The organism is Wolbachia endosymbiont (group B) of Limnophora tigrina (assembly GCF_964263235.1).
Lineage (GTDB): Bacteria > Pseudomonadota > Alphaproteobacteria > Rickettsiales > Anaplasmataceae > Wolbachia.
Window position 1 is genome coordinate 461,372 of sequence record NZ_OZ181655.1, and the last position, 56,637, is coordinate 518,008.

At 34.6% G+C, this 56,637-nt stretch carries 62 protein-coding genes, 2 tRNA genes and 6 pseudogenes (2 of these 70 only partly in view); 59 read left to right on the forward strand and 11 right to left on the reverse strand.

The window, feature by feature from the left end:
• A protein-coding gene (gene glmS / locus ACE38O_RS02255; RefSeq protein WP_374698948.1) for a glutamine--fructose-6-phosphate transaminase (isomerizing) crosses the window boundary here: on the forward strand, window positions 1–1,432 show its 3' portion. It extends 380 nt beyond the left edge of the window; 1,432 of the gene's 1,812 nt are visible here — the last part of the coding sequence; its start codon lies off the left edge, out of view; its stop codon occupies window positions 1,430–1,432.
• A 192-nt stretch (window positions 1,433–1,624) separates the two neighbouring features.
• A pseudogene (locus tag ACE38O_RS02260) lies at window positions 1,625–1,761 on the forward strand (IS4 family transposase); the annotation flags it as partial.
• A gap of 688 nt (window positions 1,762–2,449) precedes the next feature.
• On the opposite strand, the gene ACE38O_RS02265 reads toward ACE38O_RS02260, so the two are convergent.
• Complete coding sequence (locus tag ACE38O_RS02265; RefSeq protein ID WP_374698949.1) at window positions 2,450–3,688, reverse strand: ankyrin repeat domain-containing protein; 1,239 nt, start codon at window positions 3,686–3,688, stop codon at window positions 2,450–2,452.
• 145 nt (window positions 3,689–3,833) lie between these two features.
• Between ACE38O_RS02265 and glpX the strand changes: the two genes are divergently transcribed.
• Window positions 3,834–4,751 (forward strand): class II fructose-bisphosphatase, encoded by a 918-nt coding sequence (glpX, locus tag ACE38O_RS02270; RefSeq protein WP_374699065.1) that lies wholly within the window; start codon window positions 3,834–3,836, stop codon window positions 4,749–4,751.
• 181 nt (window positions 4,752–4,932) lie between these two features.
• On the opposite strand, the gene ACE38O_RS02275 is transcribed toward glpX, so the two are convergent.
• Entirely contained in the window at window positions 4,933–5,415 is a 483-nt protein-coding gene (locus tag ACE38O_RS02275; RefSeq protein WP_374698950.1) for a hypothetical protein, read from the reverse strand.
• A gap of 201 nt (window positions 5,416–5,616) precedes the next feature.
• On the opposite strand from ACE38O_RS02275, the gene carA reads away from it, so the two are divergent.
• The 36 genes from carA (at window position 5,617) to ACE38O_RS02455 (ending at window position 26,453) form a co-directional block, all read left to right on the forward strand.
• The gene (gene carA / locus ACE38O_RS02280) at window positions 5,617–6,708 is read left to right on the forward strand and encodes a glutamine-hydrolyzing carbamoyl-phosphate synthase small subunit (protein ID WP_374698951.1); all 1,092 of its coding nucleotides are present in this window, start codon (window positions 5,617–5,619) and stop codon (window positions 6,706–6,708) included.
• 114 nt (window positions 6,709–6,822) lie between these two features.
• Window positions 6,823–6,904 (forward strand) — tRNA-Tyr (locus tag ACE38O_RS02285).
• A gap of 4 nt (window positions 6,905–6,908) precedes the next feature.
• Window positions 6,909–6,979: transfer RNA gene (locus tag ACE38O_RS02290), tRNA-Gly, on the forward strand.
• A 78-nt stretch (window positions 6,980–7,057) separates the two neighbouring features.
• A complete protein-coding gene (gene tuf / locus ACE38O_RS02295; RefSeq protein ID WP_374698952.1) occupies window positions 7,058–8,230 on the forward strand; it encodes an elongation factor Tu in 1,173 nt (390 codons plus the stop codon).
• Between the two features lie 14 nt (window positions 8,231–8,244).
• Window positions 8,245–8,565 carry a 30S ribosomal protein S10 gene (rpsJ, locus tag ACE38O_RS02300; RefSeq protein ID WP_012673184.1) on the forward strand — a complete coding sequence of 107 codons (321 nt, stop codon included), beginning with the start codon at window positions 8,245–8,247 and terminating at the stop codon, window positions 8,563–8,565.
• Between the two features lie 9 nt (window positions 8,566–8,574).
• The gene (gene rplC, locus ACE38O_RS02305; RefSeq protein WP_341812499.1) at window positions 8,575–9,297 is read left to right on the forward strand and encodes a 50S ribosomal protein L3; all 723 of its coding nucleotides are present in this window, start codon (window positions 8,575–8,577) and stop codon (window positions 9,295–9,297) included.
• A 2-nt stretch (window positions 9,298–9,299) separates the two neighbouring features.
• Complete coding sequence (gene rplD, locus ACE38O_RS02310; RefSeq protein WP_374698953.1) at window positions 9,300–9,914, forward strand: 50S ribosomal protein L4; 615 nt, start codon at window positions 9,300–9,302, stop codon at window positions 9,912–9,914.
• Window positions 9,911–10,198 (forward strand): 50S ribosomal protein L23, encoded by a 288-nt coding sequence (locus tag ACE38O_RS02315; protein WP_064124642.1) that lies wholly within the window; start codon window positions 9,911–9,913, stop codon window positions 10,196–10,198. Before rplD ends, ACE38O_RS02315 begins: the two co-directional genes overlap by 4 nt.
• 1 nt (window position 10,199) lies before the next feature.
• Entirely contained in the window at window positions 10,200–11,024 is an 825-nt protein-coding gene (gene rplB, locus ACE38O_RS02320) for a 50S ribosomal protein L2 (protein WP_253309089.1), read from the forward strand.
• A 3-nt stretch (window positions 11,025–11,027) separates the two neighbouring features.
• Entirely contained in the window at window positions 11,028–11,312 is a 285-nt protein-coding gene (gene rpsS / locus ACE38O_RS02325) for a 30S ribosomal protein S19 (RefSeq protein WP_006279181.1), read from the forward strand.
• 5 nt (window positions 11,313–11,317) lie between these two features.
• On the forward strand, window positions 11,318–11,668 hold the full coding sequence (gene rplV / locus ACE38O_RS02330; protein WP_096616838.1) for a 50S ribosomal protein L22: 351 nt from the start codon (window positions 11,318–11,320) through the stop codon (window positions 11,666–11,668).
• Between the two features lie 39 nt (window positions 11,669–11,707).
• Complete coding sequence (gene rpsC, locus ACE38O_RS02335; RefSeq protein ID WP_264329100.1) at window positions 11,708–12,322, forward strand: 30S ribosomal protein S3; 615 nt, start codon at window positions 11,708–11,710, stop codon at window positions 12,320–12,322.
• Window positions 12,323–12,333: 11 nt separating this feature from the next.
• Window positions 12,334–12,747, forward strand: coding sequence for a 50S ribosomal protein L16 (gene rplP, locus ACE38O_RS02340; RefSeq protein ID WP_250294844.1), 414 nt, complete (start codon window positions 12,334–12,336; stop codon window positions 12,745–12,747).
• Window positions 12,748–12,758: 11 nt separating this feature from the next.
• Window positions 12,759–12,962, forward strand: a complete 204-nt coding sequence (gene rpmC / locus ACE38O_RS02345) for a 50S ribosomal protein L29 (RefSeq protein WP_374698954.1) — start codon at window positions 12,759–12,761, stop codon at window positions 12,960–12,962.
• On the forward strand, window positions 12,955–13,191 hold the full coding sequence (gene rpsQ / locus ACE38O_RS02350) for a 30S ribosomal protein S17 (protein ID WP_374698955.1): 237 nt from the start codon (window positions 12,955–12,957) through the stop codon (window positions 13,189–13,191). Before rpmC ends, rpsQ begins: the two co-directional genes overlap by 8 nt.
• A gap of 13 nt (window positions 13,192–13,204) precedes the next feature.
• Window positions 13,205–13,564: a 50S ribosomal protein L14 gene (rplN, locus tag ACE38O_RS02355; RefSeq protein ID WP_006279348.1), complete on the forward strand. Its 360-nt coding sequence runs from the start codon at window positions 13,205–13,207 to the stop codon at window positions 13,562–13,564.
• The gene (gene rplX / locus ACE38O_RS02360; protein WP_374698956.1) at window positions 13,564–13,881 is read left to right on the forward strand and encodes a 50S ribosomal protein L24; all 318 of its coding nucleotides are present in this window, start codon (window positions 13,564–13,566) and stop codon (window positions 13,879–13,881) included. Before rplN ends, rplX begins: the two co-directional genes overlap by 1 nt.
• Window positions 13,882–13,887: 6 nt before the next feature.
• A complete protein-coding gene (gene rplE / locus ACE38O_RS02365; protein ID WP_374698957.1) occupies window positions 13,888–14,421 on the forward strand; it encodes a 50S ribosomal protein L5 in 534 nt (177 codons plus the stop codon).
• A 16-nt stretch (window positions 14,422–14,437) separates the two neighbouring features.
• Complete coding sequence (gene rpsN, locus ACE38O_RS02370) at window positions 14,438–14,746, forward strand: 30S ribosomal protein S14 (RefSeq protein WP_064124653.1); 309 nt, start codon at window positions 14,438–14,440, stop codon at window positions 14,744–14,746.
• Window positions 14,747–14,767: 21 nt separating this feature from the next.
• Window positions 14,768–15,163: a 30S ribosomal protein S8 gene (rpsH, locus tag ACE38O_RS02375; protein WP_374698958.1), complete on the forward strand. Its 396-nt coding sequence runs from the start codon at window positions 14,768–14,770 to the stop codon at window positions 15,161–15,163.
• Between the two features lie 16 nt (window positions 15,164–15,179).
• Entirely contained in the window at window positions 15,180–15,725 is a 546-nt protein-coding gene (gene rplF, locus ACE38O_RS02380; protein ID WP_374698959.1) for a 50S ribosomal protein L6, read from the forward strand.
• A gap of 5 nt (window positions 15,726–15,730) precedes the next feature.
• Window positions 15,731–16,102, forward strand: a complete 372-nt coding sequence (gene rplR, locus ACE38O_RS02385) for a 50S ribosomal protein L18 (protein ID WP_374698960.1) — start codon at window positions 15,731–15,733, stop codon at window positions 16,100–16,102.
• Between the two features lie 12 nt (window positions 16,103–16,114).
• The gene (rpsE, locus tag ACE38O_RS02390; RefSeq protein WP_374698961.1) at window positions 16,115–16,627 is read left to right on the forward strand and encodes a 30S ribosomal protein S5; all 513 of its coding nucleotides are present in this window, start codon (window positions 16,115–16,117) and stop codon (window positions 16,625–16,627) included.
• Window positions 16,628–16,630: 3 nt separating this feature from the next.
• On the forward strand, window positions 16,631–17,101 hold the full coding sequence (gene rplO, locus ACE38O_RS02395; protein ID WP_374698962.1) for a 50S ribosomal protein L15: 471 nt from the start codon (window positions 16,631–16,633) through the stop codon (window positions 17,099–17,101).
• A gap of 3 nt (window positions 17,102–17,104) precedes the next feature.
• Window positions 17,105–18,433, forward strand: coding sequence for a preprotein translocase subunit SecY (gene secY, locus ACE38O_RS02400; protein ID WP_374698963.1), 1,329 nt, complete (start codon window positions 17,105–17,107; stop codon window positions 18,431–18,433).
• Window positions 18,430–19,071: an adenylate kinase family protein gene (locus ACE38O_RS02405; protein ID WP_374698964.1), complete on the forward strand. Its 642-nt coding sequence runs from the start codon at window positions 18,430–18,432 to the stop codon at window positions 19,069–19,071. The genes secY and ACE38O_RS02405 overlap by 4 nt, the downstream gene beginning before the upstream one ends.
• Window positions 19,072–19,130: 59 nt before the next feature.
• The gene (gene rpsM / locus ACE38O_RS02410; RefSeq protein WP_007550179.1) at window positions 19,131–19,499 is read left to right on the forward strand and encodes a 30S ribosomal protein S13; all 369 of its coding nucleotides are present in this window, start codon (window positions 19,131–19,133) and stop codon (window positions 19,497–19,499) included.
• Window positions 19,500–19,523: 24 nt separating this feature from the next.
• Complete coding sequence (gene rpsK, locus ACE38O_RS02415) at window positions 19,524–19,910, forward strand: 30S ribosomal protein S11 (protein WP_374698965.1); 387 nt, start codon at window positions 19,524–19,526, stop codon at window positions 19,908–19,910.
• A gap of 21 nt (window positions 19,911–19,931) precedes the next feature.
• Window positions 19,932–20,999 (forward strand): DNA-directed RNA polymerase subunit alpha, encoded by a 1,068-nt coding sequence (locus ACE38O_RS02420; RefSeq protein WP_374698966.1) that lies wholly within the window; start codon window positions 19,932–19,934, stop codon window positions 20,997–20,999.
• A 7-nt stretch (window positions 21,000–21,006) separates the two neighbouring features.
• Complete coding sequence (gene rplQ, locus ACE38O_RS02425; protein ID WP_253309077.1) at window positions 21,007–21,435, forward strand: 50S ribosomal protein L17; 429 nt, start codon at window positions 21,007–21,009, stop codon at window positions 21,433–21,435.
• 11 nt (window positions 21,436–21,446) lie between these two features.
• Window positions 21,447–21,812: a YraN family protein gene (locus tag ACE38O_RS02430; RefSeq protein WP_374698967.1), complete on the forward strand. Its 366-nt coding sequence runs from the start codon at window positions 21,447–21,449 to the stop codon at window positions 21,810–21,812.
• Between the two features lie 26 nt (window positions 21,813–21,838).
• Window positions 21,839–22,399 carry an ATP synthase F1 subunit delta gene (gene atpH / locus ACE38O_RS02435; RefSeq protein ID WP_374698968.1) on the forward strand — a complete coding sequence of 187 codons (561 nt, stop codon included), beginning with the start codon at window positions 21,839–21,841 and terminating at the stop codon, window positions 22,397–22,399.
• Window positions 22,396–23,937 (forward strand): F0F1 ATP synthase subunit alpha, encoded by a 1,542-nt coding sequence (gene atpA / locus ACE38O_RS02440; RefSeq protein WP_374698969.1) that lies wholly within the window; start codon window positions 22,396–22,398, stop codon window positions 23,935–23,937. Before atpH ends, atpA begins: the two co-directional genes overlap by 4 nt.
• Window positions 23,938–23,946: 9 nt before the next feature.
• Window positions 23,947–24,441, forward strand: a complete 495-nt coding sequence (gene greA, locus ACE38O_RS02445) for a transcription elongation factor GreA (RefSeq protein WP_374698970.1) — start codon at window positions 23,947–23,949, stop codon at window positions 24,439–24,441.
• A gap of 6 nt (window positions 24,442–24,447) precedes the next feature.
• Window positions 24,448–25,101, forward strand: a complete 654-nt coding sequence (gene ribB / locus ACE38O_RS02450) for a 3,4-dihydroxy-2-butanone-4-phosphate synthase (RefSeq protein ID WP_374698971.1) — start codon at window positions 24,448–24,450, stop codon at window positions 25,099–25,101.
• Window positions 25,102–25,172: 71 nt separating this feature from the next.
• Window positions 25,173–26,453, forward strand: coding sequence for a M48 family metalloprotease (locus ACE38O_RS02455; protein ID WP_374698972.1), 1,281 nt, complete (start codon window positions 25,173–25,175; stop codon window positions 26,451–26,453).
• A 28-nt stretch (window positions 26,454–26,481) separates the two neighbouring features.
• On the opposite strand, the gene ACE38O_RS02460 is transcribed toward ACE38O_RS02455, so the two are convergent.
• Window positions 26,482–26,826: a TrbC/VirB2 family protein gene (locus tag ACE38O_RS02460; RefSeq protein WP_374698973.1), complete on the reverse strand. Its 345-nt coding sequence runs from the start codon at window positions 26,824–26,826 to the stop codon at window positions 26,482–26,484.
• Between the two features lie 99 nt (window positions 26,827–26,925).
• Complete coding sequence (fabG, locus tag ACE38O_RS02465) at window positions 26,926–27,660, reverse strand: 3-oxoacyl-[acyl-carrier-protein] reductase (protein WP_374698974.1); 735 nt, start codon at window positions 27,658–27,660, stop codon at window positions 26,926–26,928.
• Between the two features lie 266 nt (window positions 27,661–27,926).
• Here fabG and ACE38O_RS02470 point away from each other — a divergent pair, with 266 nt between their 5' ends.
• From ACE38O_RS02470 to ACE38O_RS02495, 6 genes are all read left to right on the forward strand, one after another.
• On the forward strand, window positions 27,927–29,447 hold the full coding sequence (locus ACE38O_RS02470) for an HlyD family type I secretion periplasmic adaptor subunit (RefSeq protein ID WP_374698975.1): 1,521 nt from the start codon (window positions 27,927–27,929) through the stop codon (window positions 29,445–29,447).
• A gap of 543 nt (window positions 29,448–29,990) precedes the next feature.
• On the forward strand, window positions 29,991–30,755 hold the full coding sequence (gene coxB / locus ACE38O_RS02475) for a cytochrome c oxidase subunit II (RefSeq protein ID WP_374698976.1): 765 nt from the start codon (window positions 29,991–29,993) through the stop codon (window positions 30,753–30,755).
• Window positions 30,756–30,770: 15 nt separating this feature from the next.
• Entirely contained in the window at window positions 30,771–32,321 is a 1,551-nt protein-coding gene (gene ctaD, locus ACE38O_RS02480; RefSeq protein WP_374698977.1) for a cytochrome c oxidase subunit I, read from the forward strand.
• Window position 32,322: 1 nt separating this feature from the next.
• Complete coding sequence (locus tag ACE38O_RS02485) at window positions 32,323–33,210, forward strand: heme o synthase (RefSeq protein ID WP_374698978.1); 888 nt, start codon at window positions 32,323–32,325, stop codon at window positions 33,208–33,210.
• A 166-nt stretch (window positions 33,211–33,376) separates the two neighbouring features.
• A complete protein-coding gene (gene rnhA / locus ACE38O_RS02490; RefSeq protein ID WP_374698979.1) occupies window positions 33,377–33,814 on the forward strand; it encodes a ribonuclease HI in 438 nt (145 codons plus the stop codon).
• Entirely contained in the window at window positions 33,807–36,749 is a 2,943-nt protein-coding gene (locus tag ACE38O_RS02495; RefSeq protein WP_374698980.1) for an AsmA-like C-terminal domain-containing protein, read from the forward strand. The genes rnhA and ACE38O_RS02495 overlap by 8 nt, the downstream gene beginning before the upstream one ends.
• A gap of 287 nt (window positions 36,750–37,036) precedes the next feature.
• Here ACE38O_RS02495 and ACE38O_RS02500 read toward each other — a convergent pair whose 3' ends face one another.
• Complete coding sequence (locus ACE38O_RS02500) at window positions 37,037–38,395, reverse strand: hypothetical protein (RefSeq protein ID WP_374698981.1); 1,359 nt, start codon at window positions 38,393–38,395, stop codon at window positions 37,037–37,039.
• A 46-nt stretch (window positions 38,396–38,441) separates the two neighbouring features.
• Here ACE38O_RS02500 and ACE38O_RS02505 point away from each other — a divergent pair.
• The 3 genes and pseudogenes from ACE38O_RS02505 to ACE38O_RS02515 form a co-directional block, all read left to right on the forward strand.
• Window positions 38,442–39,407: pseudogene (locus ACE38O_RS02505) on the forward strand (IS481 family transposase); the annotation flags it as partial.
• Between the two features lie 64 nt (window positions 39,408–39,471).
• Window positions 39,472–40,710: an IS256-like element ISWpi15 family transposase gene (locus ACE38O_RS02510; RefSeq protein ID WP_374698228.1), complete on the forward strand. Its 1,239-nt coding sequence runs from the start codon at window positions 39,472–39,474 to the stop codon at window positions 40,708–40,710.
• A gap of 35 nt (window positions 40,711–40,745) precedes the next feature.
• Window positions 40,746–40,883, forward strand: a pseudogene (locus tag ACE38O_RS02515) (IS481 family transposase); the annotation flags it as partial.
• 18 nt (window positions 40,884–40,901) lie between these two features.
• Here ACE38O_RS02515 and ACE38O_RS02520 read toward each other — a convergent pair.
• Window positions 40,902–41,117 (reverse strand): annotated as a pseudogene (locus ACE38O_RS02520) (helix-turn-helix domain-containing protein); the annotation flags it as partial.
• A 128-nt stretch (window positions 41,118–41,245) separates the two neighbouring features.
• Window positions 41,246–42,541, reverse strand: coding sequence for a hypothetical protein (locus tag ACE38O_RS02525; RefSeq protein WP_374698982.1), 1,296 nt, complete (start codon window positions 42,539–42,541; stop codon window positions 41,246–41,248).
• An 803-nt stretch (window positions 42,542–43,344) separates the two neighbouring features.
• Here ACE38O_RS02525 and ACE38O_RS02530 point away from each other — a divergent pair.
• The 3 genes and pseudogenes from ACE38O_RS02530 to ACE38O_RS02540 form a co-directional block, all read left to right on the forward strand.
• Entirely contained in the window at window positions 43,345–44,376 is a 1,032-nt protein-coding gene (locus ACE38O_RS02530; protein ID WP_374698983.1) for an extracellular solute-binding protein, read from the forward strand.
• 203 nt (window positions 44,377–44,579) lie between these two features.
• Window positions 44,580–45,476 (forward strand): aspartate carbamoyltransferase catalytic subunit, encoded by an 897-nt coding sequence (locus ACE38O_RS02535; protein WP_374698984.1) that lies wholly within the window; start codon window positions 44,580–44,582, stop codon window positions 45,474–45,476.
• Window positions 45,477–45,808: 332 nt separating this feature from the next.
• Window positions 45,809–45,961: pseudogene (locus ACE38O_RS02540) on the forward strand (IS4 family transposase); the annotation flags it as partial.
• Between the two features lie 129 nt (window positions 45,962–46,090).
• Here the strand turns inward: ACE38O_RS02540 and rho are convergent.
• Together rho and ACE38O_RS02550 are read right to left on the reverse strand one after the other, a co-directional pair.
• A complete protein-coding gene (gene rho, locus ACE38O_RS02545; RefSeq protein ID WP_374698985.1) occupies window positions 46,091–47,494 on the reverse strand; it encodes a transcription termination factor Rho in 1,404 nt (467 codons plus the stop codon).
• 193 nt (window positions 47,495–47,687) lie between these two features.
• Entirely contained in the window at window positions 47,688–48,296 is a 609-nt protein-coding gene (locus ACE38O_RS02550; RefSeq protein WP_374698986.1) for a cell cycle transcriptional regulator TrcR, read from the reverse strand.
• A 337-nt stretch (window positions 48,297–48,633) separates the two neighbouring features.
• Between ACE38O_RS02550 and ACE38O_RS02555 the strand changes: the two genes are divergently transcribed.
• The 5 genes from ACE38O_RS02555 (at window position 48,634) to trpS (ending at window position 53,631) form a co-directional block, all read left to right on the forward strand.
• On the forward strand, window positions 48,634–50,433 hold the full coding sequence (locus ACE38O_RS02555; protein WP_374698987.1) for a peptidylprolyl isomerase: 1,800 nt from the start codon (window positions 48,634–48,636) through the stop codon (window positions 50,431–50,433).
• Between the two features lie 232 nt (window positions 50,434–50,665).
• Complete coding sequence (rpsP, locus tag ACE38O_RS02560; RefSeq protein WP_006279266.1) at window positions 50,666–50,986, forward strand: 30S ribosomal protein S16; 321 nt, start codon at window positions 50,666–50,668, stop codon at window positions 50,984–50,986.
• Between the two features lie 11 nt (window positions 50,987–50,997).
• On the forward strand, window positions 50,998–51,984 hold the full coding sequence (locus ACE38O_RS02565; protein ID WP_064124721.1) for a polyprenyl synthetase family protein: 987 nt from the start codon (window positions 50,998–51,000) through the stop codon (window positions 51,982–51,984).
• A 61-nt stretch (window positions 51,985–52,045) separates the two neighbouring features.
• Window positions 52,046–52,615, forward strand: a complete 570-nt coding sequence (locus ACE38O_RS02570; RefSeq protein ID WP_374698988.1) for a nucleotide exchange factor GrpE — start codon at window positions 52,046–52,048, stop codon at window positions 52,613–52,615.
• A gap of 17 nt (window positions 52,616–52,632) precedes the next feature.
• Window positions 52,633–53,631, forward strand: a complete 999-nt coding sequence (trpS, locus tag ACE38O_RS02575; RefSeq protein ID WP_374698989.1) for a tryptophan--tRNA ligase — start codon at window positions 52,633–52,635, stop codon at window positions 53,629–53,631.
• Window positions 53,632–53,717: 86 nt separating this feature from the next.
• Here the strand turns inward: trpS and ACE38O_RS02580 are convergent.
• Together ACE38O_RS02580 and ACE38O_RS02585 are read right to left on the reverse strand one after the other, a co-directional pair.
• Window positions 53,718–53,926, reverse strand: a pseudogene (locus tag ACE38O_RS02580) (IS256 family transposase); the annotation flags it as partial.
• 10 nt (window positions 53,927–53,936) lie between these two features.
• Window positions 53,937–54,452 carry a gamma carbonic anhydrase family protein gene (locus ACE38O_RS02585; protein ID WP_353270303.1) on the reverse strand — a complete coding sequence of 172 codons (516 nt, stop codon included), beginning with the start codon at window positions 54,450–54,452 and terminating at the stop codon, window positions 53,937–53,939.
• A gap of 144 nt (window positions 54,453–54,596) precedes the next feature.
• Between ACE38O_RS02585 and secG the strand changes: the two genes are divergently transcribed.
• The 3 genes in view from secG to ACE38O_RS02600 are tightly spaced (at most 25 nt apart) and all read left to right on the forward strand, a layout consistent with a single transcriptional unit that may run on beyond the window.
• Entirely contained in the window at window positions 54,597–54,917 is a 321-nt protein-coding gene (secG, locus tag ACE38O_RS02590) for a preprotein translocase subunit SecG (protein ID WP_096616055.1), read from the forward strand.
• Window positions 54,917–56,521 carry a CTP synthase gene (locus ACE38O_RS02595; protein ID WP_374698990.1) on the forward strand — a complete coding sequence of 535 codons (1,605 nt, stop codon included), beginning with the start codon at window positions 54,917–54,919 and terminating at the stop codon, window positions 56,519–56,521. The genes secG and ACE38O_RS02595 overlap by 1 nt, the downstream gene beginning before the upstream one ends.
• A 25-nt stretch (window positions 56,522–56,546) precedes the next feature.
• A protein-coding gene (locus ACE38O_RS02600; RefSeq protein WP_374698991.1) for a nucleoside deaminase crosses the window boundary here: on the forward strand, window positions 56,547–56,637 show its beginning. It continues 320 nt past the right edge of the window; 91 of the gene's 411 nt are visible here — the first part of the coding sequence; it begins with the start codon at window positions 56,547–56,549; its stop codon lies off the right edge, out of view.

The window sequence follows — 56,637 nt, forward strand, 5'->3', positions numbered from 1 at the left end:
AGAGGTCATACCAAATATGCTAACCTTATATCTTGATGAAGGATTGTCGCCAGTTGATTCTCTATTTAAGTGTTTAAACAACTTACATGGCTCATTTGCCTTGGTCTTATTATTTGCAGAATATCCAGATGCCTTATTTGTTGCGAAGAGAAATTTGCCTTTAGCAATAGGCTATAACTGTAACACAGTGTTTGCTGCATCTGACTCTAATGCTTTAAGTGCATTTGTGGAAAGAATATCGTATTTGGAAGATGGTGACATTGCAGTGATAAAATCTAGTGGAGTTAGTATATACAACAATGGTACACAAGTTAAACGTAGTATAGAAAATAGTAGTCCAAGTGATTTTCTAATTAGCAAAAATGGGTATCCTAGCTTCATGTTAAAAGAGATTTTTGAGCAACCGCGTGCATTAAACAAAACAATAAATCAATTTTACAAGCAATATAAAGAGGTCAACAAAAAATTGTTTTCTGAGCGGAGTTACATTACTATAGTTGGATGCGGGTCATCTTATTTTGCCGGGCTAATAGCAAAATATTGGCTGGAAAGTGTCGCTCAAGTTCGAGTATATCTAGAAATCTCATCAGAATTTAGGTATAGCAACGTCAAGCTAGAAGAAGGCAGCATTGGGTTATTCATCTCTCAATCTGGCGAAACTGCAGATACCGTAGAAGCGCTGCGTTATGCGAAATCACAGAAGCAAACAATCATTAGTATAACTAACACATTTAACAGCAGCATTGAAAAGATCTCAGATATTGTGTTACATACTCTTGCTGGGCCAGAAATTGGTGTTGCTTCAACAAAAACCTTTTCTGCGCAACTTGCAACTTTAGCATGCTTTGCCGTGGAGCTTGGAAAAATAAAAGGTATACTGGGTGGAGAGAGAATAAAACAGCTAAGCAGTGCTATCAATTCTATTCCCGAGTATGTTGAGCACGTTTTGAATGTGATGAAAATACAACATATATCAGGCAGTATATTAGAACACAATAACGTTATTTTAATCGGCAGAGGAAGTTCATACGGAGTTGCAATGGAAGGCGCATTGAAGATAAAAGAGCTTTCATACATTAATACCATTGGCATTGCAGCAGGGGAAATGAAGCATGGTTCTATTGCTTTAATAGACTCTGCTGTGCTTGTTATAGCAATTATCCCTTATGATGATTTATTCTTTAAAACGCTATCTAATATACAAGAGATTATTGCAAGAAAAGGCAAAGTAATTGCCTTCAGTGATAAGCAAGGAGCGCCGTTCCTCAGGGGAGTTTGCGCAGATGTGGTGCAACTTCCAGACACTGATAATTTTATCTCTCCAATCATCTACAGTGTTGCTATGCAATTCCTTGCTTACTTTACTGCAGCAAAAAAAGGGTTAGATGCCGATTGTCCAAGAAATTTAGCTAAGTCTGTCACGGTTGAGTAGTCCATTTAAAGTTAAAGCTAGACTTCTAATTAAGGTAACCGTTCACTCAATGGCGTCAACTTAAGGAAAAATGTCTGCGATTGTGTGTAAAATTTCTCTCTAAATTTTTTCGCATTAAATTATCTAAAGAGTGAAGAAAAAACGCTGTTGTTTCTGTAAAAAAGTTTAAAATGTGTCCTTTTTAGGTGAAACATGCAAAAAGGGAAAAATCTTATTTTACAAATTAAAAATACAATATACTCGAAAACTTTTCAGAAGATCCATTGTGTTGGAAAAAAAGTTTCACACGCACAAGAAAACTTCCTTTTACGACAGTATTAGACTTCCTGCATAACCAATAACGAACTTTTATTGGGAATAGAGACGAAAAAACCTACTTGACAAACTCCGCCAGCCCCCTTATCATAAAACTGAAGGTATTCAGTTATCTTCATCTGTGCAGATTAAACAGCAAGAAAACAACGTAGTTGGCGTCTTATTTTTAATTTTTTGCACTATGTGCACCTTATGTCTTCACAACATTTCTGGGTTTTTACCTATATAAGCTGAAACGCGCTTATAAGTCGTTTAAGACAGTATAGTACGCCAATTTGCAGGATTAGAGAGTGACAACTAGCTAACACGGGATTTCTTTTGCCTTTTTTTCTGCTTAGTAAATTTCTTAAACATTTGAACTAAGGTGAGTTGCATTAAAAAGCAGCTAAATTGCAGTGTTTAAGACTTAAAAAACGCCAATACTGAAAATAGACAATGACTAGGGCTTCTTTTGCCTTTTTTTTCGTTTGCTTAATATTTATAGCTACCGTCATCCCGCTACGTGTTAGCGGGATCTAGAGATACCGCGGCGGTATGACGGTTCGCGGCAGCATGACGATAAGCCTCGTCATCCCGCTACGTGTTAGCGGGATCTATGCAAGATACCGTGAATGAATCGCGGTATGACGTAGGGCTGTGCTAGTATAGATCCCAGTTTTAGCTACTCGGATGACACCCTTCCTAGTGGAGATTTTTCTCAAATCACAATGTTTGTGCAGTTTTTGAACTTACGTGTTCAACTTTATTTTTTTCCATTTCTCTATAGCTTGGTAATGTAGAATTTTTTATATGCAATCCGGTACATACTGCAACCAAAGCAGCTACAATACTGCAAATTGCTGCACCAGCCACAAATGGAACCATTACAGCAGCAGCAATGAATAATCCTGTAATAACAACTCCAACAGCATCTTTCGTTAATGAGGTGTAAAAATTTTCCTTGCTTTCTTTATATTTAGTTTCTTTTTCATTTGGCATAGAAATTTGAGCATCTACAAAGCCGTTAGCTTTATTATCATTATTTGGTGTGGCAGTTTGGTCAGTCCTTGTTGATACAGGTGTTTTATTTTCGTTATTATGATTTAGCTGGCCATTTGGTGTATTTACAGGTCTACTACCAATGTTCCCATTACTGCTGCAAGGTTTTGCTCTGTTTTTTTCTACATTAGGTGTTTCTGGTACAATAAAGTTTAAAAGCACCTGAGTAATTTCTTCTTGTGTATTATTCATAGCCAACTCTAAAGCTGCTTGTCTGCTTTCATCATTTACATAACCTAAAAATGCTCCAACTTCTTGGACATTACCTTGAACAATAGCAGAACGCAAAGCGTTAAATTTTTCCGTTTCATCAAACTTATCACTACCCAAAAGTACCTTAACAACGTCAGCTTGTTTTGTTATTGCAGCTATGCCCAATATAGTTCTGGAAGCAGTATCTGTAAGATGGATTACAGCATCTAAATCTGTAAACAATTTTACAACATCTAGAAATATGCCACGATCGCCGGTAATATTGGACTCTCTTACAGCATTTACAAACGAGTCAAAAATTGCCAGATTTGTTTCTTTCCCTTGTATTAGTTGCTCATAAAGTACTTCAGCAGTCATATCAGGGTTTATGAAGTTACTAGAATCTACTTCATTGCTGTCTGCTTTATTTTCTCCTATATCAGGTGTGTTTTGCCCCTCTTCTTCCTTGTTTATTGCTGCGGTTATTTGCTCTTGTTGAAGGGGTTTACACCCATTTTGGAGGAGAAAATCCTTAACGCGTGGGTTGTTATTTTCGGTTGCATGTTTTAGAAGTAAGTCTCCTAATGAATTGTCTCCTTCACATTTATCTTGGAAATCAACTTCTTTCCACTGTGGTTCCTTTTGCAAATCTTTAGGACTAGCAATTCCCTTATCATCATATTTTACAATTGTAGCTATCTTTCGATACAACTCTCTAATATCATCATTACTATATACGATAACTAAACCTACTACTATATGTTAGTTTGTTATAGCAACTTTCCCACAACCAGTCAAGACATATTGCAGTTTCAAGCAGCATGATATATATTGAATATAGTTCTTAAAGCAAATGATGGAAGATTTAGCCTATAAATTAGTTAAAGTGACCGAAGCTGCAGCACTTGCTGCGTATAAATTGGCAGGCTTTGGTGATGAAAAAAGGGCTGATCAAGTTGCAGTTGATGCAATGCGAACAGTGTTAAATTCAATGGAAATAAATGGTACTATCGTAATTGGTGAAGGTGAGAGAGATGAAGCGCCGATGCTATATATTGGCGAGAAGGTTGGCACTGGAAATGGTCCTGAAATCGACATTGCTGTTGACCCACTTGAAGGCACTACAATCTGCGCTCACCATAAACAAGGGGCAATGTCCGTTCTTGCTGCAACGAAAAAAGGTGATTTTTTACACGCACCTGATGTTTATATGGAAAAGATAGCAGTAGGAAAAAATCTTCCAGAGGGTGTAGTCTCACTAAAAAATAGCATTGAAAAGAATCTAGACAATTTAGCCAAGGCAAAAGGATGTAAAGTAAATGATCTTACAGTAACTATACTTAATCGTGAAAGGCATGATGAATTAATAGTGAAAATCAGGGAGTTAGGAGTAAAAGTTAAACTAATAGATGATGGTGATGTTGCGGCCGTAGTTTCACTAGTAAATGGCAATCACGATATGTATATCGGAATAGGAGGGGCACCAGAAGGGGTGCTTGCGGCTGCAGCGCTGAGTTCAATCGGTGGACAGATGGAGGGAAGATTAATATTTGACACAGATCAGTTAAGAGAAAGAGTAAAAAATTTAAATATTGATGACCCAGAAAAAATCTACACCATAAAAGATATGGCAAGAGGTGAATCAGTGTTTATTGCAACTGGAGTAACAAGCGGAGAACTTGTGGATGGAGTTGAGTTTAGTCATAACGTCTGTTCAACTAGTTCTTTAATAATTCTACCTAACAAGCTGATAAAAGTGCAAGTTATAAGTTAGGTTAATTATTTTTCAATATATTATGTAAGAGTTAAAGGGAGTGTTAAAATGTTAGATTCATTTTCTCAAGAGAAACTAATTGTACAAGAAGTTCCTCAAGACGGACATAAAAAGAAGGCTGAACCCTTTTCAAAACCTTCTATCTATTGTTTCTTAAACCACTCTGCTGAACGGAGACAGTTTAGGCTGGTATGCCTGGCGGCTTTGTTGGAATAAGTTTTTCAACACTGCTAACAATAAAATTGATTGTATCGTCAGCTACCTTATCGAATTTATCATTTATCTCTTCTCCTATTTCTTCATTTTTAACATATTCGTGTAGAGCTAAAGCAGTTATAGCTGCACATGCTGCAATTAAGCCAGTTTTTGCTATAATGAGCATTGATAATCCTCCTGCAAATATAAATGTTAATCCAATAGCTAGGTTTATAATTTTACTTTGTGTTGTTTGTTGTGCTGCCTGATTCTGATCTACTTTTTCTTTTTCAAGAGCGTTTGATATTGTTTTTGAGAAAATTTTTACCGCGATTGTTGCAATTGCGATCATAGCTAATCCTATGGCTATTTTTGCTAAGAGAAAAAATGATGGGAACACCATCGCAAAGAATAGTAAGCCAGCTCCTACAATTAGTAACTTATTTTTAGGTTGGATTTCATTTGACATAATAAACCTCCATTTCATAACTGCCGGGGTATACCTAATATAAAATACGGAGATAGTCAACATATTTTATGAAAGGGCACGTTAAAAGTTTTTTTCATGTTGTTCTTCGCCGCCTCGTGGTTAAATTTGGAATTTTAGAAAGAATTACGTATTATTTGAAATTCTTGTATACTGTTTTGAATCAGTTGAATAGATAATGAAGTGCAGGACGCAGTTTTAATTTTACAAGATGGTAAATGCTTTTGGGGAAAATCAGTAGGTAAAAAAGGCAAGTGCATAGGTGAGGTCTGTTTTACCACTGGTATGACCGGTTATCAGCATACTATAACTGATCCTTCTTTTGCTGATCAAATTATAACGTTCACTTTTCCTCATATTGGTAACATTGGAATAAACCATAAAGATAATGAAGGAGAGAAAATTTTTGCAAGTGGTGTGGTTATGCGTGAACTTTCTTCTATGTCCCACCCTTCTTCATATATCAGTTTAAATGATTGGTTAGAGAAAAATAACGTGATTGGGATATCAGGAGTTGATACTAGAGCTTTAACGAGACATTTGAGAGAACATGGATCTCAAAATGGAATGATATGCTCATCGAGTAAGGCGCATGCGTTGGACAAATTGAAGGAATACAAATCTGTAAATGGGATAGAAATAACCAATAAAGTCAGCTTGCATAGTAATTTTAAAAGTGACCTTAATGCAAAATATAGGGTTGTAATCGTTGATTTTGGCGTAAAAATCAGTATAGTTTCACGCTTAATAGAACTTGGTTGTACAGTTGAATTAATCAGACCAAGCACAGGTTTTGCTCAAAAAGTGTTGAGTATGAATCCAGATGGTATAGTGTTTTCAAATGGTCCTGGTGATCCGCAAGAAATAGGAGAAAGTGTAGTTTCAGAGATAGACATTATTATAAAATCTAAAATACCAATTTTTGGCATATGCATGGGTCATCAATTACTTGCGATTACTTTGGGAGCAAAGACCATCAAGATGGATATTGGTCACCGAGGGAGTAACCATCCAGTTTATGATGTAATTAGTGGAAAAGTTGAGATCACTAGCCAAAATCATGGTTTTGTTGTTGATTCAGCTTCTCTTCCAAGTAATGTTGAAATTACTCACATTTCTCTATTTGATAATAGTGTAGAGGGAATAATGATGAAGGATTACTCAGTCTTTTCTGTGCAATATCATCCAGAAGAAGCGCCAGGTACGCATGATTCGCATTATTTATTTAGACGTTTTATTGGCAATATTATGTTGTATAAAATGAAATCTGCATGATTTTAATCAAGGTAGGTTTTATTGCTTGATTTTTTAATTTTAGGCGTTTAGTATTAAATACAATAAAAGCTTGAGTTAAGGTACTAAAATAGCGTTCTCTTAACAAATTTTTGTGGAGGAGTGACCGAGTGGTTAAAGGTAACAGACTGTAAATCTGTCCGCATTGCGTACGTAGGTTCGAATCCTACCTCCTCCATTGTGCGGGTATAGCTCAATGGTAGAGCTCTAGCCTTCCAAGCTAGTGACGTGGGTTCGATTCCCACTATCCGCTCTTTTTTTTGTTGTATTTTTATAAAATCAACATATTATTTATTGATGTATTTGTATTTTAGGTAGAAAAGTTTAAATTATGACAGCAGTAGTGGAAGCATTTGGAAAGCCGCATGTAAATGTGGGAACAATAGGACATGTGGATCATGGGAAGACAACGTTAACAGCGGCGATAACAAAGCATTATGGAAATTTTGTAGCGTACGATCAGATAGATAAGGCGCCAGAAGAAAGGAAAAGGGGGATAACGATAGCAACAGCGCATGTTGAGTATCAGACGGAAAAAAGGCATTATGCACACGTTGATTGTCCTGGACATGCTGATTATGTAAAGAATATGATAGTAGGTGCAGCGCAGATGGATGCGGCGATATTGGTAGTGTCGGGGGTTGATGGGCCAATGCCACAAACGAGAGAGCATATATTGCTAGCGAAGCAGGTAGGTGTTGGATATATCGTGGTGTATATAAATAAAGCTGATGTTGCTGATGCTGATATGATAGATTTGGTAGAAATGGAAGTGAGGGAATTGCTGAATAAATACGGATTTCCAGGGGATGAAGTGCCTGTGGTAGTGGGGTCTGCATTGAAAGCGCTGGAGGATGACAGTAGCGAATATGGAAAGAAATCAATAGATAAATTGATGGAAAAGTTAGATGAGTATGTGGCGGTTCCACCAAGACCTGTGGATTTACCATTTTTATTGCCAATCGAGGATGTATTTTCGATATCGGGGCGAGGAACAGTGGTAACAGGAAGGATAGAGAAGGGAGAGATAAAGACGGGTGATGAGATAGAGATAATAGGTCTGAAAGCAACACAAAAGACGATATGTACAGGTGTTGAGATGTTTAAGAAGTTGCTAGATAAGGGAAGTGCAGGACTCAATGTAGGAATATTGCTAAGAGGGACAAAAAGAGAAGAAGTAGAGAGAGGGCAAGTATTAGCAAAACCGGGGACGATAACGCCGCATAGAAAGTTTAGGGCGGAGGTTTATATATTAAAGAAAGAGGAAGGAGGAAGGCATACACCATTTTTTGCGAATTACCAGCCACAGTTTTATTTAAGGACAACGGATGTAACTGGGAGCATAAAATTGCTAGATGGGAAGGAGATGGTAATGCCAGGAGATAATGTGAGTGTAGAAGTAGAATTGCAAGTACCGATAGCAATGGATAAGGGATTGCGTTTTGCGATAAGAGAAGGCGGTAGAACTGTTGGTTCTGGTGTTGTTTCTGAAATTTTGGAGTGAGTGTAGTAACTAAGATGAAGCAAGATATATATATTAACATTAAGGCTTTCGATTGTTCTTTATTGGAGGAGTGTGTTCGAAAATTTGTTGATGAATTAAAGCGGTCCAGTGCAAAATTATCTGGTCCGATTGCGTTGCCAAGGAAAGATTCTAAATTTATTGTTAATAGATCTCCTCACGTTGATAAAAAATCTCGTGAACAGTTTGAAATGAGAACTTCTAGGCGTTTGATTGTTTTACATGATCTTACTCCTACTATGATGCAGATGCTTACAGGTTTATCTTTTTCTGCTGGCGTAGAAGTGGATTTAAAAGTCAAGGAAGTTAAGGTTTAGGAGAAGGAAATGAAGAGAATAAATTCACTGAGGAGAATTGGTTTATTAATGACGAATATTGGTCATACTGCTATATACTCTGACAATAGTTGCATGGCTGTAACTTTATTGCATCTCAGCGAAACTCATATTGTTGATATAAAAGGACAAGATAAATGTGGCTATAATTCAGTCATTTTAGGCACAGGAGATTTTAAAAATATAGCAAAACCTCAGTTGGAATATTTAAAGAAAAAGGGTATAAATAATAAATGTAAGTTATACGAAAGTAGATTAAATGACCTGTCGGGAATAGAATGTGGTAAAAAAGTGGGAATCAATCATTTTGTGGTTGGTCAATATCTTGATATTACAGGTTATTCTATAGGTAAAGGATTTGCTGGTGTGATGAAGCGGCATAACTTCAGTGGGCTTAGGGCATCTCATGGTGTTTCTATTGCTCACAGATCACAAGGTTCCACCGGTCAATGTCAGGATCCTGGTAGAGTATTCAAAGGAAAGAAAATGGCTGGTCATTTAGGTAACAGCAGAATAACTGCACAAAATATGAAGATATTATCCATTGATCATGAAAATAGTATAATTGCTGTGAAGGGTAATAATGTTCCTGGGTTTAAAAATTCCTATGTTTTTGTAAGAGATGCAGTTAAAAAATCTTTACATAAAGATGTTCCTTTTCCGGTAGGTTTACTGTTAGATGTAAATGATGATGCTAGTAATTTGGTAAGTTAGTTATGGAATGTAATTTAGTTAATCTATCTAATAATAATGTAGGTACTGCTCAGCTCAATCCTTTGATATTTTCTGCTAAGCAAAAATTGAGTATTTTGCATGATATAGTGGGATGGCAATTAGCAAAGAGAAGAGCTGGTACTCATAAAACAAAAGGTATCAGTGATGTCTCTGGTACAACAGCTAAACCTTATGGTCAAAAACGTACCGGTAGGGCAAGACAAGGGAGCTTGCGATCTCCTCAATTTAGAGGTGGTGGGGTTATTTTTGGCCCTGTTGTGAGGAGTCATAGTTATTCTCTTAATAAGAAGGTACGCAAATTTGGTTTAAAAATTGCTTTATCTCTAAAGTATTTAAATAATCAAGTAATTATTCTGGATAATTTAAATATTGATGTGAAGAAAACGTCTGAAATGTGTAAATGTATTAAAAATTTTAAATTTTCTTCCTTTTTGATAGTTGGTGATTATGGAGATGATTTGTTGCGTGCTGTTAGAAACTTGCATTATGTAGACTTAATCAAACCTATTGGGTTAAATGTCTTTGATATATTGAATCACGAATGCGTGATGTTGACAAAGGATACTTTAAAGCATCTTGAAGGTAGATTGTTATGATCAAATATAATAATATAATAAAATCTCCTATAATTACAGAAAAGGCCTCTTTTTTGAGGGAGAAGTTTAATAAATATTCTTTGTATGTTTTTGTAAATGTAAATAAGCGTCAAATAAAGTTGGCAATAGAGTCTCTATTTGATGTTAAAATTTCTTCTATAAATGTTGTTAGAATTAAGCCTAAATATAGGCGTTTTAGGGGTGTGATTGGTTGTGAAAAACAGAAAAAGAAAGTTTATTTTTCTTTGATAGATGGTCAAAAATTAGATATAATGAGCGTTTAATATGGGTATGAAATTTTTTAATCCTGTTACTCCGTCTTCTCGTGGGACTGTGTTAGTAAGTAAAGTTGGTTTATCAAAAGATGAGCCAGAAAAGTCTCTTACATCCGGTAAAAAGTCCAGTGGTGGAAGAAATAATTATGGTAGAATTACAACTCGTCATAGGGGTGGTGGTCACAAAAAGAAGTATAGAGTTATAGATTTTAAGCGTAATAGAAGTGGTCAGGGTATAGTTGAAAAAATAGAGTATGATCCAAATAGAAGTGGGTTTTTAGCGTTAATATCATATAAGGAAGATGATATTAAGTCTTATATATTAGCTCCTCAAGGTATGAAGCCTGGTGATATTGTTACAGCTGGAAATGATGCTGATATTTTGCCAGGTAATTGTTTGCTACTCAAGTATATACCTGTTGGTTCTTTCGTTCATAATGTTGAGCTGAAGCCAGGTAATGGTGCTGCGATTGCTAGAGCTGCTGGTTGTTATGCGCAAATCGTTGGTCGTGATGGCCAATATGTTTTATTACGACTCAGGTCTGGTCAAATTAGGTTGATTTTATCTTCTTGCAAGGCTACTATTGGTGTAGTATCTAACCCTGACCATAAGAATAGAAAGCTGGGTAAAGCTGGAAGAAGTAGGTGGCTTGGAATTAGACCTACTGTGCGTGGGGTTGCAATGAATCCGGTTGACCATCCTCATGGAGGTGGGGAAGGAAAAACCTCTGGTGGTCGTCATCCTGTTACTCCTTGGGGTGTTGCAACAAAAGGAAAGAAAACTCGGAGGAAAAATAAATCTAGTGATAAGTATATAAAACAATTGAAAGGTTAGTTTATGAGTAGATCTGCGTGGAAGCCTCCTTTTTGTCATCCTTCTATATTAAAGTCGGTGAATAATGCTTTAAACAAGGGATTTGTTAACATGGCTATAAAAGTTCATTCCAGGGCTTCTGTAATTCTTCCTAATTGTTTAGGTTTAAAGTTTGCTGTTTATAATGGTAAGGATTACATTCCTGTTAATGTTAATGATCAGAATATGATAGGTCATAAGTTTGGTGAATTTTCGCCCACTCGTAAATTTACTGGGCATAGTGGTGATAAAAAGGCGACAAGAAGGTAATTGATATGAAAAACAGAGATGTAATAGTTAAAGCTGGTTCTAGGGTTTTAAAATCAACTCCTCGTAAATTGAATTTGGTTGCTGGTTTAGTACGTAATAAAAAAGTTTCTTTTGCCACTGTGCAATTAAGATTTTGTGAAAAGAAAGCTGCGGGTCTTATAAGGAAGGTATTAAATTCTGCGATTGCTAATGCTCAATATAATTATGGATTGGATATCGATAATTTATATATAAAAGAAATTTCAATAGGTAAGTCTCTTACTTTGCGTAGGGTATGTCCAAAAGCTATGGGTAGAGCTAATAGAGTTAGTAAACGTTATAGTAATATAACTGTAAAATTGGGGGAAATTATATGATTCATAAAAATAGAAAATTAATAAGGAAAGTGCAAAAGTATGGGAAACGTTAATCCTAAAGGATTTAGGTTAAAAATAATTAATACTTGGTTGTCTGTTTGGTATGCTGAGAAGGGTTATAAACAAGGGTTGCATCAAGATTTATCTATTCGCAGTTATATAAATGAATCTTTTAAGCATGCTGGTGTTTCTAAAGTAATTATAGAGCGTACAATCGATTTGGTGTCTGTAATAATACATTCTTCTAGACCTGGAGTGATAATAGGTAAGAAAGGCTCAGATATTGAGAAGATAAAGCAAAAAATAGCTGAAAAAGTAAAAAATAATGTGGAAGTGAATGTAGTAGGAGTTAAAAGGTCTGAAATAGATGCAACTTTAATATCAAACAGCATTGCGCAACAGTTAGAAAAAAGGGTTTCATTTAGAAGAGCGATGAAAAAAGCTATTCAAAGTTGTTTGAGGATGGGTGCTAGAGGTATTAAAGTAAGTTGTTCTGGGCGCCTTGGCGGAGCTGAGATAGCTCGTACTGAATGGTATAAAGAAGGTCGTTTGCCTTTACACACTTTACGTGCTAATATAGATTATGCTTTTTGTGAAGCAAAAACTATATATGGTATTATAGGAGTTAAGGTTTGGGTTTATATTGGTAATTAAGGTATATTGAGATGTTTGTTCCCAAAAAGAGTAAATATAAGAAGGTATTTAAGGGGCGAATTAAGGGTAATACAAAAGGTGGTAGCACATTATCTTTTGGAGATTATGGCTTAAAAGCTGTAGAAGCAGGTAGGATTCAGTCTAAGCATATTGAAACTGCAAGGCGTGTAATATCTAGAACATTAAAACGCTCTGGTAAAGTGTGGATAAGAATTTTTCCTGATACCCCTGTTAGTAAAAAGCCGGCAGATGTACGTATGGGTAAGGGAAAAGGTAGTGTTGAATTTTGGGTGTTTAAAGCTAAGCCCGGTAGAATGTTGTTTGAAATTAGCAGTGATGTTCCCATGCATTTAGCAAGATTGGCGCTTGAAAAGGCAACCGCTAAGCTTCCTATGAAGTGTAAATTTGTATCTAATCATAATTAAATGGAGTTGCAATGGATATAGCTGACATTAAATCGAGGTCTTCACAAGAATTGCATGAAATTCTTGTGAATTTGAGAAAAGAGTTTGTTAATTTGGTTTTTCAAAAGAAGTTGGGGCAGTGCAACAATATTTCGCGTTTTAGCTTAATAAGAAAGAGCATAGCTCGTATTCTAACTACATTAAATAAAAGAAGAAGAGAGGAAAAGAATGCCTAAAAAGGTTTTTTGTGGTACTGTAACTAAGGCTAAGTGTGATAAGACTGTAAAGGTTTCGGTATTACAAGTGTATAAGGATGAGCTGTATAAAAAGGTTATAAAAAAATACAAGAAGTATACAGCACATGATGAGAATAATAGTTGTAAAGAAGGGGAAAAGGTTTTAATACAAGAACACAAGCCTATTTCTACTACTAAAAAATGGGTTGTTGTTAATAGCTCACATTGAATAGGATATTTATATGATTCAAAAAAATACATTGTTGGAAGTAGCTGATAATTCTGGTGCGCGTGCAGTGCTTTGTATTGGTTTATTGGGTGGTAGAAAGTCTGCATCTATAGGTGACACAGTTATTGTATCTACTAAATCTATTACTCCAAGGGGGAAGGTTGAGAAGGGAAAAGTATATAGAGCAGTTGTGGTGAGGGTGAAAAGCCCTATTAGAAAATCTGATGGTTCTGTAATTCGTTTTTCTAGCAATGCTGTAGTTTTGATTAACGATCAAGGTGAACCACTTGGCACTCGGGTATTTGGTCCGGTAAAAAAGTTATCATCTGGTTCTTTTATGAAGATAATGTCATTAGCTGTTGAGGTTTTATAATGAGTGCTAAAATAAAAAGTGGTGACGATGTTATAGTTTTAACTGGTAGAGATAAAGGAAAAATTGGTAAAGTGATTAAAGTTGTTGTATGTGATGCTAAAAAGAAAGTAATTGTTTCTGGGGTAAATGTACATAAGAGACACACTAAACCAAAAGCTGGTAGTAGTGGTGGTATATTAAATAAAGAGTTAGCTATTGATATATCCAACGTTGCAACATTGGACCCTAAATATAAAACTCCAACTAGAGTGGGGTTTAAGGTTATAGATGGTAGAAAAGTGCGTTTTGCAAAAGTTTCTGGAGAAGTGATAGATTAGGTTGATATGTTTAAAGAATTGTATAAAGATAGCATAGTAAAGTCCTTAAAGGATAAGTTTAATTACGGCAATATAATGCAAGTGCCTAAACTTGTCAAGCTGTGTATCAATATGGGCGTTGGAGATGCTGCTATAGATAGTAAAGCAATAAATGAACCACTTGATAGCCTATATTTGATTGCTGGGCAGAAGCCTTTATCAACTTTTGCAAAAAAATCTATTTCTGGCTTCAAGATCAGAAAAGGTGCTACAGTAGGTTGCAAAGTAACTTTGCGTAGAGATAAAATGTATGAGTTTTTAGAAAGATTGATATATATTGCTTTGCCAAGGGAAAAAGATTTTAGAGGATTTAGTGTGAAGCAATTTGACGGTAATGGTAATTTTTCCTTTGGTATAAAGGAACATATCTCGTTTTTAGAAATAGACTATGATAAAATAAGTAAAATTAGAGGTATGGATATTAATATTATAACAAGTGCAGTTAGTGATAAGGAAGCAAAGGAATTATTACTGGCTCTTAAATTTCCTTTTTTTGATTAATTGAGAGGAGAAATATATGGCAAAAAAATCTATGATAGAAAGAAATCTTCGCAGAATAAAGCTGTGCGATCAATATAAAGAAAAAAGAGAGAAATTGAAATCTATAATAAATAATAAGAATTTGTCTATTGTAGAAAGGTTTACAGCTCAAAATAAATTAATTAAAAAATTGCCTAGAAATTCTTCTAAAACCAAAATTAGAAATAGGTGTGCTTTAACTGGGAGACCAAGAGGAGTATATAGAAAATTTGGTTTATGTAGAATTGTTTTGCGTGATTTATGTTCTTTTGGGCAAGTTCCAGGAGTTACAAAGTCTAGTTGGTAAATATAATATAAGGAGTATATTGTGGCGTTATCTGATAGTATTGGTGATTTTTTAACAAGGATACGTAATGCTCAATTGGCAATGCATAGAACAACAAGAGTGTTGTTTTCTAAAGTGAATTCTTCTATACTGAAGATTTTAAAAGATGAAGGGTATATCCTTGATTATGAAAAGCAAGTTGTAGATAATATACCTTCTTTCATTGTAAAATTGAAGTATTATGAGAAGTTACCTGTAATTAGTGATATAGTTAGGGTGTCAAAGCCTGGTTGTCGTTGTTATTCTAAGTATAAGGACATTTCTAAAGCATATAATGGTCTTGGTATTTTTATTATATCGACACCCAAAGGAGTGATGACTGATTATAATGCACATAAGTTAAAGGTTGGTGGAGAAGTTTTGTGTCGTGTGTTTTAAATAATAGGAGAAATTCATGTCTCGTATAGGTGCTGCTCCTATCAATATTCCTGCTGGTGTTTCAGTTGAATATAATAATGGTAGGATGTTAATAAAGAGCGCTAAGGCTGAAAAAGAAGTTAGCTTAATCAGTGATGTTGTGTGCCGGATTGTTGATAATCAGCTACTCCTTTCTGTGGATAAAGATAAAGATGATTATGATGAAATAAAGCCTATGTGGGGCACTTATAGGAGTAATATTAATAATATCATTAACGGCATGGTTGATGGTTTTTCTGTTAATCTTGAGATTAACGGTGTGGGATATAAGGCAGAGTGTGATGGTAAGTATTTGACTTTGTATCTTGGTTATAGCCATAATGTTAAATATAAAGTGCCTAAAGATGTTGAGATTAAGTGCATAAAGCCAACTCACTTAGTAGTTAGTGGTATGGATAAGCAAAAAGTCTATATGGTGGCATCCGATATATGCAGGATTAGGAAGTACGATCCTTATAAAGGTAAGGGTGTTGTAATAAAAGGCAAATTTATGCTGCGTAAGGTTGTAAGTAAAAAGAAGTAATTAAAATGAAAAGATCGTATAATTTTTTAAGTAATTCTGAAAAAAGGAAGTTACGTAATAGAGCGAAGCTTGACAAGAGCGCTGAACGTTTACGTATATCCATATTTAAATCTAATAGGCATTTTTATGTCCAGTTAATTAATGATGTAAAAGGAGTAACTCTCACTTCGGCTTCTACTTTGGATGCTAAAATTAAGGATGTATGTAAAGGGAAAGTCAACGCTGAAACTATAAAACAGGTTTCTTCTTTAATGGTTGAGCGTCTGTCTGGCATGAGATTAGAGCAGCAGCTTACGTTTGATCGTGGAGCGTATAAATATACAGGATTAGTTTCTCAATTTGCTGAGGCTTTAAGAAGTTCTGGATTTGAATTTTAGAAGGTTTTGAATATGGCTATAAAGAATTTACAAAATAATAATGATTTATCAGAGCTTTTAGTTTCGGTACGAAGAGTGACAACGGTTACCAAAGGTGGTAGAAGATTTTCATTTTCAATTTTGGTTGTTGTTGGCGATGAGAAGGGTAGGGTAGGATGTGGAATAGGTAAGCACGCAGAAGTTGCTGAAGCAAGAGTCAAGGCTGTAAATGCTGCAAAGAAGTCGATGATTAGGGTATATTTGCGTGAAGGTAGAACTTTGCATCATGATATCAAAGCTAAATTTTGTTCTGGTGAAATAGTTTTAAGAACCGCAAAAGCCGGAACAGGTATTATTGCTGGTGGAGCGGTTAGGTCAGTTTTTGAGGTATTAGGTATAAAGGATGTGGTAGCTAAATCTACTAGATCAAATAATCCTCATAACGTTATATGTGCAGTATTTAAGGCTTTTGATGGTATGTTATCTCCTCGTCAGGTGGCAAGTAAAAGGGGCAAAAAAATTAGTGAGATAGTTGGAAATAGGTAAAGTATGAATAATGCTGTAAAATTAAACTCTATATTTACTAAATTATCTAAGAAAAAGAAGCCTAAGTTGTTGGGTAGAGGTATCGGTTGTGGTAAAGGTAAAACATCTGGTAGAGGGCATAAAGGGCAGAAGGCTAGAAGTGGAGTTTCCATAAATGGTTTTGAGGGTGGACAACAGTCTATATATACTCGTTTGCCTAAAAGAGGTTTTAAGCCTATATGTAGGAACATATACTCTATAATTAATGTTGGCGATATACAGCGCTTAATGGAAGCTAAAAAAATAGTGAAAGACTCTGTTATAGATAAGGAGAGGCTGCATAAATTAGGTTTTATAAAGTCTATTAAGGATAAAATTAAACTTCTTAATAAAGGTAAGTTGAGCGAAAAATTTGTGTTTCATGTTGATTTTGCGTCAGAAGCTGCAAAAAAATCTGTAGCTTCAGTTGGTGGTAGTGTGGAAATACTATCGTAAATCATGGGCAATAAATCCGCATTTAATAGCTTGGATCCTACGTTGTTATATAAAGGCGATTTATTAAAACGTATATTTTTTACGCTAATGGCTTTAATTTGTTATCGTTTAGGTACTTATGTACCTATTCCTGGAATTAATCTTGATATAATTAATGATATATTTCCCAAAGATGGCTCAGGCGTTTTTGGAGTATTTAATTTATTTTCTGGTGGTGCATTGGCTAGAATGACAATTCTAGCATTGAACGTTATGCCATATATAGTGGCTTCTATCATTATTCAGTTGCTTTCTTCTGCGATTAAAGGAATGAAGGAAGTTAAGAATGATGGAGAGTCAGGCCGTAGAAAGATGAATTCTTATATACGCTACCTGACCATAGTAATTTGTGTATTTCAATCAATTCCAATTTTGGTTGGATTGGAAGGGATGAATAGGGAAGGGGTATTGGTTGTAATCGAACCTGGTGTTATGTTTCGTACAATAGGTGTTTTCAGCCTTTTAGGTGGAACTATGCTTTTAATATGGCTTGGTGAACGAATCAGTGCTAGCGGTATAGGCAATGGTATCTCATTAATCATTTTCACGGGCATAATATCAGAGTTACACAGCGCTTTGTCATCTCTGTTAACGTTAAATAAAAACGGTAGCGTATCGTTATTTATTATCCTTTTTGTTTTGGTATTGTTTTTTTTGCTGCTAGCCTTAGTCATTTTTGTAGAGTCTTCTTATAGAAAAGTTATTGTTCAACATCCTAAAAAGCAATTTAAAAGATTACATAATGACGATTTTACTTATATTCCATTGAAGATTAATTTATCTGGTGTAGTACCAACCATTTTTGCTAATGCAATTTTATTGACACCTATTTCAATTGCAAATTTCTATAAGGGGCACGCTTTTTCTGATTTTATTTTAAATTACTTTATGGCAAATAAAGTAGTATATATTGTAGCCTATTTGGTGCTGATAGTATTTTTTAATTTTTTCTATACCAATTTTATATTTAATCCAGAGGAAAACGCAGATTTTCTTAAAAAAAATGGTGGTTTTATACCTGGTAGAAGGCCTGGGAAACATACTTCTGATTACCTTCAAGATATAGTTTTTAAGTTGACATTCATTGGCTCTGCGTATTTGGTAGTCATATGTACTGTACCTGAAGTTATGAGATATTATTATGATATACCATTTATTTTTGGTGGGACGAGTTTACTGATTATAGTGAACGTTATTACTGATACTATTATGCAAATACAATCTTATATTTTTTCGAATAGGTACGATAGCTGGATAAAGAAATATGAGTCTAAACCGAGGAAAGTAAGATGATCATTACGATTTTTGGTCCTCCAGGTTCTGGTAAAGGTACTCAGTCAAGCTTGTTAATAGCAAAATATAATTTAAAATTAATTTCAGTGGGGGATTCATTAAGGAATATTATATCTGATGGCAGTGAGTTAGGTAAAAAAATAAAGGGTACCGTGGAATCTGGTAATTTAATTCAAGATGAAATTATATGTGGATTATTGCATGACCAGCTTGCATTAATGGATGATAATTGCTTATTAGATGGTTTTCCGAGAAATTTAAACCAGGCTCATTTTTTGACTCAAGTTTTGCAAGAAAAATATAATAGGGATGTTGATATTGTAATTGAACTGCAGCTTGACGATAATATTGCAATCGATAGATTAAAAAATCGTCTCGCGTGTTTGGACTGTAAAAGCATATATAGTGTATCTTCTTTTAAGAGTACTACTTGTGCTAAATGTAAAAGTACGAGGTTAGAGAAAAGAATTGATGATGCTGATATGTCTGCAATTAATAAGAGAATAAGTGAATATCACCTTCAAATGAAAGGTTTACGCGAGTATTATAAAGGCAAATTGTTAACAATTGACGCTAATTTGAGTGTTGATGAGGTAACGCAAGAGATTGAAAGTAAAATTTCTTGTAATTTGGTTTGACTCTGAGTTGTTTTATGGTATAAATTAAGAGTTGTTATTAATAAAGTATCGAGGTACCAGTGGCACGTATTGCAGGCATAAATATTCCAGTGAGGAAATGTGTTCCTTTTGCATTAACTTATATATATGGTATAGGTATTGCTACTGCGAATGTAATTTGTCACGCTTGTGAAGTTGATAAGCGCAAACGTGTTTCAGAATTACGAGATGAAGATATAGAAAAGATCAGCAGTTTCATTAGACAAAATTATGTTATAGAAGGTGAGCTCAGAAAAGAAGTGGCTATGAACATAAAATCTTTAGTGGAAATGGGATGCTATAGAGGAGTGAGACATAGAAAAGGTTTACCTGTGAGAGGGCAAAGGACTCATACTAATGCTAAGACTCGTAAAGGTAGATCTCGGTTGCCTATTGCTGGAAAAAAATAAAATTTATTATTATTGTGAGTTTTAATGAAAAAAGTCAAAACGGTTGGTAAGAGTACAAAGGAGTTTATTACTGGTGTTGTTCATATTCGTGCAACTTTTAATAATACTTTTGTAAATGTAACTGATGTTCATGGTAATACGCTATGTCAAACTTCTGTGGGTGCATGTGGTTTTTCAGGTTCGAGAAAATCCACACCTTATGCTGCAGGTAAGGCTACGGAGGCTGCTGCGAAGAATGCAAAGGAGAGATTTGGTATGAAGGTTGTCTCTGTAATAATTCGTGGTCCTGGCTTTGGTACCGAAGCTGCGGTTAAAGCACTTCAGAGCTGTGGGTTGACTGTGACTTCAATTGCAGATAAAACCGCAATTCCTCATAATGGGTGCAGGTTAAGAAAAAAAAGAAGAGTATAGGATATTTGAAAAGGTTGTTTTATGTATTATAATAATGATGTTTCTCTCTGTAGCAATTTAGATAAATTGATTAAACCTAGTTCAGTTAAGGTAATATCAGATGATTCAAGTGAAAAAAGTGATATAGTCCTAGAACCGTTGGAAAGTGGTTTTGCTTTAACATTAGGTAATGCATTAAGACGTGTAATGTTATCTTCTCTTAAAGGTAGTGCTGTTTATGGAATAAAAATTGAAGGTGTAACTCATGAGTTTACTTCAATTCAAGGGGTAAGAGAAGACGTAACTGATATAGTATTAAATATGGGCATGTTGAGGTGTAAATTAAATGGTGCTTCTAATAAATGCTTAAATTTAAACGCTAAAGGGCCTTGCCAGGTATTAGCTGGGATGATAGAAACTGATGATCAATGCTCTATTGTTAATAAAGATTTGTTAATATGTACGCTGGGGCAAAATGTAGAGCTTAACATGACCATATATGTGGCTAGCGGAAAAGGTTATCTTCCTGTAACTAAGTATAAAGAAAATGAACTTTTGAAGCTTATGAGTGAACAGGATTTAATTGGTTTTATTCCAGTTAATGCTTTGTATAGCCCTGTCAACAGGGTTTCGTACAGGGTAGAGAATAGTCGTGTTGGCCAAGTGACTGATAAGGATAAGCTGATATTGTCAATTGAAACTGATGGTACAATCTCTCCAAGTCAAGCTGTTGACTTTGCTGCAAGAATATTACAGGAGCAACTTCAGCCCTTTATTAGTTCTGATGTAAGTTATAAAAAATCGCAGGTTTCTTCGTCTAGTGGTGCTAAAGATTTGGGTTATGACCCTGTCTTATTGCGTAAGGTAGATGAAATGGAATTATCTGTCAGGTCTCATAACTGTCTGAAAAACGAAAACATCACTTATATAGGTGATCTTGTGCAAAAGACAGAAGGTGAAATGTTAAGAACTGCTAATTTTGGCAGGAAGTCTTTGAATGAGATTAAGGCAGTTTTGGCTAATTTTGGCTTGTCTTTGGGTATGAATGTGCTAAACTGGCCGCCTAAGGATATAGATGAGTTGGCTAAACAACATACTGATGAAGATTAGGTGATATATGAAACATGGAATAAAAAAACGTAAACTATCTCGTTGCACTGAACATAGATTATCGACGTTAAAGAATCTATCTATCTCATTAATTAACCATGAGCAGATTGTAACTACTTTACCAAAAGCTAAGGAACTCCGTCCATATGTCGAAAAGTTTATTACAATTGCTAAGAATAAGAATACTTTACATGGTAGAAGACTTTTGCTTTCACGCCTTCATAATAGTAAGTTAGCAGTTGATAAGTTATTAAACGTCTTAGCCAGCCGTTATCAAGATCGTAAAGGTGGGTATTCTAGAATAATAAAATTTAGCACTCGAAAGGGTGATTGCGCTTCAATGGCAGTGATAGAACTGGTTAATAGGGATATTGCAGCAAGAGGTAAGGTTTATAGTAAAAATAGAGAAGGAGGCAAAGTAGTTACACAAAGTTAATTGTTCTTCTTATGGTAAGTAGGTTACGCTACTTTGTAGGTTACTTTGGTGAATTGTTAGTTTTGGTATGTTTAAAGCTGAAATGGTATAATGTTATAAAACGCCGTTACCGTTGTAAGTTCGGTGAAATTGACTTAATTGTATCTAAAAAAAAGGAGCTGATTTTTATAGAAGTTAAAACAAGTTTACTTGGAAAAGAAATACCGATATCTCATCTTCAATGTCAGTCTATTATAAATTCTTCTAAGTATTTCTTAAGTACAAACCTTAGTTTTTTAGATTATTCAGTCAGATATGATTTATGTTTTCTTTCCTTAAAGAGAGGACCTGTTTATATAAAAAATGCTTGGATTGAAGAATGGAAGATTTGTAGCTGAATTAATTTAGATTTACTGGATTTAATATGAAAAAGACCCAATACAATAATTTAGTTTCATCTTACGCTAGAGTGCTGTTTCATGTCTCAGGAAGCAGGTTAGGTATTATAAGGAAAGAAGTAGAATTTTTATTGGCTTTTTTTAAGGATCAACGTGATATTTTTGTGTACCTATCTCATCCTATGATTTCTTTTGCACACAAAAAAGAAGTGATGCTTTCTATAAATGAGCACTTGAGTGAAAATTTAGTAAAATTTATTATGGTTATATTTACAAACAAACGCTCTAGTTTATTGATCCTTATATTAGAAAAATTCTTAAGTCTTGCAAAAGAAAATGAAAATGAATTCGAAATTACTATAAAGTCAGCAGAAGCTTTAAAGGAATCTGATATAAAAATAATTACTGAATCTTTGAGCTTTCTTGGTCAAATAATAAAAGTAAGCAATGTGGTTGACCCTTCTATACTAGGTGGCTTCATAGTTAGGTATGGTTTTAATTTGATCGATGCTTCGCTAAAAAGTTACTTAGATAGGTTAGTTGACTTAAGTAAAATGGAAATATTAAAAGTAAGGAATTTTGTATGAAGAACAGTATGAATGTCTCTGAGATAGCAAGTGTAATAAGGGAAAAAGTTGAGACGTTTGATAATCCTATAAAGCGGGAAAATATAGGTGAAGTAATTTCAGTAACAGATGGTATCGCATTGGTTTATGGGCTGGAAAAAGCAAAATTCGGTGAAAAGATATTTTTTGCAAGCGGTGTAGAAGGAATAGTTCTTGATTTAGATCATGATACGGCTGGAATAGTTGTGCTTGGTAATGACCGTGATGTGAAAGAAGGGGACGTTGTAAAATGTAGTGGTGATGTTGTGCAGGTGCCTATAGGGCATGAATTATTAGGGAGAGTTGTAAATGCGTTGGGCCATCCTATAGACGACGGTGGGGAAATTAGAGCCAAAAACAGAATGGATATAGAATCTAAAGCGCCAGGCATTATTGATCGTAAGTCTGTGCATGAGCCACTGCAAACAGGAATTAAAATTATAGATTTGCTAATTCCAATAGGTAGAGGGCAGCGTGAATTAATTATTGGCGATAGACAAATTGGTAAAACTACTATTGCGCTTGATACTATTATCAATCAGAAGAAGATTAACGATGAGGTAAACGAAAATCAAAAAATTTACTGTGTTTATGTTGCTATTGGACAAAAAATTTCAACAGTAGCAAAAGTGGTAAATAAGCTGAAAGAAAGCGGAGCATTAGAGTATACAACTGTAGTTGTGGCTAGTGCATCTGACTGCGCGCCTATGCAATTTTTAGCACCTTATGCTGGTTGCACTATTGGGGAGTTTTTCCGTGACAATGGAATGCATTGTTTGATTGTATATGATGATTTATCTAAGCATGCTGTGGCATATAGGCAGATGTCTTTATTGCTCAGACGTCCTCCTGGTCGTGAAGCTTACCCTGGAGATATATTCTATGTACATTCTCGCTTGCTTGAGAGAGCTGCTAAAATGTCTGATGAAAAAGGGCAGGGGTCTTTAACTGCTTTGCCAATTGTCGAAACTCAAGCTGGTGATGTATCTGCATATGTGCCAACAAATGTTATTTCAATTACCGATGGGCAGATCTTTCTTGAGTCTGAATTATTTTATAAAGGATTTCGACCTGCAGTAAATATAGGTTTATCAGTTTCACGGGTTGGTTCTGCTGCACAATTGAAGTCTGTGAAAAAAGTTGCTGGTTCTATAAAGCTAAGTTTAGCTCAGTATAGAGAATTAGAGGATTTTGCAAAATTTGGTTCTGATCTTGATGCTAGTGTTCAATTATCCTTGAATAAGGGTAAATATCTTGTCGAGTTATTAAAGCAAAAACAACATTTACCTATGTCAATAGAAGAGCAGGTAGTGCTGATGTATATTTTTTCTAACCTATATAATCAGTTAAGTAAAATACAAATAAGTTACATTAATAAATTTGAACATGATCTTATTAATTATTTTCATACTGTGCACCCTGGGGTTTTAAAAAAGTTGTCAAATGACATGAGTGATGATATAAAAGGTGATATTTTTAATATTGTGAGTAATTTTGTTACTCAATTTAATTGCGTTTAGGTGGTGATTATGGCTTCATCCATTATTAATAAATTTCCTATGACGAGGGAAGGTTTTGAGAATATGCAAGCCGAACTTGAAAAATTAAAGGAAGAAAAACCTTCTGTGATACAGGCTATTTCTGATGCTCGTGATCAAGGTGATTTGTCTGAAAATGCAGAGTATCATGCAGCACGGGAAAGGTTAGGTTTTATTGAAGGCCGTATAATGGAGATAGAAAGTAAGCTCTCACATGCGGAAGTAATAGAAGTAAAAAATTTGTCTGGTGATTCAGTAATGTTTGGTGCAACTGTGACATTAAGCATGTTAAGTGATAATAACGGTGAAGTGGAATATGTTTATAAGATTGTAGGCGAATATGAAGCTGATGTTTCAAAGCAGTTAATATCTACTAGTTCACCACTCGGGAGTGCCTTAATCGGCAAAAAAGTCGGTGAGTATGTGGAAGTGACAGTGCCAAATGGAGAGAAATTGTATAAAATAGTTAAGATTGAATTTAAGTAAATTATTATGGTACAGGCCACTTATGCTTCAATGAGTCTACCCGGTATTTCTTCTGTGGAAGATGTATTAGAGGATGCTCGTTCCGGTAAATTATTCATTTTAGTTGATGATGAAAATAGAGAGAATGAAGGTGATTTGGTTGTCTTAGCTGAAAAAGTAAAACCAGAACATATGGCTTTTATGGTTAGGTATGGTACTGGCATTGTATTTTTGGCTATGACAAAGCTTCATATGAATAAATTAAATCTTGAGTTTATGAAGAGAAGTAATGTGGATGAAAAGCTTACTCCTCATACTGCATTTACTATATCAATTGATGCGCGTTATGGCATTACAACAGGTGTTTCTGCTCATGATAGGACACATACGATACTTATCGCCATTGATGAAAAGAGTACTAAAGATGATATTATTACTCCTGGGCATGTTTTTCCTATTATTGCAAATGATGGTGGGGTTTTAGCACGTAATGGTCATACTGAAGCAAGTGTTGAAATAGCAAAGTTAGTTGGCTTTAATCATGCAGCTGTAGGGTGTGAATTGGTGAATGATGATGGCTCTATGATGCGCTTACCTCAGTTACTTAAATTTGCTGAACAACATAAAATTAAGTTAACTACCATCGACAAACTTATCAGTTACGTTAAAAAATTAAACTAGCGTTTATAAATTTATATAATTTAAGTGTTAAAATATAGAATTCCTATAAATTATACAAGCACAGAATTTCCATGTTTAGAATTGCTAAGTTTTTGACCTTATTGTTCTTTTTTGCATATTATAATAATGCTTACTCTATTAACATTATTAGAGATAGTGAAGTGGAAGCAATAGTGAAAGAGCTAGCGCAACCTTTATTTTTCGCTGCAAACATTGATAGTGACCGAATGAAAGTTTTTATAATTAATGATAATTCGATTAATGCTTTTGTAATTAACAACAACAGTATCTTCATTCATTTAGGACTTTTACAATACTCGGCTAAACCTTATGTCCTGCTTGGTATATTAGCACATGAGATTGCTCACATATCTGCTGGTCATATATTGCAAATGAGTAGTGCTATGGGTTATTTTCAATCGATAGCAATGATTAGTTATATGGTAGGATTAGTTTCTAGTATTATCATTAACCCTCAGGTTGCTGGTGCAATTTTGCTTAGTGGTGTAGCACTCAGTTCAAGGCTATTTTTTAACTATTCTCAAGAGCAAGAAAGTGTAGCAGATAGCTATGCTTTAAGGTACCTTGATGAATCTGGCTATGATAATTCAGGTATGAAAGAGATTTTTGATTATTTTAAAAGTATTGAGCATGAGAACACTGAGGAATATTTCCGCACTCACCCACTTAGTGAGAAACGCATATTTGCTGTACAAAATTATAAGGTCAAAAACAACGTAAAACCAATTTTTGCGGATAAGTTACTAAAGTTTGAGCGTGTGGTTGCAAAGCTAGACTCTTTCTTTGCTCCTATTCATGTGTTATCTAATAAATATGAAAATAATTCTGAGTATGTAAATGCTATAGTTTGCTATAGGCAAGGAAAGATAGAAGAGGCTATTGCTAAAGTTAATTCATTGATTCAAGAGTCACGCAATGACCCATACCTATATGAATTAAAAGCAGAAATGCTATACAAGGCCGGAAATTTAAGTGAAGCAATAAAAATGTATGAGGAATCGCTTAGGTATTTATCTGAGAAAAACAGTTATTTAGTGAAACTTGCATTATCTCATACTTTATTATTACACGGTGATGCAAAAAAGGCGATTTTTTACCTGGAGCAGATTTTGAATGTAGAACCAAATAACGCTTTTGTCTGGAAATATTTAAGCATTGCATATAAATGTGAAGCTGATACGGCAATGCATTATTTTGCCTTGACAAAAAAGGCTTGTATTGAAGGTGATTTAAAGCAATTTACAAAATATGCTGAACTAGCTGTTAAAACTCTACCAAAGAATAGTCCTTATTTGTTGCAAGTTGAAGATATGAAGCGATTTAATGGATAACAAAAAAGCATTTCTGCACTTTTATGGGTTATTTTCCACACTTTTCCAACATAGCTTTTGCTTCATCACTTACGTTGGGCATAATTTTCGTTATGATAGTTTTAGCGCCAAAAAATACACCACAGAACATGCCTAGAGCAAAGAGGGCTGGCCACGGCATCCTGCCAAATATTGCAAGCAGAGCTGCGCCAATTATTACTACCGTCATAAGTGGGCCGCCTATTCCCCAAACATAACCAATAATATTGCATATTACTTTAGTTGTGTCATCCATATCAGCATTGCTAGCACCAGAGGTATCTGCATAACCTGAAAAAGAGAAAAGTAATACTATACAAAAAACAATAAAAAACCTTTTTATTATAGAGCTCATTTTCTTGCCTTTAAATAATAAATTAACGCAAATGCAAACCTAAACCTACACATATTTTTATTTTAAAGTAAAAATTATAATTTGTCCACATAAGTGTTGCTACATAAATAACCCACCATTAATGTTAAGCACATGCCCTGTTATATATTTTGCTTCATCACTTGCTAAAAATAAGACCCCTGCTGCTATTTCTTCCCCTGTTCCCATTCTTTTCATTGGAATATTATCTAATATTTTTCCCTTTTGTCCTTCATTTAAAACTTCAGTCATTTTAGTATCTATAAACCCAGGAGCAATACAATTTACTGTTATATTACGACTTGCAACTTCTTTTGCTATAGATTTGCTCATAGCTATTATTCCAGCTTTAGACGCTGCATAATTTGCTTGCCCGGCGTTTCCTGTCAGCCCTATTATTGAGGAAATATTTATAATTCTTCCCCAATTATTCTTAATTAGTCTCTTACATGCTTCTCTACTCAGCTTAAATGTAGAGCTCAAGTTAATATCAATTACTTTTTGCCATGCTTCATCTGTCATTCTCAATAATAAACTGTCTCGCGTAATGCCCGCATTGCATATAAGCCCGTCAAAGCCTTCCATCAACTCACTTGCTCTATTTACTAGTTGATTTACTTCCTCAGCATTTGATAAGTCACAAGGGAGTATGTGCATATTTTTTTCATATTGTTTAGCAACTTCTTCAAGCACTTCTTTTTTTGTGCCAGAAACACATAAAGTTGCTCCGGCTTTGTGCATAATTTTTACAATTGCTTGCCCTATTCCGCCTGATGCGCCAGTGATCAGGAACTTTCTGCTTTCCAATCTAAACATAATAACTTTATATTATCTTAATTCCTAACAGAATGTCGACTGGTTGGCAATAGATTTCTTACATAATATAAGTAACTCAGATATTCACAAAATAAAGGAAAAGTTATAATAAAGTTAAACGTCAAAAAATTTTAAAAACATAGTTGATGCAGGAATTGTTACTAAATAGTTTATTCTGGTGCTCTGCAGTCTAAATGGAATGCCTAAATTATAGATTCTTTGTTTTTGTGTGTTATCTTGAGTTAACACAAATTCACAGTAGTATTATGATAAGTAAGTTAAAAAAGCTTAGCGCTGGATTTTCTTTGACAGGCCTGATTGGCCATAGTGATAATATAAATATGCAAGGAGCAAGAAATAAAAAGAAGAAGTACCCAAAATTTTTGGATAAGACGTTTGCATTGATTGATGAAGTGATAAATTTTATTTTAAAACGCGAAAGTAATAACGTAAATGAAGTTCTGAGAGTAACATGGGGACCACTATTTTTTGGTCTGGTAGTAATACTCATCTTTTTTGGGATAGGCGGTATTTGGTCGGCTATAGCTCCAATTGACGGTGCGGTGCATGCAAGTGGAGAAGTTATTGTATCTTCAAATAGGAAAATAGTTCAACACTTGGGCGGAGGAATAATAAGCAAAATTTTAGTCGAAGAGAGCCAAGCAGTGAAAAAAGATGAGCCTCTAGTTTTGTTGAGTGATGTTAACGAGAAGGCGAATTTAAGTATTATCAAAGAGAAGCTCTTATCATTTTTAGCAACAGAAGCAAGGCTTATTGCAATCAGAGGAGATTTAGACACGCTCGAGTTTCCTGATGAGGTTAAAAAATTATCTCACGATGAACTTGTAAATAAAGCGATAAAGAATCAAGTAAAGTTGTTCAACTCTCAGAGAAAGAGCATATTGGGAAAAACAGACATACTGCAACAACGTATAAAGCAGTTAAATGATGAATTAGCTGGGCTAAACTTTCAACTAAATGCAGCTCATAAGCAATATGACCTGATAACTGAGGAGTTGGAAACAAAAAGACAATTACTTGATAGTGGCCATATAAGCAAACCACACATTTTAGCTTTAGAAAAACAGTTTGCTGAAATTGAAGGCAGAGTTGGACATTACCGTTCTGCAATATCTCAAGTGCAGCAAAAAATTGGAGAGAACGAATTAGAAATTATAAACGTGAGAAATGATTCTCAAGAAAGAGCAAACGCTGAACTTAAGGAAGTTAGTACGTCTATTGCAGACTTGAAAGAGAGGCTGATGGTTGCTGAAGATTCATTAGCACGTACAATAATTAAATCCCCTCAAGATGGGATAGTCACAGATATAAAATACCATACTGAAGGTGGTGTTATACAATCTGGAGTTCCAATCATGAGCGTAGTGCCATCGGATGATGACCTAATAATAGATGCTAAAATTCAGACCAGAAACATAGAAGAGGTACTGTCAGCACAAAAGAAAGATAGCAACATAGTCTCTATTGATGGGCTAGAAGGGCTAAAGGTTAAAGTCCGGCTGAGTGCTTACAGTGCACGTCGTTTAAGTTTAATTAGTGGTATAGTAAGCCATATTTCTCCTGATGCTCTTGATGATCCAAGACTAGGGCGTTATTATTCAGTGCGTGTAGTGATACCAAAGTCAGAGCTTGCTCAATTTAAAAATGTATACCTATACCCTGGTATGCCAGCAGAAGTGTACATAGTTACTCAATCCCGTACTCTTTTATCATTCTTGTTTACGCCTATAATTGCAACAGTCGATAGGTCTTTTATAGAAAGGTAGCTCTATTTGGCTTCTCTAAAGATTTCGTTTACAGAATCTAGTAACTCAGCTATGCAGAATGAAAAAAGTTTGTATGGTATACAAATATAGTGTGTTTTTTTATAATTATTTTCTATAATGCGTAAACCTTTGGTCCAAGCTGTAAATGCTACCATAGGCATTAAAAGTTAATTAACAAACTGCAATGTATAATAAAATAAAGAAACTTTTAAGATTTTGATCTTACAGATTATAAACTTGTCATAAAGTTTAATAGTGTCTGTTACTGCTTTTAGGTGTGAGGCTAGAGGGTTATTAGCAGTAACAGACACTATTAAACTTATTATAGAATTTACTTAAAGTAAATACTTAATTTAAAATATTATAATATTTTTACTTACAATAGATTTATGTAAATGCTTTTTTACTCAAATTAGTATTGTACTATTATACTTGTTGAATGCTAAAAAATTATTAACCATTACTAATCTCTATTTGCATAGTAAGTTTATATATACTATTATACAGTATATCATTTAGTTTTATAGCAAACAAACAAAAGATATGGTGAAGTTATTTGCACTATTGATAATATTTTACTCAAATATATCTGTTGCCTCTGCTCCTACTTCCTGGCAATTTGGATTTCCTGCTCCTGCAACTGAAGTAATGGAGGCTGTAGTTAGGTCACATTCGTTTGTGATGGTTGTAATGATTGCAATAATGCTTTTTGTGTGGGTATTACTTGCTTATATAATATTCCGCTTTCGTAAAAGCAAAGTAACAAATATAAGTAAAACTAATCATAATATCCTTTTAGAAATTGTTTGGTTTGTTATACCGACGATTATTGTTGGAATATTAGCCTTTGAAAACGCTAAATTACTAAAGCTACAGGAAGAAATACCAAAAGCTGATATAACACTGAAAATTATTGGCCATCAATGGTATTGGAGCTACCAATATCCGGAATATCAAGGTGTGTCATTTGATAGTTATATTAAGGGAAAAGAAGACTTTATTGAAGGAGATTTAAAGTTATTCTCTGTTGATAACAACATTGTTTTACCCATTAATACTAACGTTCGTTTACAAGTTACAGCAGGAGATGTGATACACAGTTGGGGGGTACCGGCTTTCGGTGTAAAAATTGATGCGATACCAGGTAGACTGAATGAGGCGTGGTTTAATATTAAAAAGCCCGGTGTTTATTACGGGCAGTGCTACGAATTATGTGGTCAAGGTCATGGATTTATGCCAATTGTTGTTGAAGCAGTAAGCAAAGAAGATTTTAATAAGTGGATTGAAAATAAAAAATTAGTGAGTTAAATTTGGAGTATAGATATGAGTGATGTACCAAAGGGCATAAGGCGTTGGTTGTTTTCCACTAATCATAAAGACATAGGGACACTGTACATTATTTTTTCCATATTAGCTGGAATTATCGGTGGATTATTATCGGTGATTATTCGCACTCAGCTAATGCACATTAATATACTTAACAATAATTATCAATTATATAACGTAATGGTTACAGGGCATGCATTGATAATGGTGTTTTTTATGATAATGCCAGCCCTCATGGGAGGATTTGGTAACTGGTTTGTACCTCTCATGATTGGTGCACCAGATATGGCATTTCCTCGTATGAATAATTTAAGTTTTTGGTTATTAGTGTCATCTTTTATTTTGCTCATTCTCTCAGTGTTTATTGGTGAAGGTCCAGGTACAGGTTGGACTTTATATCCACCTTTATCACAGGTTATGTTCCATCCAAGTGCGGGAGTTGACATTGCTATACTTGCACTTCATGTTGCTGGTATGTCGTCAATTGTTGGGGCGATCAACTTTATAGTTACTATATTTAACATGCGCACAAAAGGAATGTCATTAACTAAGATGCCACTGTTTGTTTGGTCTGTCTTGCTAACAGCATTTATGTTGATTGTTGCCTTACCAGTGCTTGCCGGTGCTATAACTATGCTTCTTACTGATCGCAATGTTGGTACTTCCTTTTTTGATCCTGCCGGTGGCGGAGATCCTGTGTTATTTCAACATCTATTTTGGTTTTTTGGTCATCCAGAAGTTTACGTAATTATTTTTCCTGCATTTGGCATCATAAGTCAGGTTGTATCAACTTTTTCTCACAGACCTGTATTTGGTTACATAGGGATGGTTTATGCAATGATAGGTATAGCAGTATTTGGCTTTATGGTTTGGGCTCATCATATGTTCACTGTTGGGCTTAGTGCTGACGCTGCTGCATTTTTTAGCACTACCACAATTTTTATCGGTGTTATAACTGGTGTAAAAGTCTTTAGCTGGATTGCAACTATGTGGGGTGGAGCAATTGAGTTTAAGACCCCTATGCTATTTGCACTAGGTTTTATTTTCATGTTTGTTGGCGGTGGCATAACGGGAATAATTCTTTCTCATGGTGGAATAGATAAGCTTCTGCATGATACCTACTATGTTGTTGCTCACTTCCATTATGTCATGTCACTTGCTGCATTATTTGGAGCTTTTGCTGGCTTTTATTATTGGATCGGTAAAATGTCGGGTAAACAATATAATGAGCGCTTAGGTCAAATACACTTCTGGCTCACTTTTATTAGCACCAATATCACTTTTTTACCTCAACATTTCTTAGGATTAGCTGGTATGCCAAGGCGTATACCTGATTATCCTGATGCGTTTATCCCTTGGAATTATATATCCTCAATTGGCTCATATATGTCCTTTGTTTCAGTTATGTTTTTTGTGTTTATAGTTATACATCTCTTTAAATGGGGCAAAAAAGCTGGAGATAATCCTTGGGAAGGTGACACCTTGGAATGGACAGTATCTTCACCACCGCCTTTTCATACTTTCGAAAAGCCACCAGTGGTAAAATAGAATGTACACAAGTGTTTTGCTAAATGTTGAATCAACAATACTGGATTTTTGGCGTTTGCTGAAGCCAAGGATAATGTATCTTGTGGTATTTACTGCAGTTGCTGGTATGGTTACTGCACCAGGTAGTATGCACCCTTTTCTAGCACTAATATCTCTTATATGTGTTGCTCTTGGCTCAGGATCTGCAGGTGCTATAAATATGTGGTATGACAAAGACATAGATCTGCTCATGGAAAGGACAAAAAACCGCCCTATACCCTCAGGAAGAATTCTTGCAGAAAGTGCGCTTGAATTTGGTATAACTCTTGGAATATTGTCAGTATTTATCATGGCAATAGCAGTAAACTATATTTCTGCTGCTTTGCTTGCATTTAGCATATTATTTTACGTTTTCGTATATACAATTTGGCTAAAAAGGCGTACTCCACAGAATATCGTTATCGGTGGTGCAGCAGGTGCTTTTCCTCCAATGATTGGCTGGGCAGCTGTGACTAATTCTGTCAGTTGGGAAAGTTTCATTTTATTTTTAGTAATTTTTATGTGGACTCCTCCACATTTTTGGGCACTGTCTTTAAACAGATCTGAGGATTATGCAAAAGCATCAATTCCAATGTTCAATATTGTTTATGGCCCGAAGAAAACAAGAAGATATATATTAATTTATAGTGTTTTGCTGGTGCTAACTAGCTTGCTTCCAGCTCTATTCTTGAAGAAGACTCTATTTTACCTAAGTATGGCAACCTTTGGAGGTTGCATTTTCATTTGGTATGCTATATCTATTCTGAGGTATAAGAATCATAACTCACAGAAAAAAATGTTTTCTTATTCAATTTCTTATCTATTTTTTCTGTTTGCTAGTATTATTTTTTGTTCTATTGATTTATTTTAGTTATGAAAGAACATAAAAACTATTTTTTACTTTTCCTTCTAATAACACTAGTTGTTGCGCTTTTCTTTGTTTCTATAATAAAATTTAAAGGTGCAGCTTAAACTACCTTTAGAAATTGTGCTTTCATAAAAGCAACTATATACTTTGTTAACCGATATAAACAAAGATGAGTAAGAAAGAAGTGACAATATACACGGATGGGGCGTGTTCTGGTAATCCTGGAGCGGGAGGATGGGCAGCTATCATATTATTTCAAGATTATAGAAAAGACATTTATGGTAGAGAAGAAAATACTACAAATAATAAAATGGAGTTAACAGCAGTAATCAATGGACTGAAAGCGTTAAAATTTTCTTGTAATATTAATTTATATACGGATAGTCTCTATGTTAAACATGGCATAACAGAGTGGATAAATAAGTGGAAAATGAATGGTTGGAAAACAAGTAATAAAAAATCAGTAAAAAATATGGAATTGTGGAAAGAGTTAGACAGCGTTGCTTCACAACACGAAATTGATTGGAAGTGGGTTAAAGCACACAGTGGCGATCAATATAATGAGGAGGCTGATAGTTTAGCAAGAAAAGCAATAATCGATGCTTAAAAAAATCACTATATCACTTTCCATAGTTCTATTGTTCGTATTCTGCTTATTTATCTTTTTAAAGAGTGAGAGTCCTTTAGAAATCGATGTCAGTTATATCAATTTTTACGTAAAGAATAAAATATTGAAAATATTTAACGACTCAGATGTCAATATGGAGAGTACCTCAGTTATTTGGCAAAAAGATGGCAAGGATCCGTATTTAGTCATTACAGATTTGGCAATAGCAAACCCTAATTTTACTATAAAAGTTCCTGAGCTTTTTATACATTTTAAGCTAAGTTCCTTATTTAAAGCTAGCACAAATCTCTCTCAGGTTTTAGCTGATAATGTGCATGTATTATATATCAAGAGAGAAGAAAGTAGTGCAAAAAATCCATTAAAAACAATAAGGGAATTTTTTTTTGGCTTAAATGCGGATTCAAAAATTGAATTTACTAATATCACTATTCATAAAAGCACAGAAGATGAATCTTTTATTGATAAATTATATATAGGGAAGGGGGAAGATTTTAATGTTTTAGATATTCATGTGAATACAAAAGATGGAAAGGGATTTTTGGATGATTTATCAATTACGATAAAAAATCGCAACAATTTGCTAAATGTATACGGGACATTTTATAATCTAAAATTGGGACTATTGAGCGAGTTTTCTACATTAGTTAAAAGCTACAATTTGGACAAAAATATAGGATTCAAAGGAAGCTTCTCAGTGAAAATTAATAAAAAGGATGAAATTGTAGATGGAAATATATACGTATTGAATACAGAAAATTATTTGAACAAAAATTTGGCCTTAACTAATGTAAATATAAATTTAACATATAGTGATGGAATTATTAGTGTAAAAAACTTCCATTTTAAGTTAAATGACACGTATCTCTCTTTAATAGGCAAGATGAACTTTAGTACAAGTCATGCTTTGCTTAGAATTAATATTAGCAAGTTTGCTGCAAAGGATTTATGTACTTATGTACCAGATGGTGTAGTGAATAGTAAATTTAGAAGCTGGTATTGTGATAATATTAATGGGGATGTTTTAAATACCATTGTAAGTTTCAATGGCAAAATTAACAATTTGGTTGATGACGATCTGTCAGACATTGTAATTGTTGCTGATATAGAAAATGGTAGCGTAAAATTTGATGAAGATTTTGAGCAAGTAAAGGGACTAAAGGGTGATTTGATCATCAAGAATAACGATCTTGAGATTACTGTAAATAGCGCTAAGTTTCAGAATTTCACTATTAATGGTGGTGATATTGAAATGAAATCTCTCAATAAGGAAAATTCAGTTCTAACCATTAATGGCCAAGCTGTAAGTGATGCGTATGGTTTATATGAGCCTATAAGATTTAAGCTGGATGATGTGGTGAAGGTTGAAAGGGATAAAGTAAGTGGAATGGCAAAATCTGTATTTAATTTTCGCATTTTTAATCTAAATGCTGATGACAAAAAAGTAGACTTCTCAGCAAATTTTCATTCTGAAATTGACAATTTGGCCGTCTATAATGCAAGTCTTGGTAAATATGACATTAAGCTTAGTTTTGGCAGTGACTTTATAGATTTAAATGGTAGTGGTATGGTGAATAACACACAGCTATTATTTGACCTGAAAAGTAGCAATAGGAATGAAAGTTTTGCCTGGAATTTGACCGGAGATTTACCCGCTCAAATACTTGATTTTGATGAAAATATAGGTGGCTATGTCAATACAAATATAGAATCGGTGATAAATCAAGATAAGACGGGACATGTTAATGGTAATATGGATTTATCAGAGCTTGAATCACGTTCAAGTTATTTTGGGTGGAAAAATCGTTTTGAAGATCACAATAAAGTTTTGTTCTCTGTAAAATTAAAAGGTGCCGATGAATTGTTAATAGACAAATTAGATGTTATAGGAAATGACCTAGATATAAAATTCAGCGGAAGAGTAGGAAATGGAAATTTATATTTAAATTCTAGTAGTTTTAAATTGCCTGATAATGATTTTAGTATAGAAATTGAATCAGGTAAGGAAAAAAATGCCATAACTATTTATGGTGAGAAAATCAATTTGAGTGATATTTTAGGCTTGCTTGGCAAAAACAATAATGGATTAAACAAAGATATAGAAATTAGTATGAATGTTGACAATGTAATTATGAAAGAAGGCGTCGTTATCAAAAATGCTAAGCTGAATGTAACCTGTACTAAAGGTAATTGCAATGGAAGTCAATTTACAGGACAGTTTCTAGAAGATAGCAGCAACATACTAGCGGAATACAGTGGAATAGGGCTCGAAATATATGCGGATAATGCAGGTATACTTTCGCGTTCCTTAGGCATTAGTAAATCAGTCAAAAATGGTAAACTTTCTCTTTATCTATCTCCTCAAAGAGAAAATGAAGAACATTATGGCATGTTATCTATTAGTAATTTTTATATCAAAGATGCTCCACTACTCACTACTTTATTATCGATGTCTTCGCTTCCTGGTATTGTAAATGCTATAAAGGATGAAGGTGTATACTTTTATAAATGTAATGTACCTTTCTCATACAAAGATGGCTCTGTCGAAATTGAAGAATCTTGGCTTGAAGGGGCGGAATTAGGCATTAGCACTAGCGGTAAGCTCGACATTAGAAATTATAAATTCCAAGTTGAAGGACAGGTAATACCAGCATATTCAATTAATAAATCTTTGTTAAAAATTCCTATAATTGGGAAACTTCTTACTGGCGGGAAAAGTAGGGGAATCGTTTCAATAGACTATAAAGCAAGTGGTGATGACAAAAACAATAACGTATCTGTTGATCTTATCTCTTCGCTAACTCCAAACCTATTAAAGAGGTTATTGGGAGTATTTGATCGTATTATGACAAAAACTAACAAAGCTGTCATCAGTGGCTTAAAAGGTGGTGTGAAAAAGAAATTTGGTTTGACATGACCAAAAGGGAAGTTGTTTAACAAAATTATGGACAAAAATGCAAGAATTTCCGAATGATCCACCTGGTTTTTTATCTAATTATTTAAGTAATACCACTCTCTTTCTGGAAACTTGATTATGATAAAGTAAAAGTTATTTCTTTACAAAATTATAGACAAAAAATGCAAGAATTTCAGAATGATCCACCTAGTTTTTTATCTAGTTGTTTAAGTGCCCTTTATCGCTTCCCATATCTGCAAAGTTATAAATACAACTAGAAGGGTAGGGGATAAAAGTTCGTTATTTTACTATATTAGGTCATCATGTTGGTGATAATCATGATTACATAGTGAGTAATTGCCTACGTAGTTTTCGTCAGCATCGTGATTAACATCAGGTTTAAGCAAAGAAAGATTGTCATCGGATTGTTCTTCTGATAAGTTAAGCAAAGAAAGGTTGTTATCAGATTGTTCTTCCTCTTTAGACCCAAATAACCATGAAAAGAATGATGAGATAGAATCAATAACGGATTTAATTGCTGAAAAAATATTGGATAAGAAATTACTGGGTTGCTGAGTATCCTCTTCTGGTTCTTTTCCTTCTGTATGATCTACTTCATCCACATCTTGTTCAGGCTTACTTCTGCTTACATCCTCTTTGGGTTCTTTTCCTGATTCTGGTTCAGGTTCTTTTCCTTCTGTATGGTCTACTTCATCCACATCTTGTTCAGGCTTACTTCTGCTTATAAGTGTCTTATCTAACCATTTAGATATATTCTTGTCGGGATTATGAAAATACATTTGACTTATCTCCTTATTTTCATCAATAGAAATTACTACAGTTGCATTCTGACTTAATTGCCCTTCATTTAATCTATAACGTTCACTAATGAGCGATTCATGAGAGTTCTTAATGTCTTTGATAAATTGAAGTTTTTCTTCTTCTGCTGAAAGATAACCCTTGTGTTGTATATCATAATTGGTTCCTTTGTATTTAAAACTAAACATCGACCCATGGTCTTCATATTCATCTACTAGTTCATGAATATTCTTGACATTTTGTATAGCTTTAAATTTTTCTTCTTCTGAAAGGTTCTTGTGATATTTATAAAGTGTACCTTTATATTTAAATTGAAACATCCATCCACGGTCTTCATATTCATCTAGTCCAGAATTCTTGACACGTTGTATAATTTGAAATTTTTCATCTTCTGAAAGGTCCTTGCGGTATATACTACCAGTTGTACCTTTGTATTTAAAACTAAACATCGATCCATGGTCTTCATATTCATCTACTAGTTCGCAAAGCTTCCTGGCATTTTGTATAGTTTGAAATTTTTCATCTTCTGAAAGGTCCTTGCGGTATATACTACCAGTTGTACCTTTGTATTTAAAACTAAACATCGATCCATGGTCTTCATATTCATCTACTAGTTCGCAAAGCTTCCTGGCATTTTGTATAGTTTGAAATTTTTCATCTTCTGAAAGGTCCTTGTGATATTTATAAAGTGTACCTTTATATTTAAATTGAAACATCCATCCATGGTCTTCATATTCATCTACTAGTTCATGAATATTCTTGACATTTTGTATAGCTTTAAATTTTTCTTCTTCTGAAAGGTTCTTGTGATATTTATAAAGTGTATTAAATAGGACTTGATCTGACACTTAAAATAAGTAAGTTATAAAATAATAAAAGAAAGGAGTGTTAGAAATGAGTACAATACAAACAAAAATACTAAAACCAAAGCTAGGGTTATTAGAGCTAGCAAAACAACTAGGAAATGTATCTCAAGCATGCAAAGTGATGGGATACTCAAGAGATACATTTTATCGGTTTAAGGAGTTATATGAAAATGGAGGAGAGGAAGCATTACATGAAATAAGTAAGAAAAAACCGCTATTAGCGAACAGAGTTTCCGACGATATAGAAAGAGCAGTGATTGGTATAGCAACAGAATTTCCAGCATATGGGCAAGAAAGAGCTGCAAATGAACTGAGAAAAAGAGGTATAATAATTTCTCAGGGAGGAGTAAGGTCTGTATGGCTAAGAAATGACCTTGAAACTCTCAAAAAGAGACTTAAAGCGCTAGAGACAAAAGTAGCTTAAGAAGGAATCATTTTAACTGAAGAACAACTTACAGCTTTAGAAAAAGTTAAAGAACAAAGGGAAGCTCATGGTGAAATTGAGACACAACATCCAGGTTATTTGGGTTCTCAAGATACCTATTATGTGGGCAATATCAAAGGTATAGGGCTAATTTATCAGCAGACTTTTGTTGATACTTATTCGAGAGTTGCAATGGTTAAACTTTACACGGACAGAACAGCTATTACAGCTGCAGACCTCCTCAACGATAGAGTTATTCCATTTTTTGATGAGCAGAAAATTCCATTATTACGCATTCTAACTGATAGGGGTACAGAGTATTGTGGCAAGCCAGAAAATCACGCTTATCAGTTATATTTGGGAATCGAAAATATCGATCATTCTAGAACCAAAGCCAACTCTCCACAAACCAATGGCATATGTGAAAGATTTCATAGAACCATGCAAGATGAGTGTTACAATATTATCTTTAGAAAGAAAATCTACAATTCTTTGGAAGATCTACAGATTGATGTTGATTATTGGTTGCGTTCTTATAATGAGACAAGGCCTCACTCGGGTAGGGAGTGTTAAATAAACTGTGTCAAACCGAAAAAAAAGTAATAAATTGATATAAAAAAATGGAGGTTTGACAATGAGTCAGAAAGTAGTAAACAGAACTACCGGTTTGGTAGATTATAAAGAATTAGAAACAAATATCCTGTCGTCTATACGAGAAGGAAGACCGTTGACAGGAAGAGATGGAGCATTAACACCGTTTATAAAAAAGTTGCTGGAGGTAAGCCTGGAAGGTGAAATAGAAAACCACTTGTCGGCTGAAAGCGAAGAGAATAATCGAAGAAATGGGAGGAATGCAAAGACTTTACGTACAAGCGCAGGGTCATTTGAGCTTTTGACGCCAAGAGATAGGGAAGGAAGTTTCGAACCACAAATAGTCAAAAAAAGGCAAACAAACTTACATCCAGAGCTTGAAACGAAGATTTTGAGCACATTTGCCAGTGGTATGGGCTATAGAGATATAGTGTCACATGTTGAGGAAATTTATGATCACAAAATATCGGCGGCAGAGATATCAAGTATTACTGACAAATTGCTACCAGTAATCAACGAATGGCGTAGTCGCCCGCTGCAGTCTGTATATCCGATAGTTTTCATGGATGGCATGTTTTTTAAAGTCAAAGAGGACGGGCATTGCGTAAGTAAATGCATGTATAACATATTAGGCATAGATCAAAATGGCAAAAAAGAAGTATTAGGTTTTTATTTGGCTGAAAGTGAAGGAGCTAACTTCTGGTTGGGAGTGCTAAATGACCTCAAAGAAAGAGGAGTAGAAGATATCCTTATTGCCTGCGTTGATGGGCTGAAAAGCTTTCCTGCAGCTATAAACAGTGTCTTTCCTAATGCGGAAGTGCAGATGTGTATAGTGCATCAGATACGCAACTCACTGAAGTATGTGGCCAGTAAAGATGCGAAGAGTTTTTTGAGCGATTTAAAGAAGGTATATCAAGCTTCAAGCAAGGAAATTACCGAGAATTATCTGTTGGAATTGGATGAAAAATGGGGCACAAAGTACCCTATGGTTATAAAATCTTGGCAGAATAATTGGGAAAACTTGTCTGGTTATTTTAAGTATTCTGGTCCAGTTAGGAGGATAATCTACACCACCAATCCCATAGAGGGGCTACATAGGCAAATTAGGAAATTCACTAAGACCAAAGGCTCATTTACCAGCATAAATGCCTTGTATAAGCAGGTATATTGTGCTATAAAGAAGGCAGAGGAAAAGTGGACGATGCCTGTACATGATTGGGCATTAACTATCTCTCAACTTGATGTTTTCTTTCCTGGCAGATTGAAAATTGAGTTGAACTAAAAATGCGGTTTGACACAGTTTATTTAACACTCCCCTCGGGTAAGTATTGCTATGGCAAAACACCTATGCAAACGTTTTTTGATAGTAAATATATTGCTTTTCAGAAAAACATTAGTAGCATTAAACAAGAGCCTGATATTAGTTTTGACTACCTCAATTCTTCTGTCAGTTAATTCTTGTCTGTCACATTAAATCTTGTCTTTTACACTGTTCGCTAATAGCGGTTTTTTCTTACTTATTTCATGTAATGCTTCCTCTCCTCCATTTTCATATAACTCCTTAAACCGATAAAATGTATCTCTTGAGTATCCCATCACTTTGCATGCTTGAGATACATTTCCTAGTTGTTTTGCTAGCTCTAATAACCCTAGCTTTGGTTTTAGTATTTTTGTTTGTATTGCACTCATTTCTAACACTCCTTTCTTTTATTATTTTATAACTTACTTATTTTAAGTGTCAGATCAAGTCCTATTTAATACACCTAAGTTTGCTCACAATCTCTTGACTTGACACATATGTTTTTTCCCAAATGTTACTATCTTCCTCCTTTTCCTTTCTCAATTTGTGCAACCATTTCCTTAACACTTACTTGTGTGGAAGGAGGATTTTTGCTGACATGAGATTTTGGATCAGATTTTGCTGGTATGTGTTTCGTTGCAGATCTTTTATTCTCTGTTAGAAATGAATGAGATTGTTTTTTCTTTACACCGATATCCGCTTGTGCTGCTGGGGTAGTTTTGCTTTCAGCAAGCCGTACATTAGCATTTCCTTTTGCTTGATTTTGCTCAAATTTTTCTTTTAATGCCTTTACTTTACTGTCTATCTCGCGATTAGCTCCTCCTTTCATAGTAGCTGCTGCTACTTTTGGTATCGCCTTACCAGCAGCTTTTTGTGCTGATTTCCTATTGTCTTGATTTTCAGATTTTAGTGGTACTGTAGGTTTACTTTCAGCTGATTTTTTAAGAATTACTTCTACTACTTTTGGCTCTGTGCTTACTTTTTGATCAGCACGGCTTAGATTTTTAGGCTTTGGCGGTACTGCAGGTTTATCTTTGACTACCACTTTCGATTCTTGTCTAACTTCTTGACCAGTAGTAAACATTTTTTTTGGCACTTGCGGTGCTCTTGGTGGTTTTGGTAGTACGAGGGATTGAGGTTGTTGTTTCTGCTTACGTTCTCTTCTTGCTTCTATATGTTCTTTAGAAACTGTTGCATAAATTGGCTCTTCTTTGGGCGATTTTGAACTCTGCGAATTTTCTATTAAAATTTTACTCTTCTTCTCTTGATAATTTGATATGTCTTCATATTCATGCTCTTCATTTAATGAACTTCCATAGCCTGAATCTCCTGCTTGTAGCTCATATAAAGGATTTTCTTCTTGCTTTGACGCTGTTCTATCCTCTAAGTTCACTCCATACAATCTATGTTCCTCCTGATTTTTTTTACTTTGCTCTAAATCTGAAATTTTCTTTAAAACATTTAGGTATTCGAATGTTATTTTTTCAGCAAGACTGGGCAATTTATCATTAGCAAAATTTCTTATATCGTTATCCTGAATTGAAGCATCTTTTCCCAAGATTTTATTAAATGTTTCCTTGAATATTCCAAAAAAACCTGATGGCTTTTTGTTCACTGGTTCTATATAATTATTCAAGTCACTATATATAACAAACTTAGCTACATCTTCTGCCTTATCTGTAAAACTCTCTAATGTCTGGGATAAATCTCTCACTGTTTTATTATATTGTTCACCAATATTTTTCAGCTTTATAGCTTCTATCAAGGAGTCGAGATTTTTTTTATAGTTCTCACTTTTAAATGGATCATTCATACTAATTACAGCTCATTATTTATTAAAATATAGATCTAAAATATTAAGATCTAGTAAATATTACTTTTGTAATTCATGTAGAACTATAGCTATAATAAGTAAGATTTCCCTACGTCATACCGCCGTGGTATCTCCAGATCCCGCTAACAAGTAGCGGGATACTTGACCTTTACAGGGATGACGGTTGTCGTTTAGCCCTAAATATTTAAGAAATTTGCTAAACGAAAAAAAAGGCAAAAGAAGCCCCGACTAATATCTATTTTAAAACATTGGCGTTTTTTATGTTTTAAACGTTTAATAACCGCCACTCAGTTGCTTTTTATTGCAACTAACCTTTAGTCATAAATGTTTAAGAAATTTACTAAGCAGAAAAAAAGGCAAAAGAAATCACGTGTTAGCTAGTTGTCACTCTCTAATCCTGCAAATTGGCGTACTATACTGTCTTAAACGACTTATAAGCGCGTTTCAGCTTATATAGGTAAAAACCCAGAAATGTTGTGAAGACATAAGGTGCACATAGTGCAAAAAATTAAAAATAAGACGCCAACTACGTTGTTTTCTTGCTGTTTAATCTGCACAGATGAAGATAACTGAATACCTTCAGTTTCATGATAAGGGGGCTGGCGGAGTTTGTCAAGTAGGTTTTATGGCCTAGCGTCACGCGCTGGAATGACAATTTCGATTATTTCATACATTGACTTCGGTAAATCCAAATTATATTAGCTACATCTAACGAATTTTACACTTGCTAAGATTGCGCTATTTGAGTATCTTTAACTGAAAGAAGTTATTTTTTATCCAATATGAAAAAAGCCTTTATATTCACATCCTTAATAGCGGTTGTATTAATAGTTATCACCTATTTATATAGAAACAATGGAACTGACGATTCACAAGTAGTAAATGTCTATTCATCACGTAAAGAAGAATTAGTACGTACTTTATTTGATGAATTTACAAAAAATACAGGCATTAAAGTACGTTACATCATTGATGATTATTCTCAGCTACTTTCACGTATGGAAAATGGCGGTGAAGCTGACTTATTTTTAACTGCAGATGCAGTGAACCTGATTTTGGCAAAAAAAAGAGGGCTTTTATCTCAAGTAGATTCAGAGATTTTAAAAAGCGTTATACCTGCAAAATTTAGAGATAGTGAAGATTATTGGTTTGGCCTTACAAAAAGAACCAGAATATTGGTTTATAATAAAGAGTCAGTAAATCCTAAAAACTTAAGTACTTATGAAGATTTAGCAAATGAAAAATGGAAAGGAAAAATATTAGTGCGTTCTTCTACAAGTCCATATAACCGGTCATTGATTGCTTTTATGATTGCAAATAATGGTTTTGAAAAGACGAAAAAATGGGTAAGTGGAATTGTGAGTAATATGGCAAGAAAACCAAGTGGTGGTGATACTGACCAAATTTATGCTGTAGCTGCTGGTGAAGGAGATGTTGCAATAGTAAATAGTTATTATTTTGCAAGAATTCTTTCATCAGAATATAAAAATAAAAAGAATGTTGCAGACAAACTAGGGGCTTTTTTTCCTAATCGTAACGATCATGGCGTAATGGTGAACGTTAGCGGCGCAGCAGTAACAAAAAACACAAAAAACAGAGAAAATGCTATAGCTTTGCTGGAATTTTTAGTAAGCAAACAGGCTCAAGAGCTATACGCTAAAAAAAACCAAGAATACCCTATAATTGAAGGCGTTGAAATTTCCGATATACTAAAGTCTTGGGGGAATTATTTACAAAGTGATTTGCCTCTAAGTGAACTTGAAAAGCATCTTTTTGAGGCTGTTATGATAGCAGATGAGTGTAAGTGGAAGTAATCCCCAGTGCCACTAAACACTGGGATGAAAGATTTATGCTAATGTACCTTACTCTTGACTCGCTGAACTTTTTCTTCCTTCTAACTTAATTTTGACTTTATTATCTTTTTCCGTTCTTTCACCAAAACAATTGCTGCACAAGAGGTCTATTGAAAAACAATAATAAGAAAGTAGAATAGGTTCAAGTAGTTGAAAAGGAAACTATGCACAAGAGAAGGAATTTGTTAAGCATCTCAGACCTTACAGTCGATGATGTAGAAAATATAACTAAGTTGGCTAACCAGTACCTTAAAAAAGAAGCTGCAAATAGTCATATCTTGGAAAATAAGACAGTAATAAATTTATTCTTTGAAGATTCAACGCGTACACTTGCGTCTTTTGAAATAGCAGCAAAAAGCCTTGGAGCAAATGTTGTAACTTTGCCAATAAGATCTTCTTCTATTAACAAGGGAGAAGATCTAAAAGATATGATAAAAACATTAAATGCAATGAATCCTGATTACATAATAATCAGGCACAAAAATAGCGGTATTGTTAATATGTTGGCTAAGAATGTTAGCTGCTCGTTAATCAACGCAGGCAATGGAAGCAGTGAACATCCAACTCAAGCTCTTGCAGATTATCTTGTAATCAGCAATTATAAAAAGCAAATAAAGAATCTTAAAGTTGTGATATGTGGAGATATTCTGCACAGTAGAGTTGCAAGGTCAAATATAAGGTTGCTAAAAATGTTTGGAGCAGAGATAAGCTTGGTCGCACCACCAACTTTGATTTGTAAGCATTTTCCTGAAGTAGATTCAGTCCATTATTCATTAATTGAAGGTATAAAGGATGCTGATGTAATCATGCTTTTAAGACTGCAGAAAGAGCGCATGAATAATAGTTGTTTTGTTCCTTCAGAGAAAGAATATTTTCATTTGTATGGACTTGATTCACAAAAGCTATCATACGCAAAACCAGATGCGATTGTTATGCACCCAGGGCCAATAAATAGAGGGATTGAGATTAGCAGCGATGTAGCAGATTGTGTTATTTTACAGCAAGTAGAATTTGGATTGGCAATACGTAAGGCAGTGCTGTACTATTATAGGCCTTGTTAATATTAAAAGATGCTACACAACTAATGCGAAAGAAGGGTTTTTTCATGAAATGACGAGGCTTGTAAATGGTTTGAGAATGGCCATTAAGATGTTAAGGCCGAGGATATGGTGTGGAAGTTTTTACGAAAGCCTGAAGTCAATCAACAACCTTGCAGAACGGCAAATTAGACGGCTATCGTAAAAACAGCTTTTTCACCTGGTTGGAATGTGGGGAAAGGTTCGTGGAAGAATGTTGTCGATATTTTTGACATCACGTCTCAATGGCCAAAATCCCTTCCAAAAGTTACGACTGCTTAGTTCTTTATTCATTCTCACAATCCGTGAACGGTTACTTGTTTTTAGCGTTAAGCAGCAAAATTAATAATTTGAGAATTTTCCTGAAAAAACTTACCACAAACTGGTCACAGTTTTCTGTGAAAGACAGATATAGAAAGACTAGAGTATCCACCTTAAGTTCATTGAATTTTCTTACCTTTGCTTCTTAACTTGACGCGTATAGTTTATTTAACGCTCCCTAAGTTCGCCATTGCCTGAACGGATACAATTATTTTAACTATAAAAGCGATAAAATCTTTTACTTTTTGCTCAGCATATCCATCATAACTGGCTTACTTTTAGTGATTCATGGAGTTAAAAAAGTCAGCATTGCTCTTTGTTAAAAGTAGTTTGTCACGTAAAAATTCCATTGCTTCAACAGGTCCCATAGGATTGAGTATTCTACGCAATACCCATATTTTATTTAGTATAGCCTTATCAACTAATAGCTCTTCCTTCCTTGTTCCGGATTTTGTAATATCAATAGCTGGAAATATACGTTTATCAGAAAGTTTTCTATCAAGTATGATCTCAGCATTTCCTGTACCTTTAAACTCTTCAAAAATAACTTCATCCATTTTTGAGCCAGTCTCTATAAGAGCTGTGGCGATTATAGTTAAAGAACCCCCATTCTCAATATTACGAGCTGCTCCAAAAAAGCGTTTTGGTCTCTGCAGTGCGTTTGAATCTACACCACCAGTTAGAACTTTTCCAGACGAAGGAATAACAGCATTATAAGCACGTGCAAGTCTAGTAATATTGTCAAGTAGAATTACCACATCTTTTTTATGCTCAACCATTCTTTTAGCTTTCTCTATTACTATTTCAGCAAGCTGTACGTGACGGTAAGCAGGCTCATCAAACGTAGAACTTACTACCTCACCTTTTACAGAACGTATCATATCTGTTACTTCTTCAGGCCTTTCATCTATAAGTAACACTATTAATTCTATTTCAGGGTGATTTATAGCTATAGAGTTAGCCATTTGCTGAAGCAATACAGTTTTTCCTGTGCGAGGTGGAGCAACTACTAACGCTCTTTGCCCTTTTCCAAGAGGAGCTACTATATCTATAGCACGCATGCTTAAGCCTTTTTTATCATCACCACTATTACACTCAAGTACTATGCTTTCCTCAGGATAAAGAGGAAGCAAATTATCAAAATGGACGTACTTTCTTAATTCACTGACTTCAGTAGAGTTTATACTTTGAACCTTAGTTAAAGTAAAATATCTTTCTTTATCACCAGGTGGCCTTATTTCTCCACATGCCATATCTCCTGTACGTAAATTAAACTTCTTTATTTGCCCGTTAGAAATATAAACATCATCGGTACTTGGAGCATAATTTGCACTTGCTGAACGTAAGAAGCCGAAACCATCAGGCAATATTTCCACTATTCCACTTCCTGTGGTTACGCCTCCTTCTTCACTCATTTTCTTCATTAAACTGAATATTATTTCCTGCTTTAGCATCCTACCATTGTTTTTACCGTTAGTTGAAATTTTTCTTTCTTCAGCTAGCTCCAACAATTCTTCTGCTGTTTTCTCTTTTAATTCGCTCAGATCTAATGTTTTTCTGTTTTTCTCAGTACCTTCATTGACCATCTGTTTTACTGTATCGTTATTGTGAATTTGCTCATTTTTTTCAGGTTGAGCTGTAACCTTTCCTTTTGCCAAAACATCTTCATTGATTGTTGTCATAATCCTCCAAAAATTTTAATTGATGCTTACTAACCTAAAATGTGACTATAAGATAATAAATTAGGCTGAGCTAGTTTTTAGTGTGTATTAAGCTTAATTTCCATCAAACCACATACTTTACTTACATTATACTAATAAACATTAGCAAGTCAAGTTAATTTAATGTTAATAAAGTACGAAAATTTGAAGATCCTCAATAGCTATTCTTTATATTTTTTAACCTTTCTTGCTTTTCTTTTTCTACTTTCGCTTTTTCCACCTCTGCTTCTAAATTTTCCTGGCTACATAAGCCGAGCAGTACAGGATCTTGGGGTTTTATATTTTGCATGTTATGATGAGATCCATCTCTTACCTGCTCGACTGTGTAATTTGTTGTACTAATTAATTTAGCTATAACGTTATTATCCAAGATAGGAAATTTTTTTACTAAATAATAAATCGCATCAGGTTTATCTCTACGCCTTGCCGTAGAGGCAAAGCCAAGAATGCTACCAATCGCTTTACTCCTTTTTTTTATATTTTTTATAATCAAATTTGGGACACGGTTTGAATTTTTTTTGCAATCATCGATTTCTTTTTCAGTAATTACCCCAGAAATAATAGGGTTATATTTTTCAACTTCTATTTCCTCATCAGCTATGTCTTGTACTTCTTCAAGGGCCAACCTACAGCATTGTGCTATTTGATTAAAAGTTAAACCAGTGTTGTCTACTAACCAAGCAGCTATTTGCATTAGAAACTGTTTATTTCTATCGTTATTGCCCTTAGAAGATTCCATTGACATCAAAAAAGCATCTCCCATTTAAAGTATCCCTTACTGTTATACAGAGCTAAAATATAAACTATTAAAACTAAAAAAGCATTAATTTTGTCATTCAATGACTTTTTGTTTGTCACTTCCCACCTCTTAAGTTAATTAAATGTGCTTACGTTTAAGCATATTTCAAACGATTCAAAAAAATATTTTCCCTTCTTAAGGTATAGTATAACTCAGTCAAACATATGTTTCTATTTAAGAAAAGAGTTAAATTTTAAGTTAATATATTGTAATATTATATATATTGGCTAATAAAGCAACAGGTTTACAAGAATTAAATTATCACTATTCTATAATTAACCATTAATTAACTGAGTTTAAAATGAATGTTAAAAATTTTTTCACTAAAGTAACCGTTGTCCTTTTAGCTTGCTTATTAGTCTTCATGGGAATTGGCAACCTTTTATCAGGTGATGATGAAAAAGAAGAGGTAGCTAGGGTTGGAAAAGAAGTTATAACGTCAGATGAGTATAAATCACTATATCAAAATTATGAAAAGCAAATTTCTGGATCTGATGCGAGTAGAGAACAAGTAAAAAAGCTGAAATATGATTTGCTTAACGCACTTATAGAGCAAAAACTATTGTTTAACCTAATTAGTGAGCTGGGGTTGACAGTTGGAGAAGAGTCTATAAAAAACCATATTAAAAATACCAAATACTTTCAAAATAATAAAGGCGAATTTGACAAAAATAAATTCCATGAAACGCTAAATGACCTGCATATGACAGAGAAAGAGTATATAGCAAAGCTAGAGAAAGTTCTGCCTGCAATGATGTTCATGACTTCGTTATTTAAAGATAATTATCCGGTAACTTTTGGCGAGAGAGTTGATGAGCAGATATACAAAAGTCGCTACCAAACTAGAGTGGTTGATATTGTTAAAATAACTGAAGATGCAGTTACAAACATTCCTGAACCAGATGATCAAGCATTACTTGATTTGTATGAAAGAAATAAATCCCATTTTTATTATCCTGAGTATCGAACTGCGCAATATATTTCCCTAGGCCAAAAGTATTTCGAAGATCAAATCAAGATCTCAGATGAAGAAGTTGATGGTATAATAGAACAACAGGAACTAAAAGATCAAAGAGATGTATTCAATGTAATATTTTCTACCAAAGAAGAAGCTGAGACAGCAAGAAGAGCATTTGAGGAGGGTAAAACAAGCTTTGAACAGATAGTAGGAGAGTTTGGCAAAGCAAAACTTGAGGAAACTAGAGTAAATAATATAACTAAGGATTTTTTACCAGAAGACGTGAGGGAAAAGGTATTTGATCTCAAAGTAGGTGAAGTAAGTGAAGTTTTAGCAAGCAGTTTTGGTTGGCATATAATAAAAGTGGAAAGTGCGCATCAAATCTCTGATGAAGACTTAGTTGATTTAAAAAAAGACATAAAGTCAGTTCTAACTAACCAAAAGTCTTTTGAAAGAGTCAATGATTTCATAAACCAAGTGAACTATAAGATATACAATGGTTCAGAAATTGAAGAAATATTGAGTGAATATAATTTACCTATACAAACTATTGGTCCAGTAGATGCGAGTGGAAAAGATCAAAGCGGTAATAACGTAGGAGATTCTAGTGATTTGATTTCTTTCATTTTTTCGCGAGAAAAGGATCAGAAAGGTTATTTCAAGGGCGTTGGGGACGCTGTTGTTAGTGTAAAAATCATTGATATCGTTCCACCCAAATTGCAAAGTTTTGAAGAAGGCAGGGCATTAGCGGTAGAGCTTTGGTGTAGTGAGTTTATAAAAGAAAGAATGTTTAAAATTGGGCAAGAGGTTGCAGTTCAACTAAGAGAAAAAACAGATTTGGAAGAAATTCAAGGTGTGGAATTAGTTAAAGGTCAGCAGATGCATCGCAATGAACAAAACTACCCCCTTTCTTTTGTAGAAGAGATTTTCAATATGAAAACAACTGGTTCAGTGACAGACCCTATTCAATACAATAATGAAATTATAATAGGTGTTCTAAAAGAAATGTATTCATCAAATGGTAAATTAAACACGCTTGACACCGGAAAACGTGTGATGATATCGCTAAAAGAGCAATTAATTAGCTATCTGGAATCAAAGTATAAAGTCGAAGTTAATCACGCTATACTTGATGATATATAGCCAGATAAGAATTAAATCCTATAAGAACCTGTTTTACCTCAAACGCATCCAGTGCTCCGAACTTGGACCCAGAAACTTACTAAGTGGCTGCATGATGCAAACTAGATTCCAGTGCCCGGTGCTGCCCTACATTATTGGTAATTATATTATAAGGTGCAAAAGTTGTATAATTCATTTGACTTAAAACGGCTCATTGTATAAAATTGTGACTAATATATGAATAAAGGTTAACATGGCAGTTAAAATAAGGTTGGCAAGGTTTGGCGCAAAGAAACGCCCTTTTTATAGGATAGTTGTAGCTGATTCACGAGCACCAAGAGATGGGCGTTTTATTGAGAAAATAGGACAATATGATCCAATGTTACCAAAAGACAATAAAAATCGTGTTGTGGTGAAGGCTGATAGATTAAAACATTGGCTAAGCGTAGGCGCGCAAGCAACTGAAAGAGTACTATGGTTCATTAAAAAAGGCATAGTAACTTTAGAAACAGAACCAAAGAAAACAGAAAAGAAGAAAGTAGAGAACGAGAAAGCACAGGGACAAGAAGCATAAGTCTCTTTAAAATGCTAAATACTGATTTAACAAATAATGGTAAATTAGACGATGTCGTATCTTCTGATTTATCAGCTATGAAGGACTTTATCTTCAAAAATGTCAATGATGAAGGTGCTAAGCTTGCTACTGATATTATATCTCATCTTGTTAGTTCAGGTGGAAAAAAAATAAGGCCTAAACTAGTTTTTATTATATGTAAAATGCTAAACTATTCTGGGGAGGATAGGATCAACGTTGCTGCATCGGTAGAGTTTATACACAATGCTACTTTACTTCATGATGATGTGCTCGATGAAAGTGAGGCACGCCATGGAGTTAAAACAGCGAATAAGATTTGGGGAAATAAATCAAGCATTTTAGTTGGTGATCTATTGTTGACTCTAGCATTTAGATGGCTTATAGAGTGTGGAAATTTAAATATTCTCTCTATTTTATCTAAAGCATCGCATTTACTTGTGAAGGGTGAAATAAAGCAGATGACAACACGTTTTGACCCCCACACAGTCAGGGAAAATTATTTTGATATCATTGGAGAAAAGACAGCATCTTTATTTTCTGCATGCTGTGAAGCTGCATCTACGGTATCTGGTGCAACAAATGACGAAACAGAGAGGCTAAAGAATTTTGGTTTTAATTTTGGTATGGCATTTCAAATAGTTGATGATATGCTCGATTATACTGCTAATCAAGGCACTTCTGGAAAACAAGTCGGAAAAGACTTTTTCGAAGGTAAAGTCACCTTACCTGCTATTATAGCATACGAAAAGGGCAGTCCAGCAGAGCAAAAATTCTGGGAAAAATGCTTTTCTTCAGCTAGACACAATTTTGACCAAGCATTACACTATATTAATCACCATAATGCCATTCAGCTTTCTATGGAAAAAGCTAGACACTACATTAATATGGCACAAAATGATATTAGTACTTTTTCTGATTCTTTTTATAAAACTACTTTAATTGACTTTTTAAATGCGAGCATAGAAAGACGAATGTAGCTGGCGCTTGATATTTTCGAATTAATTGCTATATATTTATTAGATTCTTAAGGGTAATAATATGTCAGATAGCAGTAAAGAGAAAAAGAAGAAGTTTGCTGATATGGTAAGTAGGCAGAAAGGTGACGACCAACAAAGTGATAACCATAAGCAAACTGATGATTTAAATGAAGATCTCAATACATTAAAAGAACGTGCAGCTCAGCTTGAAGATCATTTACGCCGTGCTGTTGCAGATAATGAAAACGTCAAACGTATAATGCAAAAGCAAACTAGCGATGCAAGTGACTATGCAGTCACAAAATTTGCACGTGATATGATCGACTCGTGCGACAATTTAAAAAAAGTAATGGAAAACTTGAAAGATGGTGATCCTGTTCATGAGGGGATTAAAGTAGCTTATCAAAAAATTATAAATGATCTAAAAAAACATGGAATAGAGGAAGTAGATCCACTTGGTGAGCTTTTTGATAGTAATTTACACCAAGCTGTTGTGGAAAGAGAAGACAATGAAAAAGAGCCTGGCACTATTATAGAAGTACTACAGACTGGTTATACTATCAAAAATAGGTTGCTCCGTCCTGCAATGGTTATTCTTTCTAAGAAATCTGCCGATTATGGAAGCGATTAGCATGAGGTAAATGTGTAATGACAGGAATTGTTTTTTCAGGTATTCAACCAAGTGGCGTACTACATTTAGGTAATTATCTTGGTGCAATCAAGCAGTGGATAGGCTTACAGGATAAATATAAATCTCTTTTTTGTATTGTCGATCTACATGCAATCACAGCAAATAAGCTTCCCGCAAGTGAATTAAAAAGTAATATTTTCAAAACAGCAGCAGCTTATATCGCATGTGGAATAGATCCAGAAAAGTCCATTATTTTTAGTCAGTCTACGGTTAGTGGTCATGCAGAACTGGGCTGGCTGCTTGGGTGCTATACACCAATTGGTTGGCTCAGTCGCATGACTCAGTTTAAAGACAAAGCCGGCGGCGATAAACAAAAAGCCTCTCTTGGATTATATAGTTATCCAGTACTTATGGCTGCAGATATATTGTTGTATCAAACTAAATACGTTCCTGTTGGTGATGATCAAAAACAGCATTTGGAGCTTGCACGTGATATTGCATCAGCTTTTAACAATCATTATAAACTGGATCATTTCATCGTACCTGAAATTTTAACTTTGGATTGCACATCAAGAATAATGAGCTTAAGAGATGGTACAAGCAAGATGAGTAAATCTGACCCTTCAGAATATTCATGCATTAACCTTGATGATACAGATGACTTAATTGTTAAAAAAATAGAAAAAGCAAAAACAGATTCAATTCTAGGCTTTGATTTTGCTACTTTAGAGTGCCGACCAGAAATAAGCAATTTGATAAACATTTATTCAGTGCTTAGTAATTTAAATGTGGAAAAAGTGTGTGAAGAAGTGAACAAACATGACATGAAACACTTCAAAAAAGAGTTAGCTGATTTAATTATCAGTGTTATGTTACCCATACGTGAGGGGATGAATGATCTTTTAAAAGACCAATTCCATTTACATGAAATATTAAAAAAAGGTACAAAGAAAGCAGCAGAAATTGCAACCCATAATATAAAAGAAATCAAGGATATTATTGGATTTGCTCAATAGACCTCTTGCATAACCTAAGGAATCAATTCAAAATTGTAAAAACAGGCAATAAGGAAATGTTCAAAAAAGTGTGTCAAACCGCATTTTTAACTCAACTCAATTTTCAATCTACCAGGAAAGAAAATATCAAGTTGAGATATAGTTAAAACCCAATTAGGATAGTCCAATTTTGCTCTGCCTTTTTTATAGCACAATATACCTGTTTGTACAAGCTAGTAAATGAGCCCTTAGTTTTAGTGAATTTTCTAATCTGTCTATGCAGTCCCTCAATAGGGTTGGTAGTATAAATTAGCCTCACGCGAACTTTAATTTTTATATTCTTTCATTAGCATAATATAATTTTGTGCTGATTGTGTAATATGTTTAATTTCTTCATTTGACATTTTTTTGAAGAATTTTGCTGGCCTACCAGCCCATATTTCCCCACTTTTTATTACTTTTCCATGTGTCACTAGTGAGCCAGCAGCTACCATAGCTTCAGACTCCACAACTGCATGGTCCATCACGGTAGAGCCCATACCAATAAACGCTTTATCATGCACCGTGCATGCATGCAACATACAAAAATGTCCCACTGTTACCATGCTGCCAATAATTGTGTCACCACCTGGGTTTCTATCCACATGAATTACTGTTCCATCTTGAATATTTGTTCCATTACCTATTTTTATTGATCCAACGTCCCCTCTGACCACACAATTAAACCAGATGCTTGCATCTCTTCCTATTTCAACCTTGCCTATGATATGCGAACCACCTGCGATGAAAGCACTTTCGTCTATTTTTGGTTCATAATCTTTGTATTTTAAAATGTGATACATATTAAGCCCAAAGTCTTATGCATATGTTAATCAAAATAAGGTAGGCAGTAAATACATACTTAGATTTCAAGCTACTTGGGTGACAGATGTTCTTGACTTACGTGCTTTGTACTGCTAAGGTTTTTATTTTCAGCCCTATCTATAATGTCAGTAGCGGTATTAAGTATATTTCAAATAATATTGGTTGTTGTGTTAGTAATTTTAGTGCTCTTGCAGCCGCCTGGGAGTAGTTCGTTAAGTGGTTTTAGTAATGTACAACAGGGAGTCAATTCGATGATTCCGGTGAAATCTTCTGAAAACCCGCTCAGCAGAATAACGGCTATTGTTGCTGGATTGTTTATTATAAACACATTGCTATTGTCAGGATTATATTCAAAAGACGTACATAAAAAATCGATTGCAGAGAAAATTATATTAGAAAAAAAGCAAGAAAGTGAACCTACTTCTGTTCCATTTGAAAATTAATGAAGGAAGCTAAATTTATCTTTGTCACAGGTGGAGTTGTGTCATCGCTTGGTAAAGGCTTAGTTGCTTCAAGCGTTGGTGCGCTTCTTCAAGCTTATGGTTTTAAGATCCGTATCAGAAAACTTGACCCGTATCTCAACATTGATCCTGGGACAATGAACCCAACTCAGCACGGAGAGGTATTTGTTACCGAGGATGGTGCTGAAACTGATTTGGATCTTGGGCATTATGAGCGTTTTACTGGAATTAAAGCAACAAAAGATGACAATATAACAACTGGTAAAATCTATCATGAGTTGTTGAAGAAAGAGAGGCGTGGTGATTATCTGGGCAAAACTGTGCAAGTCATTCCTCATGTGACAGATTTAATCAAATCGTTCATTTTTAATGGTACGGAAGGTTTAGATTTTGTAATATGTGAAATAGGCGGAACTGTAGGTGACATTGAAAGCCAACCATTTTTGGAGGCTATACGCCAAGTTAACTACACATTAGGAAAACAAAGAGTTATCCTTATTCACTTAACTTTAATACCATATCTTACCGCAGCGCAAGAATTAAAGACAAAACCAACGCAACATTCAGTTCGAGAGTTAAATTCCGCGGGGTTACAACCAGATATTATATTATGCCGCAGTGAGAAAGAAATTTTCGATAATCAGAGAGAGAAAATAGCTAAGCTTTGCAATGTTTCTTTGTCCAATGTGATACCTGCTCCTGATGTGAGTCATATATATGAGTTACCGGTGTTGTATAGCCAATGTGGGCTTGATACGCAAATTTTGGAGCACTTTCATTTAAGTGAGCCAAAACCAAGCTTGATTGAATGGGATCAAATAGTGCATTTCATAAGGCACCCAACACAGGAAGTTACTGTGTCTATAGTGGGAAAATACACCGAATTCCCTGATGCGTATAAATCACTAGTTGAAGCATTAAATCATGGTGCAATTAGTAATAAAGTCAAAGTAAAGATAAATTGGGTTAACTCAAGAGAGAAGGAAGAAAAACCTATAAATGAAAAGCTTATAGGGGAGAAGTTACAGAATTCTCATGCAGTTCTTGTCCCAGGGGGGTTTGGTGATGACGGAGTAGAGGGTAAAATATTAGCAATAAATTATGCCCGTACAAATAATATCCCATTTTTCGGAATTTGCCTTGGTATGCAGCTTGCAATTATTGAGTTTGCTCGTAATGTTGTTAAGCTTGAAGATGCACACTCTGAAGAATTTCATAACTGTAAACATCCAATCGTTAAGTTAGCTGGCGATCAAGATGACGATCTTGGTGGAACCATGAGACTTGGGGCATACAAATGTAATATAAATGCAAGCTCTAAAATGATGGATGCATATAGTAACACTACTATTTCAGAGAGACACAGGCATAGATACATAATCAATTCAGATTATAAAGATGATTTGGAAAAAAATGGGCTGCTATGCAGTGGCATATCAGAAGATGGAACATGTATAGAGGCAGTGGAGTTGGAGAATCATCCATGGTTTATTGGTGTACAGTTTCATCCAGAGTTTCAATCAAAGCCGTTTTCTCCTCATCCTCTTTTCGTGTCGTTCGTTAAAGCAGCAATTGATAAGAAATAAGTGCCTAGTGTTTAAGTATCAATATATGGAGCTTGCCATAGAGCAAGCCAAACTCGCTCAAAAAAATGATGAGGTGCCAATAGGTGCTGTAATAGTTAGTGGAAGCAATATCGTTT

Bases quoted from the DNA above. Each gene is read 5' to 3' on its own strand.
- glpX (WP_374699065.1), top strand. From the start codon at position 3,834: ATGGAAGATTTAGCCTATAAATTAGTTAAAGTGACCGAAGCTGCAGCA.
- ACE38O_RS02275 (WP_374698950.1), bottom strand. From the start codon at position 5,415: ATGTCAAATGAAATCCAACCTAAAAATAAGTTACTAATTGTAGGAGCT.
- tuf (WP_374698952.1), top strand. From the start codon at position 7,058: ATGACAGCAGTAGTGGAAGCATTTGGAAAGCCGCATGTAAATGTGGGA.
- rpsJ (WP_012673184.1), top strand. From the start codon at position 8,245: ATGAAGCAAGATATATATATTAACATTAAGGCTTTCGATTGTTCTTTA.
- rplC (WP_341812499.1), top strand. From the start codon at position 8,575: ATGAAGAGAATAAATTCACTGAGGAGAATTGGTTTATTAATGACGAAT.
- rplD (WP_374698953.1), top strand. From the start codon at position 9,300: ATGGAATGTAATTTAGTTAATCTATCTAATAATAATGTAGGTACTGCT.
- ACE38O_RS02315 (WP_064124642.1), top strand. From the start codon at position 9,911: ATGATCAAATATAATAATATAATAAAATCTCCTATAATTACAGAAAAG.
- rplB (WP_253309089.1), top strand. From the start codon at position 10,200: ATGGGTATGAAATTTTTTAATCCTGTTACTCCGTCTTCTCGTGGGACT.
- rpsS (WP_006279181.1), top strand. From the start codon at position 11,028: ATGAGTAGATCTGCGTGGAAGCCTCCTTTTTGTCATCCTTCTATATTA.
- rplV (WP_096616838.1), top strand. From the start codon at position 11,318: ATGAAAAACAGAGATGTAATAGTTAAAGCTGGTTCTAGGGTTTTAAAA.
- rpsC (WP_264329100.1), top strand. From the start codon at position 11,708: ATGGGAAACGTTAATCCTAAAGGATTTAGGTTAAAAATAATTAATACT.
- rplP (WP_250294844.1), top strand. From the start codon at position 12,334: ATGTTTGTTCCCAAAAAGAGTAAATATAAGAAGGTATTTAAGGGGCGA.
- rpmC (WP_374698954.1), top strand. From the start codon at position 12,759: ATGGATATAGCTGACATTAAATCGAGGTCTTCACAAGAATTGCATGAA.
- rpsQ (WP_374698955.1), top strand. From the start codon at position 12,955: ATGCCTAAAAAGGTTTTTTGTGGTACTGTAACTAAGGCTAAGTGTGAT.
- rplN (WP_006279348.1), top strand. From the start codon at position 13,205: ATGATTCAAAAAAATACATTGTTGGAAGTAGCTGATAATTCTGGTGCG.
- rplX (WP_374698956.1), top strand. From the start codon at position 13,564: ATGAGTGCTAAAATAAAAAGTGGTGACGATGTTATAGTTTTAACTGGT.
- rplE (WP_374698957.1), top strand. From the start codon at position 13,888: ATGTTTAAAGAATTGTATAAAGATAGCATAGTAAAGTCCTTAAAGGAT.
- rpsN (WP_064124653.1), top strand. From the start codon at position 14,438: ATGGCAAAAAAATCTATGATAGAAAGAAATCTTCGCAGAATAAAGCTG.
- rplF (WP_374698959.1), top strand. From the start codon at position 15,180: ATGTCTCGTATAGGTGCTGCTCCTATCAATATTCCTGCTGGTGTTTCA.
- rplR (WP_374698960.1), top strand. From the start codon at position 15,731: ATGAAAAGATCGTATAATTTTTTAAGTAATTCTGAAAAAAGGAAGTTA.
- rpsE (WP_374698961.1), top strand. From the start codon at position 16,115: ATGGCTATAAAGAATTTACAAAATAATAATGATTTATCAGAGCTTTTA.
- rplO (WP_374698962.1), top strand. From the start codon at position 16,631: ATGAATAATGCTGTAAAATTAAACTCTATATTTACTAAATTATCTAAG.
- secY (WP_374698963.1), top strand. From the start codon at position 17,105: ATGGGCAATAAATCCGCATTTAATAGCTTGGATCCTACGTTGTTATAT.
- ACE38O_RS02405 (WP_374698964.1), top strand. From the start codon at position 18,430: ATGATCATTACGATTTTTGGTCCTCCAGGTTCTGGTAAAGGTACTCAG.
- rpsK (WP_374698965.1), top strand. From the start codon at position 19,524: ATGAAAAAAGTCAAAACGGTTGGTAAGAGTACAAAGGAGTTTATTACT.
- ACE38O_RS02420 (WP_374698966.1), top strand. From the start codon at position 19,932: ATGTATTATAATAATGATGTTTCTCTCTGTAGCAATTTAGATAAATTG.
- rplQ (WP_253309077.1), top strand. From the start codon at position 21,007: ATGAAACATGGAATAAAAAAACGTAAACTATCTCGTTGCACTGAACAT.
- ACE38O_RS02430 (WP_374698967.1), top strand. From the start codon at position 21,447: ATGGTAAGTAGGTTACGCTACTTTGTAGGTTACTTTGGTGAATTGTTA.
- atpH (WP_374698968.1), top strand. From the start codon at position 21,839: ATGAAAAAGACCCAATACAATAATTTAGTTTCATCTTACGCTAGAGTG.
- atpA (WP_374698969.1), top strand. From the start codon at position 22,396: ATGAAGAACAGTATGAATGTCTCTGAGATAGCAAGTGTAATAAGGGAA.
- greA (WP_374698970.1), top strand. From the start codon at position 23,947: ATGGCTTCATCCATTATTAATAAATTTCCTATGACGAGGGAAGGTTTT.
- ribB (WP_374698971.1), top strand. From the start codon at position 24,448: ATGGTACAGGCCACTTATGCTTCAATGAGTCTACCCGGTATTTCTTCT.
- ACE38O_RS02455 (WP_374698972.1), top strand. From the start codon at position 25,173: ATGTTTAGAATTGCTAAGTTTTTGACCTTATTGTTCTTTTTTGCATAT.
- ACE38O_RS02460 (WP_374698973.1), bottom strand. From the start codon at position 26,826: ATGAGCTCTATAATAAAAAGGTTTTTTATTGTTTTTTGTATAGTATTA.
- fabG (WP_374698974.1), bottom strand. From the start codon at position 27,660: ATGTTTAGATTGGAAAGCAGAAAGTTCCTGATCACTGGCGCATCAGGC.
- ACE38O_RS02470 (WP_374698975.1), top strand. From the start codon at position 27,927: ATGATAAGTAAGTTAAAAAAGCTTAGCGCTGGATTTTCTTTGACAGGC.
- coxB (WP_374698976.1), top strand. From the start codon at position 29,991: ATGGTGAAGTTATTTGCACTATTGATAATATTTTACTCAAATATATCT.
- ctaD (WP_374698977.1), top strand. From the start codon at position 30,771: ATGAGTGATGTACCAAAGGGCATAAGGCGTTGGTTGTTTTCCACTAAT.
- ACE38O_RS02485 (WP_374698978.1), top strand. From the start codon at position 32,323: ATGTACACAAGTGTTTTGCTAAATGTTGAATCAACAATACTGGATTTT.
- rnhA (WP_374698979.1), top strand. From the start codon at position 33,377: ATGAGTAAGAAAGAAGTGACAATATACACGGATGGGGCGTGTTCTGGT.
- ACE38O_RS02495 (WP_374698980.1), top strand. From the start codon at position 33,807: ATGCTTAAAAAAATCACTATATCACTTTCCATAGTTCTATTGTTCGTA.
- ACE38O_RS02510 (WP_374698228.1), top strand. From the start codon at position 39,472: ATGAGTCAGAAAGTAGTAAACAGAACTACCGGTTTGGTAGATTATAAA.
- ACE38O_RS02525 (WP_374698982.1), bottom strand. From the start codon at position 42,541: ATGAATGATCCATTTAAAAGTGAGAACTATAAAAAAAATCTCGACTCC.
- ACE38O_RS02530 (WP_374698983.1), top strand. From the start codon at position 43,345: ATGAAAAAAGCCTTTATATTCACATCCTTAATAGCGGTTGTATTAATA.
- ACE38O_RS02535 (WP_374698984.1), top strand. From the start codon at position 44,580: ATGCACAAGAGAAGGAATTTGTTAAGCATCTCAGACCTTACAGTCGAT.
- rho (WP_374698985.1), bottom strand. From the start codon at position 47,494: ATGACAACAATCAATGAAGATGTTTTGGCAAAAGGAAAGGTTACAGCT.
- ACE38O_RS02550 (WP_374698986.1), bottom strand. From the start codon at position 48,296: ATGGGAGATGCTTTTTTGATGTCAATGGAATCTTCTAAGGGCAATAAC.
- ACE38O_RS02555 (WP_374698987.1), top strand. From the start codon at position 48,634: ATGAATGTTAAAAATTTTTTCACTAAAGTAACCGTTGTCCTTTTAGCT.
- rpsP (WP_006279266.1), top strand. From the start codon at position 50,666: ATGGCAGTTAAAATAAGGTTGGCAAGGTTTGGCGCAAAGAAACGCCCT.
- ACE38O_RS02565 (WP_064124721.1), top strand. From the start codon at position 50,998: ATGCTAAATACTGATTTAACAAATAATGGTAAATTAGACGATGTCGTA.
- ACE38O_RS02570 (WP_374698988.1), top strand. From the start codon at position 52,046: ATGTCAGATAGCAGTAAAGAGAAAAAGAAGAAGTTTGCTGATATGGTA.
- trpS (WP_374698989.1), top strand. From the start codon at position 52,633: ATGACAGGAATTGTTTTTTCAGGTATTCAACCAAGTGGCGTACTACAT.
- ACE38O_RS02585 (WP_353270303.1), bottom strand. From the start codon at position 54,452: ATGTATCACATTTTAAAATACAAAGATTATGAACCAAAAATAGACGAA.
- secG (WP_096616055.1), top strand. From the start codon at position 54,597: ATGTCAGTAGCGGTATTAAGTATATTTCAAATAATATTGGTTGTTGTG.
- ACE38O_RS02595 (WP_374698990.1), top strand. From the start codon at position 54,917: ATGAAGGAAGCTAAATTTATCTTTGTCACAGGTGGAGTTGTGTCATCG.